At 72.0% G+C, this 52,368-nt stretch carries 42 protein-coding genes and 1 pseudogene; 33 read left to right on the forward strand and 10 right to left on the reverse strand.

Annotation, left to right across the window (positions count from 1 at the left end):
* The first annotated feature begins 228 nt into the window (after positions 1-228).
* Genes gatC through gatB form a run of 4 tightly spaced genes read left to right on the forward strand, consistent with a single transcriptional unit; the run spans position 229 to position 3,792 of the window.
* A complete protein-coding gene (gatC, locus tag ACIQGV_RS35265) occupies positions 229-525 on the forward strand; it encodes an Asp-tRNA(Asn)/Glu-tRNA(Gln) amidotransferase subunit GatC (RefSeq protein WP_386383472.1) in 297 nt (98 codons plus the stop codon).
* Between the two features lie 4 nt (positions 526-529).
* Positions 530-2,023 (forward strand): Asp-tRNA(Asn)/Glu-tRNA(Gln) amidotransferase subunit GatA, encoded by a 1,494-nt coding sequence (gatA, locus tag ACIQGV_RS35270; RefSeq protein ID WP_402502425.1) that lies wholly within the window; start codon positions 530-532, stop codon positions 2,021-2,023.
* Positions 2,020-2,262, forward strand: coding sequence for a hypothetical protein (locus ACIQGV_RS35275; RefSeq protein ID WP_402502427.1), 243 nt, complete (start codon positions 2,020-2,022; stop codon positions 2,260-2,262). The genes gatA and ACIQGV_RS35275 overlap by 4 nt, the downstream gene beginning before the upstream one ends.
* Positions 2,263-2,277: 15 nt before the next feature.
* Entirely contained in the window at positions 2,278-3,792 is a 1,515-nt protein-coding gene (gene gatB, locus ACIQGV_RS35280) for an Asp-tRNA(Asn)/Glu-tRNA(Gln) amidotransferase subunit GatB (protein ID WP_402502430.1), read from the forward strand.
* A 60-nt stretch (positions 3,793-3,852) separates the two neighbouring features.
* Here the strand turns inward: gatB and ACIQGV_RS35285 are convergent, their stop codons facing one another.
* Entirely contained in the window at positions 3,853-4,701 is an 849-nt protein-coding gene (locus ACIQGV_RS35285; protein ID WP_402502434.1) for an SAM-dependent methyltransferase, read from the reverse strand.
* A 202-nt stretch (positions 4,702-4,903) separates the two neighbouring features.
* On the opposite strand from ACIQGV_RS35285, the gene ACIQGV_RS35290 reads away from it, so the two are divergent.
* The 7 genes from ACIQGV_RS35290 (at position 4,904) to ACIQGV_RS35320 (ending at position 13,043) form a co-directional block, all read left to right on the forward strand.
* Entirely contained in the window at positions 4,904-5,377 is a 474-nt protein-coding gene (locus ACIQGV_RS35290; RefSeq protein ID WP_402502437.1) for a hypothetical protein, read from the forward strand.
* A 170-nt stretch (positions 5,378-5,547) separates the two neighbouring features.
* Positions 5,548-7,776, forward strand: coding sequence for an MMPL family transporter (locus tag ACIQGV_RS35295; protein WP_402502440.1), 2,229 nt, complete (start codon positions 5,548-5,550; stop codon positions 7,774-7,776).
* Positions 7,754-8,329: a GNAT family N-acetyltransferase gene (locus tag ACIQGV_RS35300; RefSeq protein WP_402502443.1), complete on the forward strand. Its 576-nt coding sequence runs from the start codon at positions 7,754-7,756 to the stop codon at positions 8,327-8,329. Before ACIQGV_RS35295 ends, ACIQGV_RS35300 begins: the two co-directional genes overlap by 23 nt.
* Positions 8,330-8,364: 35 nt before the next feature.
* On the forward strand, positions 8,365-9,006 hold the full coding sequence (locus ACIQGV_RS35305; protein WP_402502446.1) for a hypothetical protein: 642 nt from the start codon (positions 8,365-8,367) through the stop codon (positions 9,004-9,006).
* Between the two features lie 158 nt (positions 9,007-9,164).
* The gene (locus tag ACIQGV_RS35310; protein ID WP_402502450.1) at positions 9,165-9,365 is read left to right on the forward strand and encodes a hypothetical protein; all 201 of its coding nucleotides are present in this window, start codon (positions 9,165-9,167) and stop codon (positions 9,363-9,365) included.
* A 386-nt stretch (positions 9,366-9,751) separates the two neighbouring features.
* Positions 9,752-12,793, forward strand: a complete 3,042-nt coding sequence (locus ACIQGV_RS35315; RefSeq protein ID WP_402502453.1) for an AAA family ATPase — start codon at positions 9,752-9,754, stop codon at positions 12,791-12,793.
* A gap of 55 nt (positions 12,794-12,848) precedes the next feature.
* Positions 12,849-13,043, forward strand: coding sequence for a DUF6191 domain-containing protein (locus tag ACIQGV_RS35320; protein ID WP_402502456.1), 195 nt, complete (start codon positions 12,849-12,851; stop codon positions 13,041-13,043).
* An 11-nt stretch (positions 13,044-13,054) separates the two neighbouring features.
* Here ACIQGV_RS35320 and ACIQGV_RS35325 read toward each other — a convergent pair whose 3' ends face one another.
* Both ACIQGV_RS35325 and ACIQGV_RS35330 read right to left on the reverse strand, forming a co-directional pair.
* Positions 13,055-14,260, reverse strand: a complete 1,206-nt coding sequence (locus tag ACIQGV_RS35325; protein WP_402502459.1) for a PQQ-dependent sugar dehydrogenase — start codon at positions 14,258-14,260, stop codon at positions 13,055-13,057.
* 61 nt (positions 14,261-14,321) lie between these two features.
* Positions 14,322-15,320: an aldo/keto reductase gene (locus ACIQGV_RS35330; protein ID WP_402502462.1), complete on the reverse strand. Its 999-nt coding sequence runs from the start codon at positions 15,318-15,320 to the stop codon at positions 14,322-14,324.
* A 75-nt stretch (positions 15,321-15,395) separates the two neighbouring features.
* Here ACIQGV_RS35330 and ACIQGV_RS35335 point away from each other — a divergent pair, with 75 nt between their 5' ends.
* The 6 genes from ACIQGV_RS35335 to serA all read left to right on the forward strand — a co-directional run bounded on the left by ACIQGV_RS35335 (position 15,396) and on the right by serA (position 25,300).
* Positions 15,396-16,358 carry a 2-hydroxyacid dehydrogenase gene (locus tag ACIQGV_RS35335; protein ID WP_402502465.1) on the forward strand — a complete coding sequence of 321 codons (963 nt, stop codon included), beginning with the start codon at positions 15,396-15,398 and terminating at the stop codon, positions 16,356-16,358.
* Between the two features lie 390 nt (positions 16,359-16,748).
* Positions 16,749-19,721, forward strand: a complete 2,973-nt coding sequence (locus ACIQGV_RS35340) for a putative bifunctional diguanylate cyclase/phosphodiesterase (RefSeq protein WP_402502468.1) — start codon at positions 16,749-16,751, stop codon at positions 19,719-19,721.
* Positions 19,722-19,956: 235 nt separating this feature from the next.
* On the forward strand, positions 19,957-21,810 hold the full coding sequence (locus ACIQGV_RS35345; protein ID WP_402502471.1) for an acetolactate synthase large subunit: 1,854 nt from the start codon (positions 19,957-19,959) through the stop codon (positions 21,808-21,810).
* A 20-nt stretch (positions 21,811-21,830) separates the two neighbouring features.
* On the forward strand, positions 21,831-22,355 hold the full coding sequence (ilvN, locus tag ACIQGV_RS35350) for an acetolactate synthase small subunit (RefSeq protein ID WP_402502475.1): 525 nt from the start codon (positions 21,831-21,833) through the stop codon (positions 22,353-22,355).
* A 121-nt stretch (positions 22,356-22,476) separates the two neighbouring features.
* Entirely contained in the window at positions 22,477-23,475 is a 999-nt protein-coding gene (ilvC, locus tag ACIQGV_RS35355) for a ketol-acid reductoisomerase (protein ID WP_402502540.1), read from the forward strand.
* Positions 23,476-23,710: 235 nt separating this feature from the next.
* The gene (serA, locus tag ACIQGV_RS35360; protein ID WP_402502478.1) at positions 23,711-25,300 is read left to right on the forward strand and encodes a phosphoglycerate dehydrogenase; all 1,590 of its coding nucleotides are present in this window, start codon (positions 23,711-23,713) and stop codon (positions 25,298-25,300) included.
* Between the two features lie 80 nt (positions 25,301-25,380).
* On the opposite strand, the gene ACIQGV_RS35365 is transcribed toward serA, so the two are convergent.
* Positions 25,381-26,943 (reverse strand): MFS transporter, encoded by a 1,563-nt coding sequence (locus ACIQGV_RS35365; RefSeq protein WP_402502481.1) that lies wholly within the window; start codon positions 26,941-26,943, stop codon positions 25,381-25,383.
* 98 nt (positions 26,944-27,041) lie between these two features.
* Between ACIQGV_RS35365 and ACIQGV_RS35370 the strand changes: the two genes are divergently transcribed.
* Positions 27,042-27,623, forward strand: coding sequence for a TetR/AcrR family transcriptional regulator (locus ACIQGV_RS35370; protein WP_402502483.1), 582 nt, complete (start codon positions 27,042-27,044; stop codon positions 27,621-27,623).
* A gap of 70 nt (positions 27,624-27,693) precedes the next feature.
* On the opposite strand, the gene ACIQGV_RS35375 is transcribed toward ACIQGV_RS35370, so the two are convergent.
* Positions 27,694-28,875 carry a PucR family transcriptional regulator gene (locus tag ACIQGV_RS35375; protein WP_402502485.1) on the reverse strand — a complete coding sequence of 394 codons (1,182 nt, stop codon included), beginning with the start codon at positions 28,873-28,875 and terminating at the stop codon, positions 27,694-27,696.
* 163 nt (positions 28,876-29,038) lie between these two features.
* On the opposite strand from ACIQGV_RS35375, the gene ACIQGV_RS35380 reads away from it, so the two are divergent.
* Together ACIQGV_RS35380 and pruA are read left to right on the forward strand one after the other, a co-directional pair.
* Positions 29,039-29,965: a proline dehydrogenase family protein gene (locus ACIQGV_RS35380; RefSeq protein WP_402502488.1), complete on the forward strand. Its 927-nt coding sequence runs from the start codon at positions 29,039-29,041 to the stop codon at positions 29,963-29,965.
* 33 nt (positions 29,966-29,998) lie between these two features.
* Entirely contained in the window at positions 29,999-31,630 is a 1,632-nt protein-coding gene (gene pruA, locus ACIQGV_RS35385) for an L-glutamate gamma-semialdehyde dehydrogenase (protein WP_402502490.1), read from the forward strand.
* Between the two features lie 175 nt (positions 31,631-31,805).
* Here pruA and ACIQGV_RS35390 read toward each other — a convergent pair whose 3' ends face one another.
* Both ACIQGV_RS35390 and ACIQGV_RS35395 read right to left on the reverse strand, forming a co-directional pair.
* The gene (locus ACIQGV_RS35390; RefSeq protein WP_402502493.1) at positions 31,806-32,012 is read right to left on the reverse strand and encodes a DUF5988 family protein; all 207 of its coding nucleotides are present in this window, start codon (positions 32,010-32,012) and stop codon (positions 31,806-31,808) included.
* Between the two features lie 112 nt (positions 32,013-32,124).
* The gene (locus ACIQGV_RS35395) at positions 32,125-33,006 is read right to left on the reverse strand and encodes an alpha/beta fold hydrolase (RefSeq protein ID WP_402502496.1); all 882 of its coding nucleotides are present in this window, start codon (positions 33,004-33,006) and stop codon (positions 32,125-32,127) included.
* A gap of 102 nt (positions 33,007-33,108) precedes the next feature.
* On the opposite strand from ACIQGV_RS35395, the gene ACIQGV_RS35400 reads away from it, so the two are divergent.
* Positions 33,109-33,642, forward strand: a complete 534-nt coding sequence (locus tag ACIQGV_RS35400) for a GNAT family N-acetyltransferase (protein ID WP_402502499.1) — start codon at positions 33,109-33,111, stop codon at positions 33,640-33,642.
* 266 nt (positions 33,643-33,908) lie between these two features.
* Positions 33,909-34,040, forward strand: a complete 132-nt coding sequence (locus ACIQGV_RS35405; protein ID WP_402502501.1) for a hypothetical protein — start codon at positions 33,909-33,911, stop codon at positions 34,038-34,040.
* An 84-nt stretch (positions 34,041-34,124) separates the two neighbouring features.
* On the opposite strand, the gene ACIQGV_RS35410 is transcribed toward ACIQGV_RS35405, so the two are convergent.
* Complete coding sequence (locus tag ACIQGV_RS35410; RefSeq protein ID WP_402502504.1) at positions 34,125-35,708, reverse strand: purple acid phosphatase family protein; 1,584 nt, start codon at positions 35,706-35,708, stop codon at positions 34,125-34,127.
* A 143-nt stretch (positions 35,709-35,851) separates the two neighbouring features.
* Between ACIQGV_RS35410 and ACIQGV_RS35415 the strand changes: the two genes are divergently transcribed.
* Both ACIQGV_RS35415 and ACIQGV_RS35420 read left to right on the forward strand, forming a co-directional pair.
* The gene (locus ACIQGV_RS35415; RefSeq protein WP_402502507.1) at positions 35,852-36,895 is read left to right on the forward strand and encodes a 3-isopropylmalate dehydrogenase; all 1,044 of its coding nucleotides are present in this window, start codon (positions 35,852-35,854) and stop codon (positions 36,893-36,895) included.
* Between the two features lie 273 nt (positions 36,896-37,168).
* Positions 37,169-38,257, forward strand: coding sequence for a branched-chain amino acid aminotransferase (locus ACIQGV_RS35420; RefSeq protein WP_402502510.1), 1,089 nt, complete (start codon positions 37,169-37,171; stop codon positions 38,255-38,257).
* 59 nt (positions 38,258-38,316) lie between these two features.
* Here ACIQGV_RS35420 and ACIQGV_RS35425 read toward each other — a convergent pair whose 3' ends face one another.
* The gene (locus tag ACIQGV_RS35425; protein ID WP_402502512.1) at positions 38,317-39,756 is read right to left on the reverse strand and encodes a cytosine permease; all 1,440 of its coding nucleotides are present in this window, start codon (positions 39,754-39,756) and stop codon (positions 38,317-38,319) included.
* A gap of 147 nt (positions 39,757-39,903) precedes the next feature.
* On the opposite strand from ACIQGV_RS35425, the gene ureA reads away from it, so the two are divergent.
* The 8 genes from ureA to ACIQGV_RS35465 all read left to right on the forward strand — a co-directional run bounded on the left by ureA (position 39,904) and on the right by ACIQGV_RS35465 (position 51,228).
* Positions 39,904-40,599, forward strand: a complete 696-nt coding sequence (ureA, locus tag ACIQGV_RS35430; RefSeq protein WP_402502514.1) for an urease subunit gamma — start codon at positions 39,904-39,906, stop codon at positions 40,597-40,599.
* Entirely contained in the window at positions 40,596-42,305 is a 1,710-nt protein-coding gene (locus ACIQGV_RS35435; RefSeq protein ID WP_402502516.1) for an urease subunit alpha, read from the forward strand. Before ureA ends, ACIQGV_RS35435 begins: the two co-directional genes overlap by 4 nt.
* Before the next feature lie 8 nt (positions 42,306-42,313).
* Positions 42,314-43,333: an agmatine/peptidylarginine deiminase gene (locus ACIQGV_RS35440; protein ID WP_402502518.1), complete on the forward strand. Its 1,020-nt coding sequence runs from the start codon at positions 42,314-42,316 to the stop codon at positions 43,331-43,333.
* An 11-nt stretch (positions 43,334-43,344) separates the two neighbouring features.
* A complete protein-coding gene (locus ACIQGV_RS35445; protein WP_402502520.1) occupies positions 43,345-43,947 on the forward strand; it encodes a TetR/AcrR family transcriptional regulator in 603 nt (200 codons plus the stop codon).
* A 310-nt stretch (positions 43,948-44,257) separates the two neighbouring features.
* Entirely contained in the window at positions 44,258-45,871 is a 1,614-nt protein-coding gene (cimA, locus tag ACIQGV_RS35450) for a citramalate synthase (RefSeq protein WP_402502522.1), read from the forward strand.
* 251 nt (positions 45,872-46,122) lie between these two features.
* The gene (locus ACIQGV_RS35455; RefSeq protein ID WP_402502524.1) at positions 46,123-49,137 is read left to right on the forward strand and encodes a glycoside hydrolase family 3 N-terminal domain-containing protein; all 3,015 of its coding nucleotides are present in this window, start codon (positions 46,123-46,125) and stop codon (positions 49,135-49,137) included.
* Between the two features lie 82 nt (positions 49,138-49,219).
* Positions 49,220-50,575, forward strand: coding sequence for a hypothetical protein (locus tag ACIQGV_RS35460; RefSeq protein ID WP_402502527.1), 1,356 nt, complete (start codon positions 49,220-49,222; stop codon positions 50,573-50,575).
* Positions 50,576-50,655: 80 nt separating this feature from the next.
* Entirely contained in the window at positions 50,656-51,228 is a 573-nt protein-coding gene (locus ACIQGV_RS35465) for a YdeI family protein (RefSeq protein ID WP_402502530.1), read from the forward strand.
* Positions 51,229-51,313: 85 nt separating this feature from the next.
* On the opposite strand, the gene ACIQGV_RS35470 is transcribed toward ACIQGV_RS35465, so the two are convergent.
* Positions 51,314-51,922 carry a YceI family protein gene (locus tag ACIQGV_RS35470; RefSeq protein ID WP_402502532.1) on the reverse strand — a complete coding sequence of 203 codons (609 nt, stop codon included), beginning with the start codon at positions 51,920-51,922 and terminating at the stop codon, positions 51,314-51,316.
* A gap of 210 nt (positions 51,923-52,132) precedes the next feature.
* Here ACIQGV_RS35470 and ACIQGV_RS35475 point away from each other — a divergent pair.
* Positions 52,133-52,368: pseudogene (locus tag ACIQGV_RS35475) on the forward strand (methylmalonyl-CoA carboxyltransferase); the annotation flags it as partial.

The raw sequence follows: 52,368 nt of genomic DNA on the forward strand, positions 1-52,368 counted from the left end.
CCGCGGTTCTGTGGCCGGTCTGTTCGCCGTCCCCTCCGCCCGCAGCGGAGCGCTTCGGGTGCTTTCGCCGGGAGAGCCGGCCGGAGGTCCGGGAGTTCCACGACGGCCACTTCCCGCGCAGTCCCGCACGGTACGGCGGCCGACGAGCCTCGGCCGTTTCACGGGCACGGCCCGCCGCCCCCTAGGATTGGCTCCAAAACACACACACTCACCCCAGAGGATCGCTGCATGCCTGGCATCACGCGCGAGGAGGTCGCCCACCTCGCCCGGCTGGCGCGTCTGGAGCTGAAGCCCGAAGAGCTCGAACACTTCGCCGGCCAGCTCGACGACATCATCGGCGCGGTCGCACGCGTCAGCGAGGTCGCCGACCAAGACGTACCGCCGACCTCGCACCCGCTCCCGCTGACGAACGTCATGCGCCAGGACGAGGTGCGTCCGTCGCTCACCCCCGAGCAGGCGCTCTCCGGCGCCCCGGCCCAGGAGCAGCAGCGTTTCAAGGTGCCGCAGATCCTGGGGGAGGACTGATCCCATGACGGACATCATCAAGCTCACCGCGGCCGAGACCGCCGAGAAGATCGCCTCCGGCGAGCTCACGGCCGTCGAGGTCACCGAGGCCCACCTCGCCCGCATCGAGGCCGTCGACGAGAAGGTGCACGCCTTCCTGCACGTCGACCGTGAGGGCGCACTCGCGCAGGCCCGCGCCGTCGACGCCAAGCGCGAGCGCGGCGAGAAGCTCGGCCCGCTGGCCGGTGTCCCTCTCGCGCTCAAGGACATCTTCACCACCGAGGGCATCCCGACCACCGTCGGCTCCAAGATCCTCGAAGGCTGGATCCCGCCGTACGACGCGACGCTCACCAAGCGGCTGAAGGCCGCCGACGTCGTCATCCTCGGCAAGACCAACATGGACGAGTTCGCCATGGGGTCGTCGACGGAGAACAGCGCCTACGGCCCCACCGGCAACCCGTGGGACCTGACCAAGATCCCCGGTGGCTCCGGCGGCGGTTCGTCCGCGGCCCTCGCCTCCTTCCAGGCGCCCCTCGCCATCGGCACCGACACCGGCGGCTCCATCCGCCAGCCGGCCGCCGTCACCGGCACGGTCGGCGTGAAGCCGACGTACGGCGCGGTCTCCCGCTACGGCATGGTCGCCTTCTCCTCCTCCCTCGACCAGGGCGGCCCCTGCGCCCGCACGGTCCTGGACGCGGCCCTGCTGCACGAGGTCATCGCCGGCCACGACCCACTGGACTCCACGTCCATCGACGCCCCGGTCCCCCCGGTCGTCGAGGCCGCCCGCAACGGCAGCGTCGCGGGCATGCGCGTCGGCGTGGTCAAGCAGTTCCGCGGCGAGGGCTACCAGGCCGGTGTCATCCAGCGCTTCGACGAGTCGGTCGAGCTGCTCAAGGAGCTCGGCGCCGAGATCGTCGAGCTGGACTGCCCGTCCTTCGACCTGGCCCTGTCGGCGTACTACCTGATCGCGCCGTCCGAGTGCTCCTCCAACCTCGCCCGCTTCGACGGCCTGCGCTACGGCCTGCGGACCGGCGACGACGGCAGCCACTCGGCCGAGGAGGTCACCTCCCTCACCCGTGAGGCGGGCTTCGGCCCCGAGGTCAAGCGCCGCATCATGCTCGGCACGTACGCCCTGTCCAGCGGCTACTACGACGCGTACTACGGCAGCGCCCAGAAGGTGCGCACGCTCATCACGCGCGACTTCGAGAGGGCCTTCGAGCAGGTCGACGTGATCGTCTCCCCGACGACCCCGACCACCGCCTTCGCGATCGGCGAGCGCGCCGACGACCCGATGGCGATGTACCTCGCGGACCTGTGCACCATCCCGACCAACCTCGCGGGCAACGCGGCCATGTCGCTGCCCTGCGGCCTCGCCCCGGAGGACAACCTCCCGGTGGGCCTCCAGATCATCGCCCCGGCGATGAAGGACGACCGGCTGTACAAGGTCGGCGCCGCCGTCGAGGCCGCCTTCGTGGAAAAGTGGGGGCACCCGCTGATCGAGGAGGCTCCGTCGCTGTGAGTAAGGCACTGTCCAAGGCCAAGGGCTTCAAGAAGTCCAAGTCCGGTCTGTACCTGTCCATGGCCACCACCGCGTTCGGTGCGGTCACCGTCGCCAAGCAGGCCAAGAAGGCCCGCACGGAGAGCGACACGCTGCGCCTGATCGACGCCGCCGTGTCCGCCGCCGCGATCGTCACCGGCCTCGCCATCCTCTACCGCGAGCTGAAGCGGCTGGGCGACGACGACGTCCTGCTGGGCTGAGAGGGAAGTTTCACCGTGACCACCACGACCGACCTGGTGTCGTACGAGGACGCGCTGGCGTCGTACGACCCCGTCATGGGCCTTGAGGTCCATGTCGAACTCGGCACCAAGACCAAGATGTTCTGCGGCTGCTCGACCGCGCTCGGCCAGGACGCCAACACCCAGACCTGCCCGGTCTGCCTCGGCCTGCCCGGCGCGCTGCCGGTCGTCAACGCGACCGGCGTCGAGTCCGCGATCAAGATCGGCCTCGCGCTGAACTGCGAGATCGCCGAGTGGTGCCGCTTCGCCCGGAAGAACTACTTCTATCCGGACATGCCGAAGAACTTCCAGACCTCCCAGTACGACGAGCCGATCGCCTTCAACGGCTACCTCGACGTGCAGCTGGAGGACGGCGAGACCTTCCGGGTGGAGATCGAGCGCGCCCACATGGAGGAGGACACCGGCAAGTCGACCCACGTCGGCGGCGCCACCGGCCGTATCCACGGCGCGTCCCACTCCCTGCTCGACTACAACCGCGCCGGCATCCCGCTGATCGAGATCGTCACCAAGCCGATCGAGGGTGCGGGCGAGCGCGCGCCGGAGGTCGCCAAGGCGTACGTCCGCGAGCTGCGCGAGGTCATCAAGGCGCTCGGCGTCTCCGAGGCCCGTATGGAGATGGGCCAGATGCGCTGCGACGTGAACCTGTCGCTGCGCCCGAACGGCACCGAGAAGTTCGGCACCCGCTCGGAGACGAAGAACGTGAACTCGCTGCGGTCCGTGGAGCGCGCGGCCCGCTTCGAGATCCAGCGGCACGCGGCCGTGCTGTCCTCCGGCGGCACGATCATCCAGGAGACCCGCCACTTCCACGAGGACACGGGGTCCACCACCTCGGGCCGCGTGAAGGAGGAGGCCGAGGACTACCGGTACTTCCCGGAGCCCGACCTCGTCCCCGTGGCGCCCTCCCGTGAGTGGGTCGAGGAGATCCGCGCGGCGCTGCCCGAGCTGCCGCTGGCCCGCCGCACCCGCCTCCTCGCGGAGTGGGGCATCTCCGCCACGGACATGCAGGCGATCCTCAACGCCGGCGCGCTGGACCTGATCGTCGCCACGATCGACGCCGGTGCCGACTCCGCCTCCGCCCGCAAGTGGTGGATGGGCGAGCTGGCCCGCAGCGCCAACGAGTCCGGCAGGTCGCTGGAGGAGCTGGCCATCACTCCGGCGCAGGTGGCCCGCGTCACCGAGCTGGTCGTCAAGGGAGACCTGAACGACAAGCTCGCCCGTCAGGTGATCGAGGGCGTCCTCGCGGGCGAGGGCACCCCGGACGAGGTCGTCGACAAGCGCGGTCTGAAGGTGGTCTCCGACGAGGGCGCGCTGACCGCCGCCGTCGACGAGGCCATCGCCGGCAACCCGGGTGTCGCGGACAAGATCCGCGGCGGCAAGGTCGCCGCGGCCGGCGCCCTGGTCGGCGCGGTCATGAAGGCCACCCGCGGCCAGGCCGACGCGGCCCGCGTCAAGGAGCTGATCCTGGAGAAGCTGGGCGTCAGCGAGGGCTGAGTCCCTTCGCGTCGAGACCCTGGGGGGTGCGCCGGAATCCGGCGCACCCCCCAGGTGTGTTCAGCTGCGGCGGCCCACCACGCGCGCGAAGCCCAGGGTCCGGCCCCGGTCCTCACGCAGCATCTCGGCGACCTGTCCGGCCATCCGGACGTGCCAGTCGTCCCGGCTCTCGTCGGCGACGACCTCGCACCACAGCAGCCACTCGCGCCAGCCGTCGGTCAGCCAGTCGGCCGTCTCGACCGTCACGGCCCCGCTGCGCGTCCACTGCCGGCGCCACCAGGCGGGGGAGTGGAAGCACCAGTAGCCCGGGTCCCACCACCGCGCGAGATGGGCGGGCGGCTCGGCGCCCTCGATCTCCTCGCGCAGCGCCGGGACGACGGCCCCGATCCGTCCGCCCGGCCTCAGCAGCCGGGTCAGTGTCGGCAGATAGAGGTCGTCGGTACCGAAGTACTGGTACGCGTCGACGGACACGATCGCGTCGAAGCTCTCCTCCTCGAAGGGCAGGTCGTGCGCCTCGGCGCGCACCGGCCGCACCAGGTCGGCGACACCGGCCTCGGCGATCCGTACGGCGTTCTCCTCCGGCGCGATCCACAGATCGGCGGCCGTGACCTGGACGCCGTACTCCTTGGCGAGGAAGACGGACGTCATGGCCCGGCCGCAGCCGAGGTCGAGCACCCGGGCGCCGGACGGCAGGGAGTCGAGGCCGAGGGCCGGGGCCAGCCATTCCAGCAGCCACAGCGCGTTCGGGCCCATCTGGTTCTCGACGGCCCAGCGGGCGTCGTAGCGCGCGCTGCGCGGGCAGCGGGCGAGGGCGATCCGGTCGGTCAGATCAGTGGGGTCAGCGGGATCGGAGAGACCGGTGAGATCAGTGTGAGAGGTGTGCGAGGTCCTGGAGACGATGTCGGACATCGGTGAACGGGCTCCTTGAGTCCTGAAGAACGAGCAGGGTGGCGTCGGAGCTCGGCCGGACCTTCAAACAACGCACCTTCTTCGGCAGGGCGGCGGCGGGCAGGGGCGCGCACGGCCGCGCGGGCGGACCGGTGGACGCTAGCAGGGCCCTGCCGGACCCCGCATCCGGATTTCCCGGCCCCACCCGCTACGCTCGCCCGCCATGAGTGGACCCCCTGATTCCGGCCAAGATCGCACGGCCACCGAGCGCGACGAGCAAGACGAGCAAGACGAGCAGGGCGAGCGGGGCGAGGCGGACGAGCGGGGCGAGCACGCCGATGACGCCGACGGCGCCGAGCGGGTCGAGCACGCCGATGACGCCGAGCACGCCGGGCGGGGCGAGCACGCCGAGTACGCCGACGGCGCCGAGGGCATCGACGACGCCGAGTACGCCGACGCGCGGCGGGCCCGCTGGGCCTCCGTCACCGCCGGGGCCGCGCTGGCGCTCGCGGGGATCGCCGCGGCCGTCCTCCGGCTCACCGCCCCCGTCTCACGGCTCGTCCCGGCCGCCTACGCCCTCGGTGCCGCCGTGTGCGTCCTCGCTGCCGTCCTGGGGTCGCGGGGCCGTACGCGCAGGGCGCTGTGGCTGCTGATCGCCGGGGTGATGATCATGGCGCTGGGTGACCAGTTCGACTGACGGGCGACCGGTTTACGTCACATGTGAACAAGCACACGAAACGGCCAAAGGATCACTTCTCCCTGCAAGAGTGGCCACGGTATAGCTCATCAGTTCTTTGCGGGCCGTTCAGCACATGAGCGACTGTTCCCGGTCAAAGATCCACACGTCACCACACGGGGAGCTCGTTCGTGTCAGCCCTTGCACGCTGGTGTGTCCGGCACCGTCTGGTCGCCGTCCTGCTGTGGCTCCTCGCCTTCGGCGGGGTGACCGCGGCCGCCACCGTCGCCGGCTCGGCGTACTCGAACGACTACGAGGTCCCCGGCACCGAGTCGGGCCGTGCCACCGAACTGCTCGGGGACGGCTTCCCCGGTCTCGACGGGGACAGCGACACCGTCGTCTGGCACACCGGCTCCGGCAGCGTCCGCGCCGCCGGGGTCGAGCAGACGATGACCCGCACCCTCGACAGGATCGCCGAGCTGCCCGGGGTCGCCGCGGTGACCAGCCCCTACAAGGGCCACGGAGCGGACCGTGTCAGCCAGGACGGCCGTACCGCGTACGCCACCGTCACGTTCGAGGAGTCCGCCGAGAACCTCGACCCGGGCCAGGTGCGGGCCGTCGTCGACACGGCGAAGGCCGCCGGGACCGACACGCTCCAGGTGGAGCTCGGCGGCAACGGCATCGCCCTCACCGAGTCCTCCGGCGGCCATGTCGCCGAGATCGTCGGAGTGGCCGTCGCCGCGGTCGTGCTGTTCCTCGCCTTCGGCTCGCTCGCCGCCTCGCTGCTGCCCATCGCCACCGCGCTGATCGGCGTCGGCACCGCCTACTTCGGCATCGAGCTGCTCGGCCACGCCATGACCGTCGCCGACTTCGCGCCGATGCTCGGCATGCTCGTCGGGCTCGGCGTCGGCATCGACTACGCCCTGTTCGTCGTCACCCGGCACCGGCGCGGTCTCAAGCGCGGCCTCGACGCCGACGAGGCCGCCGTCGACGCCGTCGCCACCACCGGACGCGCGGTCGTGTTCGCCGGGGCCACCGTGTGCATCGCCCTGCTGGGCATGCTGATCCTGCGCCTGAACTTCCTCAACGGCGTCGCCGTCGCCGCCTCGCTCACCGTCGTGCTCACCGTCGCGGCCTCCGTGACCCTGCTGCCCGCGCTGCTGTCGCTGATCGGCACGCGGGCACTCAGCCGCCGCGAGCGGCGCCGCCTCGCCGAGCACGGGCCCGAGCCCGAGCTGCCCACCGGCTTCGCCGCCCGCTGGTCCGCGTTCGTGGAGCGGCACCCCAAGAAGCTCGGCGCGATCGCGCTCGTGGTCATGACGCTGCTCGCCCTGCCCACGTTCTCCCTGCGCCTCGGCTCCTCCGACCAGGGCAACAACCCCGAGACCTCGACCACACGCCAGGCGTACGACCTCCTCGCCGACGGCTTCGGCCCCGGCGTGAACGGCCCGCTCACCCTCGTCGGGGAGGTGCACGGCGCCGAGGACCGGCTCGCCCTGGACAACCTCGACAGCGCCCTGCGCTCCACCGAGGGCGTCGCCGCCGTCACCCCCGTCACCTACAACACCGGCGGCGACACCGCGTACCTCACCGTCGTCCCCGAGTCCTCGCCGCAGTCCGGCGCCACCAGCGACCTGGTCGACCGTCTGCGCACCGAGGTGCTGCCGCGGGCGGAGTCGGGCACCTCGCTCGATCTGCACGTCGGCGGGGTCACGGCCGGCTACGACGACTTCGCGGACGTGATCGTCGGCAAGCTGCCGCTGTTCGTCGGCGTGGTCATCGGCCTCGGCTGTGTGCTGCTCCTGCTGGCCTTCCGCTCGATCGGCATCCCGCTGAAGGCCGCCGTCATGAACGTCGCCGCCGTCGCCTCCTCCTTCGGGGTCGTCGTCGCGATCTTCCAGTGGGGCTGGGGCAGCGAACTGCTCGGCCTCGGCCGCGCGGGCCCCATCGAGCCCTTCCTGCCCGTGATCATGGTGTCGGTGCTGTTCGGCCTCTCCATGGACTACCAGGTGTTCCTGGTCAGCCGGATGTACGAGGAGTGGCTGGAGACCCGCGACAACCGGCGCGCGGTCCGGGTCGGCCTCGCCGAGACCAGCCGGGTGATCAACTCCGCCGCGGTCATCATGATCTCGGTCTTCCTCGCCTTCGTCCTCAGCGGCGACCGGGTCATCGCGATGTTCGGCATCGCGCTCGCCGCCGCCGTCGCCCTCGACGCCTTCGTCCTGCGCACGCTCCTGGTGCCCGCCCTGATGCATCTGCTCGGCGGCGCCAACTGGTGGCTGCCCCGCTGGCTCGACCGGCGCCTGCCCCGCATCAGCATCGAACCGCCCGAGTGCCGCGCCGCGCATGAGAAGCTCGCGGATGTCGACCGGGAGTTCGAGCAGGAACTGGAGCGGGATGTACGCGATATCGCTGGGTGAGGACGGGGCCGAGCTGCGCCCCCTGGAGCCCTGGCACGCCGAGGAGTTCCTCGCGCACCTGGAGCGGGGCCGGGAGTTCATCAACCGGTTCGTGCCCTTCGGCTCCCGTGCCGTCGACGTCGCCTCCGCGCGTGAGGCGCTCCAGCGGTACACCGACTGGCGTGCCGCCGACACCGCCTCCCTGCACGGCCTGTGGCTGGACGGCAGGCTCGTCGGCGGGGTGCTCTTCCTGAACTTCGACGCCGCGCAGGGCAACTGCGAGGTCGGCTGCTGGCTGGAGCCCGCCGCGACCGGGCGGGGGCTGGTCACGCGCGCGATGCGGGTGCTCATCGACCACGCCGTCCTCGACCGGGGCATCCACCGGGTGGAGTGGAACGCCGCCACGGGCAACACGGCCAGCCTGAACGTGGCCCGCCGTCTGGGCATGAACCGGGACGGCGTCCAGCGCGAGAGCTACCTCCACCACGGGGAGCGGCTGGACATGGAGATCTGGTCGGTCCTCGCGCCCGAGTGGCGTGCGGCCCGGCAGCGCGACGGCCGCGGCGATCGTTAAGGGACCTCTCAGACTCCGTCCGTACGGTGCGGGGCATGGGAACGAAGACTGTGGACGGGACCGGGGCGGGCACCGAGGCTCCTGAGACCGCCGAGACCGAGACCGAGCGCGCCGAGACCGCCGAGACCGCCGAGACCGCCGAGACCGCCGAGCACGCCGAGACCGCCGAGCACGCCGAGACCGCCGAGCGCGCCGAGACCGCCGAGCACGGCGAGGAGGCCGCGCAGGAGTCCGGCGAGAAGGACGTGGACGCGGACGAGGACGAGGGCCTGGCGGAGGCCGGCCCCTCCGGGGTCGGTCAGGGCGCCGGGGCCGTCGTCTCCGCCGCGCTGGGCCTGGTGTCGCTCACCGGTGGCTGGATCGGCACCGTGGCCTCCGCGCGTGAGTCGCTCATCGGCCAGATGGAGACCTCCTCGTCCTCCAGTGTGGCCACGATGGTCAAGGAGGGCTACGGCGACGCCTGGCACGCCAGTGCCCTGTGGGCCGGCGCGTTCGCGCTCGCCGCGCTGATCGTGGGCGTGGTGGTGCTGGTCCGGCCCGCCTTCGGGGCGCCCGGCAGGCCGCAGGCCCCCTGGATCAGGTCCGTCTCCTGGGCCGGTGTCTCCCTCGGCGTGATCGGCCTGCTGCTGGCCGTCCTGAAGTACACGGACGTCCTGCTCGGCCTTCCCTCCGCATAAGGGCCTTAGACGCGGGCAGAGGCTCCTCAGGTACGTCTAAGGCCCCCACCACCTCGGAAGATGCGGAACTCTCCCGATGTGGCGGACCCCCCTGGCGGACGAAGGTGGAGGCATCGCACAGAGCGAGGCCGACACCGGGCCCTCACCAGGGAGACGACATGTACGAGTACGAGATCCAGCAGATGCGTTCCGCCGAGCTGATCCGCCGCGCCGCGGACGAGCGCCTGGCCCGCGAGGCGGTCCGCAGCCGCCGGGCCGCCCGCGCCGAGGCCGAGCGCAGGGAAGCCGGCGTACGCTCCGCCGAGCCGGAGTCGCATAGCCGCCGCCCCCGCCGGCTCCGGTCACCGCGCACCGCGTGACCACGGCCACGGGCCCCGCGGCGAACCAGGCCCTTCCCGCCGCACCCCCCGGCACCGGATCCCCCGCTCCACCGGGCCCCGGCACCGGGGACCACGGCATCACCGGCCCCGACGCCGGGGACCGCCTCGGCGCCACGGCCCCCGACGCCGGAGATCCCGGCGCCGCGGGATCCGGTACGGGAAACTCCGCCCCGGCAGGCCCTGACGCCAGGGCCCTCGTCGCACCACCCCCCGGCACCGGGGGCCTCAGCACCACGGCTCCCCGCGGCGGGGGCCGGAGCAGGACCGTCGGTACCCGGGAACTTCCCTCGTCGGACCCGGGTCCGACGGTCCTGTGCGTGTCTGCCCCGCGCAAAACCGGTGCCGGTTCCGGCGGGCACCGTGCGATGCTCACTGCCGTGCAGACCAGGTCCGTCAGTCCCGTGTTCGTCGGCCGTACCGAGGAGCTGGAGGCGCTGAACCAAGCGCTCTCCCGCGCCGCCGAGGGGGAGCCGCAGGCGTTTCTCGTCGGCGGTGAGGCGGGGGTCGGCAAGACACGGCTCGTCGAGGAGTTCACCGACGCGGCCACCCGCGCCGGAGCCGTCGTCGCGGTCGGCGGCTGTGTGGAGATCGGCGCCGACGGACTGCCCTTCGCCCCCTTCTCCGCCGCGCTGCGCGCCCTGCGCCGCGCCCTGCCCGACGAACTGGCCGCCGCGGCCGCCGGCCAGGAGGAGGACCTCGCCCGGCTGCTGCCGGAGCTGGGCGACACCGGGGCCGGCCGGCACGACGAGGAGGGCACGGCCCGTCTCTTCGAGCTCACCGCCCGCCTCCTGGAACGTGCCGCGGCCGACCGCACGGTCGTCGTCGCCCTGGAGGACCTGCACTGGGCCGACGCCTCCACCCGTCATCTGCTCGCCTACCTCTTCCGCACCCTGCGCACCGGCCGTCTCGTCGTCCTGGCCACCTACCGCGCCGACGACATCCACCGCCGCCATCCGCTGCGCCCCCTGCTCGCCGAACTCGACCGGCTGCGCACCGTACGCCGCCTCGAACTCGGCCGGTTCAACCGCGAGGAGGTCGGCCGCCAGATCGCGGGCATCCTGGCCGCCGAACCCGGCGCCGCCCGGATCGACGCGATCTTCGACCGCTCCGACGGCAACGCCTTCTTCGTCGAGGAACTCGCCGTCGCCGCCCGCGAGGGCTGTCCCACCGGTCTGACCGACTCCCTGCGCGACCTGCTGCTCGTCCGGGTCGAGGGGCTGCCGGACACCGCCCAGCAGGTCGCCCGGATCGTCGCCGAGGGCGGCTCCACCGTCGAGCACCGGCTGCTGTCGGCCGTCGCCGGCCTCGCCGAGGACGACCTCATCGAGGCCCTGCGCGCCGCCGTGAACGCCGGCATCCTCACCCCCACACCCGACGGCGACGGCTACCGCTTCCGCCACTCCCTGGTCCGTGAGGCCGTCGCCGACGATCTGCTGCCCGGCGAGCGCGCCCGTTTCAACCGGCGTTACGCGCTGGCCCTGGAGGCCGGCCCCACGCTGGTGCCCGCCGACGAGCGCGTCACCCGCCTGGCCAGCTACTGGTACCACGCGCACGACGCCGCGAAGGCCCTGCCGGCCGTCCTCGACGCCTCCGCCTCCGCCCGCGGCCGCCACGCCTACGCCGAGCAGCTGCGGCTCCTGGAACGCGCGATGGAGCTGTGGGACACCGCTCCCGAGGACACCCGGGCCGCCCTGCGCCTCACCGACTACACCGAGGCGTTCTGTGGCTGCGACCCCGAGACCGCCTCGCTCGGCTTCCTCGACCTGATGGCGGAGGCCGCCCTCGCGGGACGCTTCTGCGGCGAACGCGAACGCGCGCTGAAGATCACCAAGCGGGCCCTGCGGCTGCTGGAGGACGAGCACGAACCCCTGCGCGCGGCCTGGTTCTGGATCCAGCGCTCCCGGATCGTCCAGGCCCAGGCCCGCGGTGACGGCCGGGCCGAGCTGGAACAGGCCCAGGAACTGGTCCGCGGTCTGCCGCCGTCGGAGGTGCACGCCGAGGTGCTGGTCAGCGCCGCCAACTGGTCGATGCTGCACGAGCCCGGCCCCGACGCCCTGGCCGCCGCCGAGCGGGCCGTGGAGTACGCCCGCATGGTGGGCGCCCGCGAGATCGAGCTCAACGCCCGCGTCACCCTCGGAGTCCTCGTCGTCGACGCCGGTGACTCCGCCGCCGGGCTCGCGGAACTGGCCGAGGTCAAGGAGCTCGCCCTGCGCGAGGGCATCGCACCGGTCGCCGGCCGCGCCTATGTGAACCTCCCGCACGGCCTGGACGCCGTCGGACGCTCCCAGGAGGCCGTCCCGATCCTGCGCGAAGGGACCGAGTACACCCGGAAGTTCGGCCTGCGGCACTCCGAGGCATGGGTGTGGGCGAACCTCGCCGAGACCCTGTACGCCCTTGGCCGCTGGGACGAGTCCGCCGACGCCGCCACCGCGGCCCAGCATCACGGCCAGGGCGCCAAACCGCAGGGCTCCGCCGCCATGGTCCTGGCCCAGATCGCCCTGGCCCGCGGCGACATGGCCGAGGCCGTCCGGCAACTGGCCTCCGCGCACTGCCACTTCGGGACACACGACGCCATGCCCCAGCAGTGGCTGCCCCTGACCACCCTCGCCCTGGGCCTCGCCGCGCGGGAGGGCCGTCTGCCCGACGCCCGCACCGCACTCGTCCGCGCCCTGGAGTCCGGCCTCCCGCCCGGCACCCAGCTCTACGGCTGGCCGCTCCTGGTCGCCGCCGCGACCGCCGAGGCCGACGCCGCCGAAGCGCCGCCCGCCGGACCCGTGCCGGCCGGGGACGGGGAGGAGGCGCTGGAGCGGATCGCGGACGCCGCGAAGGGCATCGCCACGAGCGCGCCCGTCTGGCTCGCCCACGACCTGTGGGTACGCGCCGAGCTGCACCGCGCCCGGCACGGTGCGGATCCGGACATCTGGTCGCAGGTGGTCACCGCCTTCGAGCGGCTGGAACGCCCCTACGACCTCGCCCGCGTCCGGCACCGGCTGGCCGAGGCCCTGCTCATCACCGGCACGGGGCCGGCCGACGAGGACCGCGACCGCGCCACCGAGCTGCTGCGTCTGTCCCTCGCGGCCGCCCGCCACCTCGGCGCACGTCCGCTGGCCGAACGGATCGCGCGGCTCGCCCAGCGCGCCCGCCTCACCCTCGACCGCACCGCTCCGCCGGCCCTCGCGGCCGCCGACCCGGCCGAGGCCCTCGGCCTCACCGGCCGGGAGCGTGACGTCCTGCGGCTGGTCTCCGCGGGCCGCACCAACCGCCAGATAGCCGAGGAACTCTTCATCTCCCCGAAGACGGCCAGTGTCCACGTCTCCAACATCCTCGCCAAGCTCGGTGTCTCCGGCCGGGGCGAGGCGGCCGCGGTGGCCCATCGGCTCGATCTGTTCCCGCCGGGGGCGGCATGACGGCCGGTGGCGCGACAATGGGCGAAGACCGCAGTCGGCCCGGGAAGGACGAACGATGTTCAATGCCTTTGAGGAGCTCTTCGCCCCGGGCCGCAAGCACACCCATGACGAGCGGAAACGGCTGGAGCTGAGCCGGGAGGACGTCGGCGACAACGATCCCGGGCGCGGGCCGATAGACCTCGCGTCCGGAAAGGTGGTCGTCAGGGCCTCCGGCCCGGCCGGCACCCAGGAGGAAACCGGCCGACCGTGAGGCGGCCTGTTCTAGCTCACCTCCAGCTCCAGGATCCGGTCGTCCCCGTCCTCGGGTGAGCCGCGCCCGTCGGTCTCGCTCGTGACCAGCCAGAGCTTGCCGCCGCCCGCGGAGACGACCGTGCGCAGCCGGCCGTACTCGCCTTCCAGGAACGACTGAGGGTCGGCCGAGGCCGCCGTGCCCTTCAGCGGGATGCGCCACAGCCGCTCGCCGCGCAGACCCGCCATCCACACGGAGCCCTCGGCCTGGGCGATCCCGCTGGGGGACGCCTCCGAGGTGTGCCACTGGGCCAGGGGATCGACGAAGTCGCCGTCGCCGGAGCGGCCCTCGGTCTCGGGCCAGCCGTAGTTGCCGCCCGGCCGGATCGCGTTGAGCTCGTCCCAGGTGTCCTGGCCGAACTCCGCGGCGAACAGCCGCTGTCTGTCGTCCCAGGCCAGGCCCTGCACATTGCGGTGGCCGAGGGAGTACACCGGGGAGTCGGGGAAGGGGTTGCCCGGTGCCGGTTCGCCCTCCGGGGTCAGCCGGAGGATCTTGCCGCCCAGGGACTCCTCGTCCTGGGACAGGCCGGTGTTCCCGCTCTCGCCGGTGCCCGCGTACAGCATCCCGTCCGGACCGAAGGCGATCCGGCCGCCGTTGTGCACGAAGCCCTTGGGAATGCCCTTGAACACCGTGTCCGGCGCGCCCAGTTGTTCACCGGCCGGTTTCTTCGCGTCGTACAGCATCCGCACGATGCGGTTGTCCGAGGCGGAGGTGAAGTACGCGTAGACCATGTGGTCCGAGGCGAAGTCGGGGGACAGCGCGATGCCCAGCAGCCCTCCCTCGCCCTCCGGGGACACCCCCGGCACCTCGCCCAGCTCGGTCTTCGCGCCGGTCGCCGGGTCGACCCGGGTGATCGTGGCCTCGTCGCGAGAGGAGACCAGCAGGCCGCTGTCCGGCAGGGGGGCCAGGCCCCAGGGGGTGTCCAGGCCCTCGGCGACGGTGCGGACGACCTTCACCGAGCCCTTCGCCGGAGGCGTCTTCTCGGCGGGCCCCGGCGAGGGCGAGCCCGTCGCCGTACCGCCGGATCCCCTGCTGCTCGCGCCGCCCGGCGGATCGCCTCCGCCGTCGCCGGAGGAGCAGCCGGCCGTCAGCAGGAGCGTGGCCGCGGCCAGCACGGCCGTCACAGCTCGACTTTGCACGATCATGGTCCCTTCGACGCGGCGCCTTCCCTCTCTCATACACCGCTCGCGCCCCGCGGGTTCCCGATCCCGGCACCTCGCCCCACGGCACGCGGGCCCGTCAGTCCCAGGATCCCCGCGCCGGAGGCAGTCCCGCCAGCTCGGCCAGGTCCTGCGGCGTCAGCAGCAGCTCCGCCGCGCCCGCGTTCTCCACCGCCCAGCGCTTCCGCTTCGTCCCCGGCACCGGGACCACGTGCCGCCCCTGCGCCAGCACCCAGGCGAGCGCCACCTGCGCGGCGGTGACCCCGTCGCCGTGCCGGGCGGCCACCCGGCGCAGCCCGGCGACGACCGGCTGGTTCGCGGCCATCATCTCGGCGGTGAAGCGGGGGTGGCGGGCCCGCATGTCGTCCGGCTCGAAGCCCTCGCCGGGTGTGAGCGTGCCGGTGAGGAACCCGTTGCCCAGCGGCATCGCCGCCAGGAAGCCGATGCCGCGCGCCGTGCACCAGGGCAGCAGCGTCCGCAGCGCCTCCGGCGACCACACCGACAGTTCCGCCTGGACCGCGCTCACCGGGAAGACCTGCTGCACCCGCTGCAACTGCCGGACCGTCGTGTCGTACAGCCGCGTCCCGGGGCGGCGGCCGCCGCGCACACCCACCGCGCTCAGGCCCAACGCCCGCACCTTGCCCGCCCGGACGAGCTCCGCCATCGCGCCCCAGGTCTCCTCCACCGGCACCTCCGGGTCGGCGCGGTGCAGGTGGTAGAGGTCGATCACGTCCGTCTGCAGGCGCCGCAGGGACGCGTCGCAGGCCCGCTTCACATAGCCGGGGCGGCCGTTGGCGACGATGTGCTGCTCGCCGACCAGCAGACCGACCTTGGTCGACACGAAGGCGTCCCCGCGCCGTTCCTTCAACACCCGGCCCAGCAGGAGCTCGTTGGTGAACGGCCCGTACATGTCGGCCGTGTCCAGCAGCGACGAGCCCGCGTCGAGCGCCCCGTGCACCGCCCTGAGCGACTCGTCGCCGCGCTGCCGCGACGTGCTGTACGCCCAGTTCATCGGCATGCACCCGAGCCCGACGGCCCCCACCGAGAGCGCCCCCGCGCCGATCGTCCTGCGGTCCACCTGGTCGTGACCCTCCCTCTCTTGGCACCCCAACCTAACCTCTGTGCCCCGTGCCCCTGGCATAGCCTCCTGACCATGACTGCTGACGTGTGGCTGCCCATCCCGCCGGACGAGATCGAGGGCCTTCCCGAGGGGCTGAACTACCGCTTCTGGGACGGCGGCGAGGACGGGGAGCAGGAGTTCCCCGCAGACCCCGCGGACTGTGTCGTGTACGTCGTGCCGTACATGAAGCGCTACCCGGTGAAGGTGCGGCCGCTGGCCCAGCTGTCCCACCTCCGTGTCGTCCAGACGCTGACCGCGGGCGTCGACGACGTCCTGTCCCGGCTGGACGACGTGGTGCCGGGTGTGCAGCTGTGCAACGCACGCGGGGTGCACGAGGCAAGTACGGCCGAGCTGGCGCTCACGCTCACGCTGGCCTCCCTGCGCGGCGTACCCGGCTTCGTACGGGCCCAGGACCGCGGCCACTGGCAGGGCGCCTTCCATCCCTCGCTCGCCGACAAGAACGTCCTGATCGTCGGGTACGGGGCCATCGGCGCCGCGATCGAGGACCGGCTCGTGCCCTTCGAGGTGGCGCGGGTCGCGCGGGTCGCGCGCTCGGCGCGCACGACGGCGCGCGGTCCCGTGCACCCGATCGCCGAGCTGCCCGGCCTGCTGCCGGAGGCGGACGTCGTCATCCTGTCCACCCCGCTCGACGACAGCACCCGGGGCCTCGTGGACAAGGACTTCCTCGCCCGGATGAAGGACGGCGCCCTGCTCGTCAACGTCGCCCGCGGGCCCGTCGTCGACACCGGGGCGCTCCTCGCCGAACTGGAGAGCGGTCGTGTCACCGCCGCGCTGGACGTCGTCGACCCCGAGCCGCTGCCCCCGGGCCACCCCCTGTGGCACGCGCCCGGGGTGCTCGTCAGCCCGCACGTCGGCGGTCCCACGTCCGCGTTCCTGCCGCGCGCGAAGCGGCTTCTCGTGGGGCAGTTGCGGCGATTCGTGAACCGGGAGCCCCTGGCGAACGTGATCCTGACGACGGGAGAAACCGGCGTGTGATCCGCCGCGGGCACCCTCCGCAGTCCCCCGGATGCGGGCGGTACCCGCATCGCCGCTGGTCGTCACGGAGCGTAGAGAAGCTATGTCCCTGAGTGACGAGACTGGTGTATCGTCCCGACAGGGGCTGCGCCGCGCACCGATCGGCGCCGGGGACGGACATTTCAGACTGTGAGGGGGGCGACGGGCGATGCACGGCCTATGGACGAACGATCCGACGCGGCGAGGCCGCCGGCGGCGGCCCTGGACCGCTGCCGCGCGCAGACACGACTGCCACACCGGTCACGGCCACCACAGCCGTCACAGCAGCCACCGCAGGCTCAACGGCCGTCGGCGGCAGACGCATCCGGCACACCGCTCCCCGAAGGGCGCGGCACGGACCGGGAGCGACCGGTGAGCTCGCCGCCGCCCACGACCACTCTCGACACAGCGCTGCGGGGCAGGCCGACGCCGGCCTCGCCGGCGCGCGGGCCGGCGGTCGGCGGCGGTGGAGCGAGCCCGGCCCGCAGGCTGGCCCTGGCCCTGGCGTGCGCCGCGTACGCCGTCGGCTCCGCGATCGGCTGGGGATCCGAACAAGTCGCCCTGATCATGGGTGACTTCGGGCTCAGCGCGGCCGCGGGCGCGGCGGCGGTCTCCTGCTTCCTCTACGCCCGTGACCCCCGGGTCCGCTTCCGCCCCGCCTGGCTGCTGTTCGCCCTCTCCTCGGCGATGGCGGCCCTGGGCAACCTGGTCTGGGGCTGGTACGAGGTCGTCCTGGACCGGCCCGTGCCGAGCCCCAGCTACGCCGATCTGTTCTTCCTGTGCTTCGCGCCGCCCGCCATCGTGGGGCTGCTGGTCCTGGCCAAACGGCCGGTGACGAAAGCGGGCTGGGTCTGCCTCGCGCTCGACGCCTGGCTGATCGCGGGCTCCCTGCTCACCCTGTCCTGGAGCCTGGCGCTCGCGCAGACCGCCCGGGCGGCCGACGGGGCGAGCGTGCCGCACACCGCCCTCTCGCTCGCCTACCCGCTGCTCGACATCGCGCTGGTGAGCATGGTGCTCGCGCTGCACTTCCGGCGCTCCGGCGCCAACCGCTCGGCGATCAACACCGCGATCGGCGCCCTCGCCCTCACCGTGATGTGCGACGCGCTGTTCACCTCGCCGCTGCTGCACAACGCCTACCGCTCCGGACAGCTGCTGGACGCCGGCTGGTTCGCCGGATCCCTGCTGCTGGCGTACGCCCCGTGGGCCGCGCCCCGGCCGGCCGGCCACGAGGACGACGAACCGCACACACGCGTGGTCCACGAGCATCTGCCCGGAAAGCGCGGCGCCGCCCAGCACCTGCACCGCACATCCCACGATCCCGGCCGCTACACCGCCCGGCCCATCACCGGCTCGCTGGCGGCGCTCACCCCGTACCTGGCGGCGGCGGTGTGCACCCTGGGCATCATCTACAACGTCCTGCACGGCCGCAGCGTCGACCGCGTCGTGCTGCTCACCGCCGGCACCGTCGTGCTCGCGCTCGTGGTGCGCCAGGGCATCATGCTGATCGACAACATCACCCTCACCCAGGAACTGGCGCAGAAGGAGAACCACTTCCGCTCCCTGGTGCAGGGCTCCAGCGACGTCATCATGATCGCCGCGCCCAACGGCATCCTCCGGTACGTCTCCCCGGCCGCCGCCGGGGTCTACGGACGCTCCGCCGAGGATCTCGTGGGCACCGAGCTGGCCGAGCTGATCCACCCCGAGGACCTGGGCTGCGTGGTGCACGAGGTGCGCCGCTTCCTCGCCGCCAGCCCCCTCGAGGAGGCCACCACCCGCATCGAGTGCCGCTTCAGGTCCGGTGACGACGGATGGCTGAACGTGGAGTCCACCGTCAACCGCCACCACGGCGGCCTGATCTTCAACAGCCGGGACGTGACCGAGCGGGTGCGTCTGCAGGCGCAGCTCCAGCACAACGCCGAGCACGACCCGCTCACCGACCTGCCCAACCGGGCCCTGTTCACCCGGCGGGTGCAGCAGGCCCTGTCCGGCCGCCGCTCCACCGACCGGGGCACGGCGGTGCTCTTCATCGACCTGGACGGCTTCAAGGCCGTCAACGACACGATCGGACACCAGGCGGGCGACGAACTGCTCGTCCAGGCCGCGCGCAGACTCCATGAGTCGGTCCGGCAGTCCGACACCGCCGCGAGGCTGGGCGGCGACGAGTTCGCGGCACTGATCGTCGGGGACGGCGGCCGGGACCGGACGGCCCGTGAACGGCACATCCTGGAGCTCGCCGACCGCCTCAGGCTCAGACTGTCGCAGCCGTACGTCATCGACGGCAACGATGTCCGCGTCGCCGCCTCCATCGGGGTCTCCTTCGCCGAACCCGGCCTCGGTGCGGGCGAGCTGCTGCGCAACGCCGACCTCGCGATGTACCGGGCCAAGTCGGCCGGCAAGGGCAGGGTCGAGCTGTACAAGCCGCAGATGCAGCAGGACGTCGTCCGCAAGGCGGAGCTGGCCACCCGGCTGAGAGCCGCGCTGCACGACGGCGAGTTCACGCTGCTGCACCAGCCCGTGGTGTGCCTGGAGGACGGCCGGATCACCTCGGTCGCGGCGCAGGCCCGCTGGCGCTCCTCACAAGGGGTGCTGTTCACGCCCGCGGAGTTCCTGCGGGTGGCCGAGGACAGCGAGAAGACCGCCGAACTGGGCCGGTGGGTGCTGGAGGAGGCCGTCGAGCAGGCCGCCGAGCGCACCGCGACCGGGCTCGCCGTGCCCGTGGTCGTCCGGATGAACGCCCGCCGGCTGCTGGACCGCTCCCTGCCGCTCGGCTCGGTCGAGACGCTGCTGACCCGGCACGGGCTGCCCTCGGGGGCGCTGGTGATCGAGCTGTCCGACCCCGACCCCCGGGTCGGCCTGGACGAGCTGGAGCGGCGGCTGGGCGCCCTGAAGCGGCTCGGCGTCCGCATCGCGCTCGACGGGTTCGGCAACGGATTCGCGGCGATCACCGCCCTTCGGCGGCTGCCGGTCGACATACTGAAACTCGACCGCGGTCTCGTCGAGGGTGTCGTCGAGTCCGCGCGGCTGCACAAGATCACCGGTGGGCTGCTGCGCATCGCGGGTGATCTCGGGCTCCAGTCCGTGGCCGACGGGGTCGATCTGCCGGAACAGGTGGTCGCCCTGCGTGCGATGGGCTGTACGCACGGGCAGGGCATGGCCTTCGCCGGACCGCTGGACGAGTACCGCCTGCGCCGGGCGCTCAACTCCGGCCGCTACCCGGTGCCGCACGGCCCGGCCGAACCCGCGTTCGCCGGCGGAGGAGGCCGCGGCTACGAGGGCGTGACCACCGTCTTCGGAGGCGGGACGGCTCTCCGCTCACATAATGAGACTCCCGTCCCACCCACTTGACAGTAGGTGCGCGCCGGGGGGAGGGTCAGTGCCATGCGCACCCGAATTCTCGTACTTGGAAAGCGCGTCGGCTGAAGCTGGTGACGTCCGGACCGACCCGGGCTCCCGGCAGACCCACCCGGCGCGCTCCCCTCGCTTGCCTTACGGCACGAGGGGTTTTTTGTTGCACAGGACAAGCTGTACAACAGCCGCAAGCCGCACGAACTTCGCAAAAACCCTCAGCATCGAGAAGAGAATGCCGATGACCGAGCAGGCCACCGGGGCCCACCATCCGCAGCCGCGGCCCCGATCCGGAGGACACCAGTCCGCCCCCGAGCACGTCACGGGCGCGCAGTCCCTCATCCGCTCTCTCGAGGAGGTCGGGGCCGACACGGTGTTCGGCATTCCCGGCGGTGCGATCCTTCCTGCGTACGACCCGCTGATGGACTCCCGGCGCGTCCGTCACGTCCTGGTGCGCCACGAGCAGGGTGCCGGCCACGCGGCCACCGGCTACGCGCAGGCCACCGGCAAGGTCGGCGTCTGCATGGCCACCTCCGGCCCCGGCGCCACCAACCTGGTGACCCCGATCGCCGACGCCCACATGGACTCCGTGCCGCTGGTCGCGATCACCGGTCAGGTCGCCTCCAAGGCGATCGGCACGGACGCCTTCCAGGAGGCGGACATCGTCGGCATCACGATGCCGATCACCAAGCACAACTTCCTGGTCACCCGGGCCGAGGAGATCCCGCGGGTGATCGCGCAGGCGTTCCACATCGCCTCCACCGGCCGCCCGGGCCCGGTCCTGGTCGACATCGCCAAGGACGCCCTGCAGGCGAAGACCACCTTCTCCTGGCCGCCCACCATGGACCTGCCCGGCTACCGCCCGGTGACCAAGCCGCACGCCAAGCAGATCCGCGAGGCCGCCAAGCTGATCACCGGCGCCAAGCGGCCCGTCCTCTACGTCGGCGGCGGCGTCCTCAAGGCGCAGGCCACCGCCGAGCTGAAGGTCCTCGCCGAGCTGACCGGCGCGCCCGTCACCACCACCCTGATGGCGCTCGGCGCGTTCCCCGACAGCCACCCGCTGCACGTGGGCATGCCGGGCATGCACGGCTCGGTCGCCGCCGTCACGGCGCTGCAGAAGGCCGACCTGATCGTCGCGCTCGGCGCCCGCTTCGACGACCGCGTCACCGGCAAGCTGGACAGCTTCGCCCCGTACGCCAAGATCGTCCACGCGGACATCGACCCCGCCGAGATCGGCAAGAACCGCGCCGCCGACGTGCCGATCGTGGGCGACGCCCGCGAGGTCATCGCCGATCTGATCCAGGCCGTCCAGAAGGAGCACAGCGAGGGCCACCAGGGCGACTACAGCGCCTGGTGGAAGGACCTCAGCCGCTGGCGCGACACCTACCCGCTCGGCTACGACCAGCCCGAGGACGGCTCGCTGTCCCCGCAGCAGGTCATCGAGCGCATCGGCCGGCTCGCCCCCGAGGGCACGATCTTCGCGGCGGGCGTCGGCCAGCACCAGATGTGGGCCGCGCACTTCATCCAGTACGAGAAGCCCGCCACCTGGCTGAACTCCGGCGGCGCCGGAACCATGGGCTACGCCGTCCCGGCCGCCATGGGCGCCAAGGCCGGCGCGCCCGACAGGGCCGTCTGGGCGATCGACGGCGACGGCTGCTTCCAGATGACCAACCAGGAACTGACCACCTGCGCCCTGAACAACATCCCGATCAAGGTCGCCGTCATCAACAACGGCGCCCTCGGGATGGTCCGCCAGTGGCAGACGCTGTTCTACAACCAGCGGTACTCCAACACCGTCCTGCACTCCGGCCCGGACGACGTCAACCCGCAGGCCCGCGGCACCCGCGTCCCCGACTTCGTGAAGCTGTCGGAGGCCATGGGCTGCCACGCCATCCGCTGCGAGTCGCCCGACGACCTCGACAAGGCCATCGAGGAGGCGAACTCCGTCAACGACCGTCCGGTCGTCATCGACTTCATCGTCCACGAGGACGCCATGGTGTGGCCGATGGTCGCCGCCGGCACCTCCAACGACGAGATCATGGCCGCTCGGGACGTCCGCCCCGACTTCGGCGACAACGAAGACGACTGAGAGAGAGCCGAGTTCAGAACATGTCCAAGCACACGCTCTCCGTCCTGGTGGAGAACACGCCGGGCATCCTGGCCAGGATCGCCGCCCTGTTCTCCCGCCGCGGCTTCAACATCGACTCGCTCGCGGTCGGTGTCACCGAGCACCCCGACATCTCCCGCATCACCATCGTGGTGAACGTCGAGGACCTGCCGCTGGAGCAGGTGACCAAGCAGCTCAACAAGCTCGTCAACGTGCTGAAGATCGTCGAGCTGGAGCCCGGGCAGGCCGTCGCCCGTGAACTCGTCCTGGTGAAGGTGCGCGCCGACAACGAGACGCGCTCCCAGATCGTCGAGATCGTCCAGCTGTTCCGCGCCAAGACCGTCGACGTCTCCCCGGAGGCCGTCACGATCGAGGCCACCGGTTCCAGTGACAAGCTGGAGGCCATGCTGAAGATGCTGGAGCCGTTCGGCATCAAGGAACTGGTCCAGTCCGGCACGATCGCGATCGGCCGTGGCGCCCGTTCGATCACGGACCGGTCGCTGCGCGCTCTCGACCGGTCGGCGTAGGACCCGCGTACGGGTGGTCGGCGCGCCGCCGCCCGCCCGTATGCCGAGACCCCCAGACTTCCCTTCCCGCCACCGTCATACGGTGGGACGCAACACCGCACTCCTGAGGAGAGAACCCAAAGTGGCCGAGCTGTTCTACGACGCCGACGCCGACCTGTCCATCATCCAGGGCCGCAAGGTCGCGGTCATCGGGTACGGCTCCCAGGGCCACGCCCACGCCCTGTCGCTGCGCGACTCCGGTGTCGACGTGCGGGTCGGTCTGCACGAGGGCTCCAAGTCCAAGGCCAAGGCCGAGGAGCAGGGCCTGCGCGTGGTGACCCCGGCCGAGGCCGCCGCCGAGGCCGACGTCATCATGATCCTCATCCCGGACCCGATCCAGGCCAAGGTCTACGAGGAGTCCGTCGCCCCGAACCTGAAGGACGGCGACGCGCTGTTCTTCGCGCACGGCTTCAACATCCGCTTCGGCTTCATCAAGGCCCCGGCCGGCGTGGACGTCGCCCTGGTCGCCCCGAAGGGCCCGGGCCACCTGGTGCGCCGCCAGTACGAGGAGGGCCGCGGCGTCCCCGCGATCGCCGCGGTCGAGCAGGACGCCACCGGCAACGCCTTCGCGCTGGCCCTGTCGTACGCCAAGGCCATCGGCGGCACCCGCGCCGGTGTCATCAAGACCACCTTCACCGAGGAGACCGAGACCGACCTGTTCGGTGAGCAGGCCGTTCTCTGCGGTGGCACCGCGGCCCTGGTCAAGGCGGGCTTCGAGACCCTGGTCGAGGCCGGCTACCAGCCGGAGATCGCCTACTTCGAGTGCCTGCACGAGCTGAAGCTGATCGTCGACCTGATGTACGAGGGCGGCCTGGAGAAGATGCGCTGGTCCGTCTCCGAGACGGCCGAGTGGGGCGACTACGTCACCGGCCCGCGCATCATCACCGACGCCACCAAGGCCGAGATGAAGCAGGTCCTCGCGGAGATCCAGGACGGCACCTTCGCCCGGAACTGGATGGACGAGTACCACGGCGGCCTGAAGAAGTACAACGAGTACAAGGACCAGGACTCCGAGCACCTGCTGGAGACCACCGGCAAGCAGCTGCGCAAGCTGATGAGCTGGGTGAACGAGGAGGCGTGAGCCTCATGACGGCGGGGCCGGGGCGGATCGCTCCGGCCCCGTTGTCCAACCCGTCCAGCCACGGACGGGTGATCCTTCCGCAGAGGCGAAGAACGCACTTCGCGGCGCCACTACACTGCTGCACAACATACGCGTCAGGCCCACAGCGTCGTGCGTCTTCCACGCGGCTAGCCCCCTCCTCCGCCTGCGGCCGTCGGGACGGCCGTCCGCATGCTTTGGACTTGTGAGGACTCACGTGAGCTCGAAACCTGTCGTACTCATCGCTGAAGAGCTGTCGCCCGCGACCGTGGACGCGCTTGGCCCGGACTTCGAGATCCGCCACTGCAACGGCGCCGACCGCGCCGAACTGCTGCCGGCCATCGCCGACGTCGACGCGATCCTGATCCGCTCGGCCACCAAGGTCGACGCCGAGGCCATCGCCGCCGCGAACAAGCTGAAGGTCGTCGCACGAGCCGGCGTCGGCCTGGACAACGTGGACGTCTCCGCCGCCACCAAGGCCGGCGTGATGGTCGTCAACGCCCCCACCTCCAACATCGTGACCGCCGCCGAGCTGGCCTGCGGTCTCCTCGTCGCCACCGCCCGCCACATCCCGCAGGCCAATGCCGCGCTGAAGAACGGCGAGTGGAAGCGCAGCAAGTACACGGGTGTGGAGCTCGCCGAGAAGACCCTCGGTGTCGTCGGCCTCGGCCGGATCGGTGCCCTCGTCGCGCAGCGCATGTCCGCCTTCGGGATGAAGGTCGTCGCCTACGACCCCTACATCCAGCCGGCCCGCGCCGCACAGATGGGTGTGAAGGTCCTGACGCTGGACGAGCTGCTGGAGGTCTCCGACTTCATCACCGTCCACCTGCCCAAGACCCCCGAGACGGTCGGTCTGATCGGCGACGAGGCGCTGCGCAAGGTCAAGCCGAGTGTGCGCATCGTCAACGCCGCGCGCGGCGGGATCGTGGACGAGGCGGCGCTGTACTCCGCCCTGAAGGAGGGCCGCGTCGCCGGCGCCGGCCTCGACGTGTACGCGAAGGAGCCTTGCACGGACTCCCCGCTGTTCGAGTTCGACCAGGTCGTCGCCACCCCGCACCTCGGCGCCTCCACCGACGAGGCGCAGGAGAAGGCCGGTATCGCCGTCGCCCGCTCGGTGCGTCTCGCGCTCGCCGGTGAGCTGGTCCCGGACGCGGTGAACGTCCAGGGCGGTGTCATCGCCGAGGACGTCAAGCCGGGTCTGCCGCTCGCCGAGCGCCTCGGCCGTATCTTCACCGCGCTCGCCGGTGAGGTGGCTGTCCGCCTCGACGTGGAGGTCTACGGCGAGATCACCCAGTACGACGTGAAGGTGCTGGAGCTCTCCGCGCTCAAGGGTGTCTTCGAGGACGTCGTCGACGAGACGGTCTCCTACGTCAACGCCCCGCTGTTCGCGCAGGAGCGCGGTGTCGAGGTGCGCCTGACGACCAGCTCGGAGTCCCCGGACCACCGCAACGTGGTGACCGTGCGCGGCACCCTGGGCACCGGCGAGGAGATCTCGGTCTCCGGCACCCTGGCCGGACCGAAGCACCTGCAGAAGATCGTCGCCGTCGGCGACTACGACGTGGACCTCGCGCTCGCCGACCACATGGTCGTCCTGCGCTACGAGGACCGTCCGGGCGTCGTCGGCACCGTGGGCCGCATCCTCGGCGAGGCCGGCATCAACATCGCCGGTATGCAGGTCGCGCGTGCGGCGGTGGGCGGCGAGGCCCTCGCCGTGCTGACCGTCGACGACACCGTGCCCGCCGGTGTGCTGACCGAGCTGGCCGGCGAGATCGGCGCGACGTCGGCGCGGTCGGTGAACCTGACCTGAGGCCGGGGCGCACACCGCCACGCACAGCACGCCGAAGGGGCCGATCCACCGGATCGGCCCCTTCGGCGTGCTCCCCCCGCTCAGACCGCCGCCGGCTTCGCCGCCTGCTCCGGTTCCGGTTCCGGGGTCTGCTCCCGCACCTGGATGCCGCGCAGGCCCAGCGCGGCCAGCGCCGCCGCCGCGAGGAGCAGGACCGCTCCGACGACCGCCGCCGTCTGCATCCCGTGGGTGAACGCCTCGCGTGCCGCCGTCGCCAGTGCCTCGCCCGTGCGGCCCGGCATCTGCCGGGCCACGGCCAGCGCACCGCCGAGCGTCTCCCGGGCGGGCTCCGGAGCGGAGCCCGGCATGTCGGAGCGGTAGACGGCCGTGCCGATGGAGCCGAGCGCCGCCATGCTCAGGGCGCCGCCGAACTCGGTGCCCGTCTCCATCAGCGAGGAGGCCGCGCCCGCCTTCTCCACGGGGGCCGTGCTCAGCGCGAGGTCGGCCAGCTGGGACATCACCGCGACGATTCCGCTGGCCAGCACCCCGCAGGCGGCGAGCAGCAGCCACATGGCGTCCGTGCCGGTCAGGGAGAGCATCAGATAGCCGGACGCGGCGACCGTGAAGCCCCCGGCGACGACATGGCCCCGCGGCACACCCCGCTGCACGAGTCCCGCGCTCACCGGTGCCGCGAGCCCGATGGGGACCGACGGCAGCAGGCTCCACAGCGCCGCCTCCAGGGCGCTCTTGTCGAGGACGGACTGGAGGTACTGCGTGGTGAAGTACGCCGAGCCCATCAGCCCGAAGGCGGACACGAGGTTGAGGGCGACCGCAGGGGTGAAGCCGTGGCCCCGGAACAGGGCCGGCGAGATCAGCGGCGAGGCGGCGGTGCGCTGGCGCTGGAAGAAGAACACCGCGAAGAGCAGACCGACGGTGACGGCGACGACGTGGCGCACGTTCCAGCCCTCGGCCGCGATCTCCTTCAGGCCGTAGATCACGGGCAGCACCGCCGCCATGGACAGCGGCACGCTCAGCAGGTCGAACCGGCCCGGCGCGGGGTTCTTCGACTCCGGCAGCAGGAAGGGGCCGACGAGCAGCAGCAGGACCATCGCGGGCAGGTTGACCAGGAAGACCGAGCCCCACCAGAAGTGCTCGACGAGGACACCGCTCATCACCGAGCCGAGCGCGATGCCGCCGGTCATCACGCCGGACCACAGGCCGATGGCCTTGGTGCGCTGGGCCGGATCGGTGAACATCGTGCGCACCAGCGCCATGGTCGACGGCATCAGGGTCGCGCCGCCGATGCCGAGCACCGCGCGGGCCGCGATCAGGGTCTCGGCGCTGTCGGCGTAGGCCGCGACCAGGGACGCGGTGCCGAACGCGGCCGCGCCGATCAGCAGCAGCCGGCGGCGGCCGATGCGGTCGCCGAGGGAGCCCATCGTCATCAGCAGGCCCGCCAGGACGAAGCCGTAGATGTCGAAGATCCACAGCTGCTGGGTGCCGCTGGGCTCCAGGTCCGCGCTGATCGACGGGATCGCGAAGTACAGGACGGAGACGTCCATCGAGACCAGCAGCAGCGGCAGCATCAGCACGCCGAGGGCGGTCCATTCGCGGCGCCCGGCGCGGGCGGGCTGTGAGGTGGTGGCGCTCGTCGGGTTCGTCATGCCGAGGAATGTACAGCTGTATTAAACGGCTGTCTAGAACGGATGTATAAGTCATCCGTATGGGACGCCTGTATGGATCGGGCGTTAGGCTGACGGGCATGGGACACCGTGAGGATCTGCTGGAAGGCGCCAAGCGCTGCCTGCTGGCGAAGGGGTTCGCGCGCACCACGGCGCGCGACATCGTCAAGGAGTCGGGGACCAACCTCGCCTCCATCGGCTACCACTACGGCTCGAAGGACGCGCTGCTCGCCCAGGCGTACGTCGAGCTGGTGGAGGGCATGTCCGTCGCCTTCGACGGAGGCGTGATCGAGGTCCGGGGTGCACCGGGGTCCATGGAGAGGTTCCAGGAGGTGTGGACGAACATCATCGCCACCATGCGGGACTCGGGCTCGATGTGGCGGCTCAGCGTGGAGATCGTCGCCATGGGCGACCAGCTTCCCGAGCTGCGCGAGCATCTGGCCCGGGCGCAGCGGGAGGCCGCGCGCGGCATCGTCGCCCTGTTCACGGGTGTGCCCGAGGAGGAGGTCACGGACGAGACCGTGGACACCACGGGCTACTTCTACCTGACCCTGATGATGGGCCTGCTGATGCAGTGGACCTTCGACCCCAAGAGCGCCCCCGAGGCCGGCCAGCTCACCGAGGGCCTGCGCCGCGTCGCCGAGGGCTTCCGGCCCGCGTGACGCGTGTCCCCCGCGGCCGTGTCCCCCGCGGCCGTGTCCCCCGCGGCCGTGTCCCCCGCGGCCGTGTCCCCTACAGCCGTGCCGCCTTCAGCGCCATGTGCAGCAGCAGCCGGTCCTCGCCGTCGTCGAGGTCCAGGCCGGTGAGCTGCTCGACGCGGGACAGACGGTAGTACAGGGTCTGGCGGTGGATGCCCAGGGCGGCGGCGGTGCGGCCGGCCTGGCCCGCGTGGTCGAGGTAGACCTCCGCCGTCCGGGCGAGCTCGCGCTGGGCGGGGGAGAGCAGCGGGGCCACGGCCGGATCGTGCCCGGCCTCGGCGGAGAGCGAGGTCAGCAGCCGGTACGGGCCGATGCGGGACCACTCGGCGACCGGGCCGAGACCGGGCTCGGCGAGCACGGCCCGGGCCGCCGCCGACGCCTGCCGCCAGGACGTGCCCAGGTCGGCGAGCCCGGGGCGGACCTCGCCCACACCGGCCGCGCCGGCGCCCTCCCGCAGCAGCCGCGAGGCGGCCGTCAGCGCCGGAGCGCGGACGTCCGCCGAGCGCAGCCGCACCAGCATCGCCAGGCAGTGCCCCTGTGCGCCCCACGGAACCGTGCACAGGGCCGTCGCGTGCGGCACCGTACGGGCCGACGGCGCGTCGTCGGGGTCGGCCGACGGCCAGGGCGCGACGCACACCACCGTGTGCGGGCCCTCCCCGCGCGGCCCCAGCGCCGTCCGCAGCGCCGCCACGGCCATGTCCTGCTGCCAGCCCCGCTCGGCGGTCAGCACCGCGCGGAACTCACGGGTCAGATCGGCGCCGTGCTGTGCCTCGTCCGCGAGGAGCGCGCCGATCCGGCCGGTCACCTCCATCGCCGCCGCCAGCCGGTCCCCGCCGGGGCCCGGTTCGTCCTCCAGCAGCCACACGTAACCGAGCACGACGCCCCGGTGGCGCACCGGCAGACAGACCCGGCCGCGGTACACGCCCGCCTCCGGGGTGGGCGGGATGTGCACCGGGCCGGTCGCCCGGGTGATCCCGAAGCCCTCGAACCAGGCGCGCACCGCCGGGGTGGAGCGGCGGGTGAGGATCGAGCGGGCGCGCACCGGGTCCAGCGCGGACGCGTCCAGTTCGTCCTCGCTGTCGTACGCCCCGAACGCGAGCAGCTCGAAGTCGCGGTTCTCCAGCGTCGCGGGCGCGCCCAGGAGCTCGGAGATCTCGTCGACCAGCTCCTGGTAGTCGCCTCTGTGTTCCGGCGTCACCCGGGCATTCTGCCCCATGTCCGAAGGTCCTTCATACATATGTCTGAGAACCGTGGCACGGATGCGTGACAGCTGTCGATGGCACAGGATCGGAGGGATCCTTAGGTTTCACGGTGGTTCTCCGTGCCGTACCCGACTCGCAGGGTTCCGGCCTGTTTCACCCGTTCTGTGGAGGTTCCCCGTGCTGGGTCCCGTGATTCTCGCCGCGTCGCGCAGCGACCGGATGCGACGCCTGATCTCGGCGGCCCCGGTCACCAAGCAGGTCGTCGACCGGTTCATCCCCGGTGAGACCGTGGCCGACATCGTCCCGATCGTCGGGGAGCTGACCGGCAAGGGTCTCGAACTGACCATGGACGTCGTCGGCGAGGACATCACCACCCCGGAGCAGGCCACCGCCGCCCGGGACGCCTACCTGGAGCTGATCGAGCACCTGAAGGACCTGGGCCTCGGCGAGCGCGTCGAGATGTCGGTGAAGCTGTCGATGTTCGGGCAGGCCCTTCCCGGCGGTCACGAACTGGCCCTCGCCAACGTCCGCCCGGTCGTCGAGGCCGCCGCCGCGATCGGCACCACGGTCACCCTGGACGCCGAGGACCACACCACCCTCGACTCGATGTTCGCCATCCACGACGAACTGCGCAAGGACTTCCCGCAGACCGGCTGCGTCATCCAGGCGTACCTCTTCCGCACCGAGGCCGATGCCCGCCGCCTCGCCGCGAACGGCAGCCGCGTGCGCATCGTGAAGGGCGCCTACAAGGAGCCCGCCGAGGTCGCGTACCAGCAGAAGCAGGAGATCGACAAGGCGTACGTGCGCATCCTGAAGACGCTGATGGAGGGCGAGGGCTACCCGATGATCGGGTCCCACGACCCGCGCCTGATCTCCATCGGCCAGGAGCTCGCCCGCCAGGCCGGCCGCAAGCTCGACGAGTACGAGTTCCAGATGCTGTACGGCATCCGCAGCGACGAGCACCTGCGTCTGGCCGCCGAGGGCCACCGCATGCGCGTCTACACCGCCTACGGCACCGACTGGTACGGCTACTTCATGCGCCGCCTCGCGGAGAAGCCGGCCAACCTGCGCTTCTTCGTCCGCAGCATGATCACCAAGGGCTGAACCACACCGCTCAACCAAGGAGTTACGGAACACATGGACGCTGTGACCCAGGTCCCCACCCCCGTCAACGAGCCGGTGCACGGCTACGCCCCGGGCTCGCCCGAGCGCGTCCGTCTGGAGGCCAAGCTCAAGGAGCTGGCCGAGAACCCGATCGACCTGCCGATGACCATCGGCGGCGAGAAGCGGATGGGCGGCGGCGAGGTCTTCCAGGTCGTGCAGCCGCACAACCACAAGGCCGTCCTCGGTACCTACCGCAACGCCACGCAGGCGGACGCGCAGGACGCGATCGACGCGGCCCTCGCCGCCGCCCCGGCCTGGCGCGCGATGTCCTTCGACGACCGCGCGGCGATCATCCTGCGCGCCGCCGAGCTGCTGGCGGGCCCCTGGCGCGAGACGCTGGCCGCCTCCACCATGCTGGGCCAGTCCAAGACCGCGCAGCAGGCCGAGATCGACACTCCCTGCGAGCTCGTCGACTTCTGGCGCTTCAACGTGGCCTACGCCCGCCAGATCCTGGCCGAGCAGCCCCCGGCGAACTCCCCGGGCGTGTGGAACCGGCTGGACCACCGCCCGCTGGAGGGCTTCGTCTACGCGATCACGCCGTTCAACTTCACGGCCATCGCGGGCAACCTGCCGACCGCCCCGGCCCTGATGGGCAACGTGGTCGTCTGGAAGCCGTCCCCGACCCAGACCCACGCCGCCGTGCTGCTGATGCAGCTGCTGGAGGAGGCGGGCCTGCCCAAGGGCGTCATCAACCTCGTCACCGGCGACGGCATCGAGGTCTCCGAGGTCGCGCTGGAGCACCGGGACCTCGCGGGCATCCACTTCACCGGCTCGACCAAGACCTTCCAGTACCTGTGGAAGACGGTCGGCACCAACATCGAGAAGTACCGCTCCTACCCGCGTCTGGTCGGTGAGACCGGCGGCAAGGACTTCGTCGTCGCCCACCCGTCGGCCGACCGCGCCGTGCTCAAGACCGCGCTGACCCGCGGCGCCTTCGAGTACCAGGGCCAGAAGTGCTCGGCGACCTCCCGCGCCTACATCCCGGCGTCCATCTGGAACGACGGCTTCAAGGAGGAGTTCGCGGCCGAGGTCGACTACCTCACCATGGGTGACGTCACCGACCTGTCGAACTTCATCGGCGCCGTCATCGACGAGCGTGCCTTCGCCAAGAACAAGGCCGCCATCGAGCGCGCCAAGTCCGACCCGGCCTGCACGATCGTCGCGGGCGGCTCCTACGACGACTCGGTGGGCTGGTTCGTGCGCCCGACCGTCATCGAGTGCACCGACCCGGAGAACGAGGTCTTCACGACCGAGTACTTCGGCCCGGTCCTCGCCGTCCACGTCTACGAGGACGACAAGTACGACGAGATGCTGACCCAGATGGAGTCGGTGTCGGACTACGCCCTCACCGGCTCGGTCGTCTCCGGCGACCGCGCGGCGGCCGCGTACACGATGGAGAAGCTGCGCTACGCCGCGGGCAACTTCTACATCAACGACAAGTCCACCGGCGCCGTCGTCGGCCAGCAGCCCTTCGGCGGCGGCCGTGCCTCCGGCACCAACGACAAGGCCGGCGCCCCGCAGAACCTGATGCGCTGGACGCTGACCCGCGCCATCAAGGAGACGCTGGTCGCGCCGACCGACTACACCTACCCGCACATGGGCTGACACCCCCCGCGACGGGCTCCTGCCCGTCCCCGAACCCCGCCCCCGTCCCGGATCCCCCCTCCGGGCCGGGGGCGGTGTCGTGCCCGGGCCGGGAACGGGGGCGGGCCGACGGGCGCAGGGCCGCTGCCGCGGCCGGGCCGCCGGAAGGAAGAAGTGCTTCGCCGTCGCCCGCCCCTCAGCCGGGCATCTCCGTGCGCTCCCACCATTCGTAGACGGGGAGCCTGCCCGCCGGGGTGTCCGTCCCGCGCGAGGTCGGCCGGAAGTGCTCGTAGCCGTTGCGGAGCTCGATCTTCACATCGGGGCCTGGGGTCGGGACCGGGACGATCCGCTCGGGGAGATCGTCCGGGCCGCCTTCGAGAAACACCTTCTCCGTGTCGTTCATGACCTCACGTGTTCCCCTGACGGCGGCAGCAGGTGAGGCCCCGCCCGGATGATCAGCCGTGTGGGCGATCCCTGTCCGGGTTCAGGCCGGGGCCGGGCCGGCCCCGCGGGCCTCACCCCTCCACGGTCCGGCCGAGGAAGTCCCGCATCAGGCCGGCTATCTGCGCCGCGTGCGTCTCCAGGGCGAAGTGGCCGGTGGGGAGCAGGTGGATCTCCGCCTTCGGCAGGTCCCGCAGGAAGGCGACGGCGCCGGCCGGGACGAAGACCTGGTCGTGGCCGCCCCACACCGCGAGCAGCGGGACCTGGCTCTCGCGGAAGTAGGCGTGGAAGGCCGGGTACAGAGCGAAGTTCGAGCCGTAGTCGGAGATCAGGTCGAGCTGGATCTCGGCCTGGCCGGGGCGTGACACCTCGGCCGCGTCCCGCTCGTAGGCGTCCGGGCTGACCAGGTCGTGCTGATCCTCCGGAACGCCGTGCAGGTATTGCCACTTGATGCCGTCGAGGGTGTAGATCTCCCGCACCGCCGCCTCCGTCTCCGGCGTCCGCCCGGCGATCAGCGCCAGCACCGGCGCCCATGCCTCGGCGCCGAGGCCGTCCTCGTAGGCGTTGCCGTTCTGCGTGACGATCGCGGTGATCCGGTCCGGGTGGGCCAGGGCGAGGCGCAGGCCGATCGGGGCGCCGTAGTCCTGGATGTACAGGGCGTACCGCTTCAGGCCCAGCTGCTCGGTGAACTCACCGGTGATCTCCGCGAGTTCGTCGAAGGTGTAGCGGAACTCCGCGGCGGCCGGCGTCGCCGAGCGGCCGAAGCCGACGTGGTCGGGGGCGATCACCCGGTAGCGGTCCGCGAGCAGGGGGATCAGGTCCCGGAACATGTGCGAGCTGCTGGGGAAGCCGTGCAGCAGCAGCAGCGCCGGCGCGTCCTCGGGTCCGGCCTCGCGGTAGAAGACCTCGTGGCCCCGGACGGTGACGGTGCGGTGGTGAACCCGGTGAGTGGTCATGACGGAATCATGGCGCGCGATGATCTAACCAGTCAAGAGATTTTTGAAGGTTAGATACGCGACGGGTCGACGCCGGGGCGCGGCGCGTCCGACAATGCCGGTGTGACCCTGCGCATCGCACACACGTCCGCACTCGAACCCGTCGAACTCCGCACCGTGCGCGCCCTGTTGCACGACGCCTTCGACGGCGGCCTCGCCGAGGAGGACTGGGAGCACGCCCTGGGCGGCATGCACGCCCTCGTGCACGACGGCCGGGGTCTGGCCGCGCACGGCGCGGTGGTGATGCGCCGCGCCCGGCTGCACGGGCGCTGGCTGCGGGTCGGCTACGTCGAGGGGGTCGCCGTACGCCGGGACGTGCGCCGCACCGGGCTCGGCGGCCGGGTGATGGACGCGCTGGAGGGTGTGATCGCCCGCGCCTACGACCTGGGTGCCCTCTCCGCGAGCGACGAGGGCGCCCTGCTCTACGAGGCCCGCGGCTGGCACGCCTGGTCCGGCCCGCTCGGCGCCCTCGGCCCGGAGGGCGTGGTCCGCCTGCCCGACGAGGAGGGCTCCACCTATGTGTGGCCCGCGCCCGCCGCGGAGGCCGGCGCGGACACCCCTCTGCTCTTCGACTGGCGCGACGGCGACGTCCTGTGAGGAGGCGGCCGTCTCAGATAGTAGGAAGTCCGAGTAATTGTGGAGACAGAAGCGTGCCGCTCCCTTAGCTTTGTAGGAGCCGAACGTCTCGCTCGATCAAGCGAACGGCGGTCGTGAGCCGGGCCCGATGCAGGCAACCCCTGCGGCCAGAGCTCCCCGCCCCTTCCGGCGTCTCGTCACCCCCTGTTCCTCCGCACCTCTGTTCCGCTGCACTCCGGTGCACCCCGGTTCTCCGCACTCCGGTTCTCCGAAGGAGTCGATCCCTCATGGCCGAGACGACTGTCCGCCGCCGCGTCCGCCACGCCTCCCGTACGAGCGAGTCCGACCGCAAGCAGGCCGCCGCCGCCCTCCAGCGCGCCCTCGACCGCCGCGACAACGGCGGCTCGACCGGCCACTGAGCCCACCGCGGCACACTTCAGGACGCCGGGAGCCGCACCCGGGCGAGGTGCGGCGCGGACCGGAGCGACCTGCGGGACAGGTCCTCAGTGTCCGCGCCGCACCTCGAAATGGTCGATGCGCAGGCCCGTGTGCGTCCGCGCCGACACCTTCAGCCGGGGCGCCGGACCGCTCTCCGCCTCCACCGAGAGGAAGGAGAAGCCCCGGTGGCGCACCCGTGACCACTCCACGGTCTCCGGCTGGGGCTGCCTGGAGCGGGTCCAGTGGAACGTGTCCAGGGACTCGCTGTCGCGGACATGGCCCTCGTAGCTGTCCTCCGCCCCCACCGGGAAGCCGTACGGATCGCGGCCGCCTCCGCCGGCGGTGACGTACACCGTGCCGTCCCGCGACGGATCGGTGGAGCCGCCGATCGGCACGCGCCGGCCGACCTCGCCGTCCCTGATGGCGTCGGTGCGCTCGTACACATGGTTGTGCCCGTTGATCACCAGGTCCGCCTCGTACTGCGCGAACAGCGGCAGCCAGGCCGCGCGCACCCCGCCGTCGGAGGCGTGCGCGGACGTGGAGTAGGCGCAGTGGTGGAAGTGGACGACCACGAAGTCGACGTCCTCCGACTCCCGCAGCCCGCGCAGCGTCCGCTCCAGCCAGGCCGTCTGCCGGCCCTCGCTGTAGCCGAGGTTCGCCGGGATCTCGTACGACACGTCGTTGGCGTCCAGCGCCACGACGCCGACGTTGCCGTAGACGAAGGAGTAGACGCCCGGCGCCTGCCGCGGGTCGAATCCGCTGTCCGGCAGCGAGAAGCGGGCGAGCTGGCCGCCGTAGCCCTCGGGGGAGTACCAGGCTTCCATGTCGTGGTTGCCGGTCGTCACCATCCAGGGCACCGACCGGGCCACCGGTTCGTTCTGCTGGAAGAACCGGTCCCAGAACAGGGGGTCGTAGCCGTCCGCCGTGGTGCCCCGGCCGTTGGCGTTCGCGTAGCAGATGTCTCCCGCGTGCAGATGGAAGGCCGGCTGCGCGGCCAGCAGCTGCCGGTCGAGCGCCGCCGCCCCGTCGCCCACGCCCTGGTCGCCGAACGCCGTGAACACGAAGGACTCCCCCCGCGCGGGTGCCGTGCGGAAGGAGGCCACCGCGGCGAGCAGGCCCGGGTCGGCCGGGTCGAGGCCCTCGTGCCCGAGGCCGTAGTAGTACGTCGTGCCCGGCAGCAGGTTCTCCAGCGCCGCGTGCACGTAGTACTGCTCCACCTCCGGCCGTACGCCCGCCACGCCCGGGGTGTGCAGATTCCGCAGCTCGGCCTCGATCCGCTGGCCCAGCGCGTCGGGGCTCGCGCCGAGCCGGACGTAGGGCCTGTGCACCGCGGCCGGCACCTGCCAGGAGATCCGCATCGTGGTGCGCGGGTCCGCGCCGAAGGAGAGATGGCGGCCGAAGGGCGTCACCGCCGCGCCGGAAGCCGCCGACGTGGCGGGGGCGGGGGCGAGAGAGGCCGGGGTGGCCGTGGACGCCGGGCGGTCGGCCGCGGTGGCGGCCGTGCATCCGGTCAGCAGCCCGCTCGCCACCGCGCCCGCGGTCACCAGCGTGCGGCGCCGGGACAGCCTCGTCCGCAGGTACTCGTGCTGCTCCGCCATGTTCATCCCGCGGACGAGACGCTCGGGGATGCCGAAGTCGGGTGTCTCCATGCCATGGACACTTCCCGCAGTGCGCGACGGGGCTGCCACATACGGGTGAACGCCGCCCGACGAGAGGACATGCACCGCCGACCGGGTGTCCGGATGGCGGACAGCGCATGTCATTGCATGGGACGAGGAGTAGGGTTCCCCGCATGTCTCGCAGCATCGATCTCGCAGTGATCCCCGGTGACGGCATCGGCCAGGAGGTGGTGGCCGAGGGTCTGAAGGTCCTCTCCGCCGTCCTTCCCGAGGACGTCAAGCTGGAGACCGAGGACTATGACTTCGGCGCCCGGCGCTACCACGCCACCGGTGAGACCCTCACCGACGCCGACCTCGACGCCCTGAAGCGGCACGACGCGATCCTGCTCGGCGCGATCGGCGACCCCTCGGTGCCGTCCGGCGTCCTGGAGCGCGGCTTCCTGCTCAAGCTCCGCTTCGCCTTCGACCACCACGTCAACCTGCGGCCCTCCAAGCTGCTGCCCGGCGTCGCCACCCCGCTCGCCGGCCAGCCGGAGATCGACTTCGTCGTGGTCCGCGAGGGCACCGAGGGCCCGTACACCGGCAACGGCGGCACCATCCGCAAGGGCACCCCCCACGAGGTCGCCACCGAGGTCTCGGTGAACACGGCCTTCGGCGTGGAGCGTGTCGTGCGTGACGCCTTCGCCCGGGCCCAGGCCCGCCCGCGCAAGAAGCTGGCGCTGATCCACAAGAACAACGTGCTGACCTTCGCCGGTCACCTGTGGACGAACATCTTCAACAAGGTGGCCGAGGAGTTCCCCGAGGTCACCACCGAGTACATGCACGTCGACGCCGCGACCATCTATCTGGTCACCCAGCCGGAGCGGTTCGACGTCATCGTCACCGACAACCTCTTCGGCGACATCGTCACCGACCTCGCCGCGGCCGTCTCCGGCGGCATCGGCGTCGCGGCCTCCGGCAACATCAACCCCTCCGGCGAGTTCCCGTCGATGTTCGAGCCGGTCCACGGCTCGGCCCCGGACATCGCGGGCCAGGGCAAGGCCGACCCGACCGCCACGGTCCTGTCCGTCGCCCTTCTGCTGCGCCACCTCGGTCTCGACGCCGAGGCCGACCGCATCGAGGAGGCCGTCGCCGCCGACCTCGCCGAGCGCGTCGGCAAGCCGGCCCGCAGCACCACCGAGATCGGCGACGCGCTCGCCGTACGAGTAGCCGGCTGACCCGGGCACTCGATCCGCATCGAAGCCGCCGGGTCGCATTCCGCACCCGGCGGCTTTCGCATGCCCGCCGCCGGGTGACACCATCGAGCCCTGGACCGCACCCACGCCGTTTCCTTCCGCGGTGTCCCGCGCGCGATAATCGAACGCGGAGCCGTGGAACGAGGTAAAGCTCGGACGTCCTAGCACTGGCCGGAAACGGTCGTTGCACCGGCCGGACCGGCCGTTCGGGCGTGACCGCGGCCCGTCACTACAACCGGTGAAGGACAACCACTGATGACGACGCCCACGATCGAGCTGAAGCCCTCCGCCCACCCGCTGTCCACCGCGGAGCGCGAGGCGATCCTGGCCAACCCCGGGTTCGGCCGCCACTTCACCGACCACATGGTGACCATCAAGTGGACGGAGGGACGCGGCTGGCACGACGGTCAGCTCGTGCCCTACGCGCCGATCTCGCTCGACCCGGCCACGTCCGTCCTGCACTACGCGCAGGAGATCTTCGAGGGCCTCAAGGCGTACCGCCGTCCCGACGGCACCGTCGCCACCTTCCGCCCCGAGAAGAACGGTCTGCGCTTCCAGTCCTCCGCCCGCCGCCTGGGCATGCCCGAGCTGCCGGTCGAGACCTTCATCGAGGCGTGCGACGCGCTCGTGCGCCAGGACCAGGCATGGGTCCCGGCGCACGGCGGCGAGGAGTCCCTCTACCTCCGCCCGTTCATGATCGCGACCGAGGTCGGTCTCGGTGTGCGGCCCGCCAACGAGTACCTCTTCCTGGTGATCGCCTCCCCGGCCGGCGCGTACTTCCCCGGAGGGGTGAAGCCGGTCTCCATCTGGGTCTCCCAGGACCGCGTCCGCGCCGTCCCCGGCGGCATGGGCGACGCCAAGACCGGCGGCAACTACGCGGCCTCCCTGCTCGCCCAGGCCGAGGCCGCCGCCCAGGGCTGCGAGCAGGTCTGCTACCTCGACGCGGTCGAGCACACGTGGGTCGAGGAGCTGGGCGGGATGAACCTGTACTTCGTGTACGGGGACCGGATCGTCACGCCGAGCCTGACCGGCTCGATCCTGGAGGGCGTCACCCGTGACTCCCTGCTCACCGTGGCCCGTGACCTCGGCTACGAGGCGGAGGAGGGCCGGGTCTCCCTCGCCCAGTGGCGGACCGACAGCGAGAACGGCTCGCTCACCGAGGTGTTCGCCTGCGGTACGGCCGCCGTCATCACCCCGGTCGGCACGGTGAAGACCGACGGCGCCGAGTGGCGGCAGGGCGACGGCGAGCCCGGCGAGGTCACCATGCGGCTGCGCCGCGCCCTGCTCGACATCCAGCGCGGCACGGCCGAGGACAAGCACGGCTGGATGCACCAGCTCGGCTAGGGCCTGTCGTTCGGATCGGGCCGGCCACCGGGTGGCAGCACCTGGCCCCGGCCGGACTCTCAGACCCGGTTCTCCGCCAGGGCCGCCTCGGACGTCAGCTCCGTCGCGGCCCTGGTCCGTGTCCGGCCCCGGGTCAGCAGCATGTACACCAGCCCTCCGACCAGCCCCGACAGCAGGAAGCTGCAGTCCACCCCGCCGGTCAGCGCCAGCAGCGGACCCTCGTACGACGGCAGCGCCACCGCCAGGACGCCGACGAGGGCACCCAGCGCCCAGGACACGGCCGCGGCGATGTTCCAGCCGCCCCGGAACCAGTACACCCCGCCCCGGGAGCGGCGGTTGAAGACCTGGAGGGCGTCGGAGTCGTACACGCCCCGGCAGCGGACGAAACCGATCAGGGTGATGACCGCCCAGGGCGTGCCGATCGCGGTGAGCAGCAGCACGAAGGACGTCATCGCGGACTGCGTGTCGGAGAACCAGTGGCCGGCGAAGACCGAGGCGGTGGCGACCACGGCGACCACGCACGTGGCCCGGGCGCGCGACAATCTCGGCAGGATGGCGTCCAGGTCCAGGCCCATCGAGTAGAGCATCAGACCCGCGTTGCCCACCGACCCGGCCGACGCGGCGATCAGCAGCGGCAGCAGGTACCAGCCGGGCGCGGACGCGGCGAGCGGCCCGGCGTAGTCGAGGGCGGCGCGGGCGGCGTACGAGGTGAAGGTCCCGAACAGCTGTGGCACCAGCAGGCCCAGGAGCAGCCCCAGCCAGGTCGCGCGCAGCACCGTGCGCGAGGAGTGGCGGGCGGGGGAGATGTAGCGGGTGTAGTCGCCGAGCAGCGTGATGAAGGCGACGGGGCCCGACAGACCCGCGGCCACCGCGGCCAGCAGCCAGGTCGGCCAGAACCCGCCGAGCAGATGGCCGCCGGTCCCCTCCAGGGCGCCGGTGGTGAAGCCGGGGGCGTAGGCGACGACGCCCAGGAGCAGCAGGGCGGTCATGCCCACCGCGAGGATCCGGGACATCGCCAGCAGCACCCGGTAGCCGTACACCGCGCCCGCGACGGTCGCCGCGGCCAGCAGCCCGTAGACGACGGCGTACGACAGGTCGCCCGCGGGCAGGCCGGACATCCGGCCCAGCACCGCGACGGTCACGTCGCCGCCGATCCACACGGTCAGCGCGGTGTAGCCGAGGGCCAGCAGCAGGCCGACGACCGAGCCGACCAGCCGGCCGCGCACCCCGAACTGTGCGCCGGAGGAGGTCGACAGGTTGGTGGCGGTGCGCAGGGAGATCAGCGCGAGCGGCGCGGTGAAGGCCGTGCCGACCAGGGTGCCGACGAGGACCGAGCTGACGGAGGCCCACCAGCCGAGCCCGAAGGACGGCGGCAGCCAGCCGAAGACGATCACTCCCAGGCAGAGGTTCGACCCCAGCAGGATCGAGACGAGGTCACGCGGCCCGCTGGTGCGTTCCTCGTCGGGGATGGTGTCGACTCCGCGCTGTTCCATCGGCATGGCAGGTCTCCCTTGATCAGCCACCTTGGCTTTTAGAGCGACGTTCAATGTGGCTTCACCGAAGCTGGCACGTCAATGTTTCCGTCACGGGAATCTCATGTTTAGAGTGTTGTTCTAACTGTTGGAAGGCAAGGAGGTGCCCGCGTCATGAGACTGACCCCCACGGAACGTGACCGGCTGCTGCTCTTCGGGGCCGCCGAGCTGGCCCGTGCCCGCCGGGCCCGCGGCCTCAGGCTGAACGTGCCGGAGGCGACCGCCCTGATCGCGGACACCGTCTGCGAGGCCGCCCGCGACGGCAGGCGGCTGGCGGAGGCGATCGAGGCCGCCCGCTCCGTGCTCGGCCCCGACGACGTGCTGCCGGGCGTGGCCGACATCGTCACCGAGGTGCATGTCGAGGCCGTCTTCGACGACGGCTCCCGGCTCGCGGTGGTGAGCGACCCGATCGGCGCGGGCCTGGGCGAGCGGGCCCCCGGAGCCCTGCTGCCCGGCCCGGCGCACGCGGAGCCGGAGGCGGCCCTGCGGCTGACGGTCACCAACACCGCCGCGGTGCCCGTGTCGGTCACCTCGCACTTCCACTTCTTCGAGGCCAACCCGCGCCTGGACTTCCGCCGGGAGGACGCCTACGGCATGCGGCTCGCCGTCCCCGCCGGGTCGTCCGTGCGCTTCGGGCCCGGCGAGAGCGCCGAGGTGGGCCTGGTGCCGATCGGCGGCGCCCGCGTCGCCGTCGGCTTCGCCGGACTGGTCGACGGGCCGCTGGACGCGCCCGGCGCCCGGCAGGAGGCCCTGCGCAGGGCCGCCGCCTGCGGCTATCTGGGCGTCCCGGGCGAAGGGGCCGACCGATGAGCCGGCCCGGAGGGCACCCGGCCGAGGCCCGTCGGCTGACCCCCCACGAGTACGCCGCCACCCACGGGCCCCGGGCCGGCGACCGCATCCGCCTCGGCGACTCCGGTCTGACCGTCCGCGTCGAGGCCGACGCGCAGCGCCACGGCGACGAGTTCCTGGCCGGGTTCGGCAAGACCGCCCGCGACGGGCTGCATCTCAAGGCCGCCGCGGTCCGCGAGACCTGCGACGTCGTCGTCAGCAACGTCGTCGTGATCGACGCCGTCCAGGGCATCCGCAAGGTGTCCATCGGCATCCGCGAGGGCCGCATCCACGCGATCGGCCGGGCCGGCAACCCCGACACCCTCGACGGCGTCGACGTCGTCGTCGGCACCGGCACCTCCATCGTGTCCGGCGAGGGCCTGATCGCCACGGCCGGGGCCGTCGACACCCATGTCCATCTGCTGTCCCCGCGCATCCTGGAGGCATCGCTCGCCTCCGGCGTCACCACCGTCATCGGCCAGGAGTTCGGCCCGGTGTGGGGCGTCGGCGTCAACTCGCCCTGGGCGCTGCGGCACGCGTTCAACGCCTTCGACGCCTGGCCGGTCAACGTCGGCTTCCTGGGCCGGGGTTCGTCCTCGCACGGCGCCCCGCTGGTCGAGGCCCTCGCCGAGGGCGGCGCGAGCGGCTTCAAGGTCCACGAGGACATGGGCGCCCACACCCGCGCCCTGGACACCGCCCTGCGGGTCGCCGAGGAGCACGACGTCCAGGTCGCCCTGCACAGCGACGGCCTGAACGAGTGCCTGTCCGTCGAGGACACCCTGCGCGTCCTCGAAGGCCGCACCATCCACGCCTTCCACATCGAGGGCTGCGGCGGCGGACACGTCCCGAACGTGCTGAAGATGGCGGGCGTCCCGAACGTCATCGGCTCCTCCACCAACCCCACCCTGCCCTTCGGCCGGGACGCCGTCGCCGAGCACTACGGCATGATCGTCTCCGTCCACGACCTGAAGACGGACCTGCCCGGCGACGCCGCCATGGCCCGCGACCGCATCCGCGCCGGGACCATGGGCGCCGAGGACGTGCTGCACGACCTGGGCGCGATCGGCATCACCTCCTCCGACGCGCAGGGCATGGGCCGCGCGGGCGAGACCGTCCGCCGTACGTTCGCCATGGCCGGCAAGATGAAGGCCGAGCTGGGTGCTCCCGGGGACCACGACAACGAGCGCGTGCTGCGCTACATGGCCAAGCTGACCATCAACCCGGCCGTCGCCCACGGCCTCGCGCACGAGGTCGGCTCGATCGAGGTCGGCAAGCTCGCCGACATCGTGCTGTGGCGGCCCGAGTGGTTCGGCGCCAAGCCGCAGCTCGTCCTCAAGGCCGGTTTCCCCGCCTTCGGCGTGACCGGCGATCCCAACGCGGCCACCGACACCTGCGAACCCCTCGTGCTGGGGCCGCTGTTCGGCGCGCACGGGGCCACCCCCGCCGACCTGTCGGTCGCCTTCGTCGCCCGCGCCGCCCTCGACCAGGGCCACGACACCATGCCGACCCGCCGCCGCAGGGTCGCCGTGCGCGGCACGCGCGGCATCGGGCCGGCGGACCTGCGCCTGAACTCCCGCATCGGAGAGGTCGACGTGGACCGGCGCACCGGACTGGTGACGCTGGACGGGGAGCCGCTGCGCTCGCAGCCGGCCGACACCGTCGCCCTCAATCGCCTCTACTTCCTCTAGGACCCGCGATGACCTTCCGCATGCCCCCCGAGTGGGCCCCGCACGAGCGCACCTGGATGGCGTGGCCGGGCCCCAACGCCACCTTCACCGACGACGCGGAGCTGGCCGGGGCCCGCGCCGCCTGGGCGTCCGTGGCCCGCGCGGTGCGCCGGTTCGAGCCCGTCACGATGGTGCACGGCCCCGGCCAGGGCGAGTCCGCGCGCGAACTGCTCGGCCCGGACGTCGACCTGGTCGAGCGCGAGCTGGACGACGCGTGGATGCGTGACATCGGCCCGACCTTCGTCAAGGACGCACAGGGCCGGCTGGCCGCCGTGGACTGGGTGTTCAACGGCTGGGGCGCCCAGGACTGGGCCCGCTGGGAGAACGACGCCAAGATCGCCCGGCATGTCGCCGACCTGGCCGGGGCGCCGGTGCTCGGCAGCACCCTCGTCAACGAGGGCGGCGCGATCCATGTCGACGGCGAGGGCACCGTCCTGCTCACCGACACCGTCCAGCTCGGCCCCGGCCGCAACCCCGGCCTGACCCGCGCGCAGGTGGAGGCGGAGATCCACGCCAGGCTCGGCACCAGCAAGGCGATCTGGCTCCCGCACGGACTGGCCGGCGACTACGGCCGGTACGGCACCCAGGGCCACGTCGACATCGTCGCGGCCTTCGCCCGCCCGGGCACCGTGCTGGTGCACAGCCAGCGGGACCCCGCCCACCCCGACCACGCCCGCTCCCGCACGTACCTGGAGATCCTGCGCGCCGCCACCGACGCCGAGGGCCGCCCCCTGGAGGTCGTCGAGGTCCCGGCGCCCGCCGTCCTGAAGGACGAGGAGGGCGACTGGGTCGACTACTCCTACATCAACCACTACCTCTGCAACGGCGGCGTCGTGCTGTGCGCCTTCGACGACCCCCACGACGAGGTCGCGGCGGGCATCTTCCGGCGGCTGTTCCCCGAGCGCGAGGTGGTGCCGGTGGACGCACGTACGATCTTTGCCGGTGGGGGAGGCATCCACTGCATCACCCAGCAGCAGCCGAGGACCTAGAGGAGTCAGGGATGGCCGGTGCGCCCCGGGCGCGGAAGAACGCACCGCCCCGCGAGGACGTCCTCGCCGCCGCCGTGGAGATGATCGCCGAACGCGGTCTGGAGAAGCTCACCATGGCGGCGCTCGGCCGCGAGGTCGGCATGAGCAGCGGCCATCTCCTCTACTACTTCCGTTCCAAGGACGAACTCCTCCTCCAGGCCCTGGAGTGGAGCGAGGGCCGGCTGGGCGAGGAGCGGCGCCGGCTGCTCGCCCGCCCGCTCTCCGCCCGCGAGCGCCTGGCCGCCTTCGTCGACCTGTACGTCCCCGACGGCCACCGCGACCCGCACTGGACGCTGTGGCTGGAGGTCTGGAACCGCTCGCAGAACGCCGACGACGACGCCCGGGACCGCCAGGCCGCCATCGAGGGCGTCTGGCACCGCGACCTCGTCGCCCTGATGGCCGAGGGCGTCTCGCGCGGAGAGTTCCGTCCGGTGGACGCCGACCGGGTCGCGGCCCGGCTGCGCGCCCTGCTCGACGGCTTCTCCATCCATGTGGCCATCGGTCTGCGCGGCACCGACCGGGAGCTGATCCTGGGCCACGTCCAGGACTTCCTGGAGGAGAGCCTTCTCGCCTGAGGGACCGCGGGGTTCGCATTCTGAGACACCCCGGTCACAGCGGGTCGGTCTGTGCCAGACTGCCCCCGTGCTCTCGTTCGCCATGATTATTGGCAGCAGGCGCGCCGGTCCGCAGTGACTGCCTTCGTACGACCAGGTACGGGCGGACACCGTCGTCCTCGACCCGCGCGCAGACCTCTCGCACCCGCGAGGGGTTTTTCGCTTTTCTGGCCCACCCGCAGCCGGGAGCGCAAGCGCGAGGGACCATGGGGGGACGGTGGAGCCGGTCATTCCGGTAAGACCGAAGATCCACAACAGGAGCCTTGAGATCATGACCGAGACGGCAACCAGCGAGCTCGACGACTCGTTCCATGTCTTCGACACCACCCTGCGCGACGGCGCCCAGCGGGAGGGCATCAACCTCACCGTCGCCGACAAGCTGGCCATCGCACGGCACCTGGACGATTTCGGCGTGGGTTTCATCGAGGGCGGCTGGCCGGGCGCCAACCCGCGGGACACCGAGTTCTTCGCCCGGGCGCAGGCGGAGATCGAGTTCCGCAGCGCCCAGCTGGTCGCCTTCGGCGCCACCCGCCGCGCCGGCGCCAAGGCGTCGGAGGACCCGCAGGTCAGGGCGCTGCTGGAGTCCGGAGCCCCGGTGATCACCCTGGTCGCCAAGTCCCACGACCGGCATGTCGAACTGGCCCTGCGCACCACGCTGGACGAGAACCTGGAGATGGTCCGGGACACGGTCTCGTACCTGAAGGGGCAGGGCCGCCGGGTCTTCGTCGACTGCGAGCACTTCTTCGACGGCTACCGCGCGAACCCGGAGTACGCCAAGGCCGTCGTCCGCGCGGCGTCGGAGGCGGGCGCGGACGTCGTCGTGCTGTGCGACACCAACGGCGGCATGCTCCCGGCCCAGGTCCAGGCCGTCGTCTCCACGGTCCTCGCCGACACCGGCGCCCGCCTCGGCATCCACGCCCAGGACGACACCGGCTGCGCGGTCGCCAACACCCTGGCCGCCGTGGACGGAGGCGCCACCCATGTGCAGTGCACGGCGAACGGCTACGGCGAGCGCGTCGGCAACGCCAACCTCTTCCCGGTCGTGGCCGCGCTGGAACTGAAGTACGGCAAGAGGGTGCTGCCCGAGGGCCGCCTGCGGGAGATGACCCGGATCTCCCACGCCGTCGCCGAGGTCGTCAACCTCACCCCGTCGACGCATCAGCCGTACGTGGGCCTGTCCGCCTTCGCCCACAAGGCCGGCCTGCACGCCTCCGCGATCAAGGTCGACCCGGACCTCTACCAGCACATCGACCCCGAGCAGGTCGGCAACACCATGCGCATGCTGGTCTCCGACATGGCCGGCCGCGCCTCCATCGAGCTCAAGGGCAAGGAGCTCGGCGTCGACCTCGGCGACGACCGCGAGCTGGTGGGCCGGGTGGTCGAGCGGGTGAAGGAACGCGAGCTCAGGGGCTACACCTACGAGGCCGCCGACGCCAGCTTCGAGCTGCTGCTGCGCACCGAGGCCCAGGGCGGCAGGCCCCTGCGCTACTTCGAGGTCGAGTCCTGGCGGGCCATCGTGGAGGACCGCCCCGACGGCACCCACGCCAACGAGGCCACCGTCAAGCTCTGGGCCAAGGGCGAGCGCATCGTCGCCACCGCCGAGGGCAACGGCCCCGTCAACGCCCTCGACCGCGCGCTGCGGGTGGCGCTGGAGAAGATCTACCCCCAGCTCGCCAAGTTCGAGCTCGTCGACTACAAGGTCCGCATCCTCGAAGGCAAGCACGGCACCCAGTCCACCACCCGCGTCCTGATCTCCACGACCGACGGCGCGGGCGAGTGGTCCACGGTGGGCGTGGCCGAGAACGTCATCGCGGCCTCCTGGCAGGCGCTGGAGGACGCGTACACCTACGGCCTCCTGCGCGCGGGAGTGGTTCCGGCCGAGTAGGCGTCCCGACGCGGCGGTCCCTCGTGGTGCGCGGCCGTCACGAGGGGCGGCCGCGGTGAGCACCTGACGGCGCCGACGGCACGTCAGGGGGTTGTGCGTTCAGGTCCCGAAGCGTCAACGCCCCTGTTTCGGCCGCTCGTTACGCGCGTACCAGTTCTGGTGTGAAGTCTTGACGGCATGACGGACCACCATTTAACTCACGCCATGATCTAAGTCGTGATGAGACGTGACGAGAGTAGAGGGACCGTTCCATGCGAAGAACCGCCCTGCTCGCCTGCGCCACCTTGCTCACCGGACTCCTGCCGCTGGCCGCCCAGACCGCCCGGGCCGCCGACGACCCCGCCCCCGCCCCCGTCGACCGCTTCGAGGGCGAGGTGCCCTTCGCCGAACCTCCCGCGGACGGCATCTTCACCTGGGGCGGCGACACCGACGACCGCCCGGCGCTCGCCCTGCGCGCCCGCCCCGACGCCCCCGAGGGCGAGAAGGTCCTCGCCGGCACCTACGACATCAGCGGCTGGGGCGGCTTCACCCACGACTTCGCCTCCGCCCTGCCGCCCCACGACTGGTCGGCCCGCAAGGGCATCCGCCTGTGGTGGGAGGGCGACGGCACCGGCCGGCGCATCGTGTTCGAGCTGAAGGACGGCGGCGCCCACGGCGAGGCGTCCGAGCTGTGGCAGACCTCCTTCACCGACGACTTCACCGGCTGGAGGCAGATCGAGCTGCCGTTCGACCGGTTCGTCTACCGCACGGACTACCAGCCCGTCGGCGGCATCGACCAGATCCTCGGCCTCACCGAGATGTGGGGGTACGCCGTCACCCTCCCCGCCGGGGCGAAGGGCGGGTTCGCGATGGACGGCGTCGAACTCTACGGCCGCGCCGACCAGTCCGCGCGCGTCTCCCTCACCACCGACGCCGTCGTCCCCCTGAAGGAGGGCGCCACCGCCGAGGTCCGGCTCACCCTCGGCACCCGGGGCTCCGCCCCCACCGACGAGCCGGTCACCGTCGCCTACGAGACAGGCGGCGGCACCGCCACGTCCGGCACGGACTACACACCCGTCCGCGGCACGGTCACCTTCCCCGCGGGCACCCCCTCCGGCGCCACGCGCACCGTCCGGGTGCCCACCGCGAAGGACCGCGCGGCCGAGCACGCCGAGACGGTCCCGCTCGGGCTCACCGTCACCGGCGCCAAGGCACCCGCCGAGACCCCGCAGATCGTGATCGACGCCCACGGGCTGCCGTACCTCGACCCGAAGCTCCCGGTGGAGAAGCGGGTGGCCGACCTCGTCCCCCGGATGTCCCTGGAGGAGAAGGCCGGGCAGATGACCCAGGCCGAGCGCGGCGCCATGGCGAACCCCGGTGACATCGCGGGCCAGGCGCTCGGCTCCCTGCTCTCCGGCGGCGGCTCCACCCCCACCCCCAACACCGCCGGGGCCTGGGCGAAGATGATCGACGGGTTCCAGCTGCGCGCGCAGGCGACCCGCTTCCAGATCCCGCTGATCTACGGCGTGGACGCCGTCCACGGCCACAACAACCTGGCGGGCGCGACCGTCATGCCGCACAACATCGGCATCGGCGCCGCCCGCGACCCCGCACTCGCCCGCCGCACCGGCGCGGTCACGGCCGCCGAGGTCCGCGCGACCGGCGTGCCCTGGGACTTCGCGCCCTGCCTCTGCATCACCCGCGACGAACGCTGGGGCCGCTCCTACGAGTCCTTCGGCGAGGACCCGGCCCTCGTCGAGTCGATGGAGACGGTGATCCAGGGCCTCCAGGGCAGCGCCGACGGCCGCGACCTGGACCGCTCCGACAAGGTCCTCGCCACCGCCAAGCACTTCGTCGGCGACGGCGGCACCGCCTTCGGCTCCTCCACCACCGGCACGTACACCATCGACCAGGGCGTCACTAAGGTCACCCGCCAGGAACTGGAGGCCGTCCACCTCGCCCCCTACCGGGACGCGGTCGACCGGGGCGTCGGCTCGGTCATGCCCTCCTACTCCTCGCTCGACCTGGCCGGCGACGGACGGGGACCGGTGCGGATGCACGCCCGCGGCGACATGATCGACGGGGTCCTCAAGGACCGCCTGGGCTTCGACGGCTTCGTCATCAGCGACTGGAACGGCATCGACCAGATCCCCGGGGACCGCGCCTCGGACGTGCGCACCTCGGTCAACGCCGGTCTGGACATGATCATGGTGCCGTACGACTACAAGGAGTTCCGCACCGCGCTGGTCGACGAGGTGAGGGCGGGACGCGTCCCGCAGTCCCGGATCGACGACGCCGTCTCCCGGATCCTCACCCAGAAGTTCCGCCTCGGCCTGTTCGAGAAGCCCTACGCCGACACCCGCGGCGCCGCGGCGATCGGCTCCGCCGGACACCGCGCGGTCGCCCGGGAGGCGGCGGCGAAGTCGCAGGTGCTGCTGAAGAACGACCAGGGCCTGCTGCCGCTGAGGAAGAGCCAGAAGGTCTACGTCGCCGGGTCGAACGCCGACGACATCGGCAACCAGACCGGCGGCTGGACCCTCACCTGGCAGGGCGCCTCCGGCGGCATCACCCCCGGGACGACGATCCTGGAGGGCCTGCGCGGGGCGGGCGGCGACGTCACGTACTCCGAGGACGCCTCGGCCCCGACCACGGGCCATGACGTCGGTGTGGTCGTCGTCGGCGAGACCCCGTACGCCGAGGGCGTCGGCGACGTCGGCAACGGGCACGACCTGGAGCTCTCCGCCGCCGACAAGGCGGCCGTGGACAAGGTCTGCGCGGCGATGAAGTGCGCGGTGCTGATCGTCTCCGGGCGCCCGCAGCTCGTCGGTGACCGGCTCGACGGGATCGACGCGCTGGTGGCGTCCTGGCTGCCGGGCACCGAGGGAGCCGGAGTCGCCGACGTGCTCTACGGCCGCCGCCCGTTCACCGGGCAGCTCCCCGTCACCTGGCCGAAGTCCGAGGCGCAGCTGCCGGTCAACGTCGGTGACACGGCGTACGACCCCCAGTACCCCTACGGCTGGGGTCTGACCACCCTCACCAAGGCACCCGGGGGCGGTGCCACGACCCTGAAGGCGCTCGCGGTGGCGGCCGCCGCGGCCGAGCGGGCCGGGGCGGACGGGACGGGACGGGCCCTGGTCGCCAGGGCCCGGCTGATCGTCCAGCAGAAGGCCGGCCAGAGGATCACGGCCGCACTGGCCAAGCCCTTCGCGGACGCCGAGCACCTGTTGCTCACCGGGCGCTACGGGGCCGCCGCGGCACGGCTGAGCACCGCCTGGCACGCGGCCTGAGGGTCCGCTGCGGGTTCCTCCCCCCGAGTCCGCTCGGGGGGAGGTATGCCCAGTTCGCTCCGCTTCGGGTAGCTTCGTTGGTATGAAGGTCGCGCCATCGACCCGAGGTCTCGCCGGTCTGCTGATCGCGCTGACGCTCGCCGTCCTCACCGTGCTGACGGCGGGCGCCGGACCCGCCGGTGCGGCCACCGACGTGTCGACGATCGCCGCGGGGCTGCGCGAGCGCCCCGTCTACGTCGCCCCGGCCGCCCAGGACCAGCTGCCCGAGTCCGACGCCGAGGCGCTGCAGAAGAAGATCGAGGGTGCCGACAAGCCGCTGTTCGCCGCGGTCCTGCCCGCCGACCAGCCCACGGAGAACCTCTTCGCGAACCTGCGCACGGCCACCGGGATCACCGGCCTGTACGCGGTCCGCGTCGGCGACCGCTTCGACGCCCGCGCCGACTCCTCCGTGCTGTCCCGTGACGCGGTGCGCAATCTCGTCCGCAGCGTCCAGGACGAGGACGACCCCGTCACCCAGCTCGACGAGTTCACCGACCGGGCCCTCGCCAACATGGGCGGATCCGCCCCGGCGAGCTGGGACTCCTCCCCGGACCAGGGCGGAGCCTCCGCCGCCACCCTGGTCACCCTGGCCGCCGTCCTCGCGGCCGGCGGCGCGGGCGCCTATGCGCTGGTCCGCCGCAACCGGCGCCGCCACGAGGAGGCGCAGGCCGAGGCCCTGGGGAATCTGCGGGTCGTCGTGGACGAGGACATCACCGCCTACGGCGAGGAACTGGACCGGCTGGACTTCCACCCCGCCGAACCCGGCGCCGACGACGCCATGCGCGAGGACTACGAACACGCACTGGACTCCTACGAGCAGGCCAAGAGCCTCATGGACCGGGCCGCCCGCCCGGAGGACGTCCGCGCGGTCACCCAGGCGCTGGAGGACGGACGCTTCTCGCTGGTCAGGCTGGCCGCCCGCCGTGAGCACCGGCCGCTGCCGGAGCGCCGGCCGCCCTGCTTCTTCGACCCGCGCCACGGCCCCTCGGTCGCCGACGCCGACTGGACGCCCCCGGCCGGTGCGACCCGCCAGGTGCCCGTCTGCGCCGCCGACCGGGCCCGTCTCGCCGACGGCCGCGACCCGGTGATCCGTGAGGTCGACACCGCCTCCGGCCGCCGTCCCTACTGGGACGCCGGACCGGCCTACGGCCCCTGGGCCGGCGGCTACTTCGGCGGCGGCATCCTGCCCGGCCTGCTCATCGGCACCATGCTGGGAAGCGCCATGGCGACCCCGGCGTACGCCGCCGACTACGGCTCCGGCTACGGGGACTTCGGCGGCGGCGGGTACCAGGGCGGCGACGTCTCCGGAGCGGATTTCGACTCCGGCGACTTCGGCGGGGGCTTCGGCGGCGGGGACTTCGGCGGGGGCGGGGGAGGGGACTTCGGCGGCGGGTTCTGAGCCGGGCCCCTGCGCCGCGGGCCCTCGGTTCCCGGGCACAGAGGACAGGAACTGTCCTGTATCCCGTCTACGGTGCCGTCATGACCGACCGGAACGCCCCTCAGGACGACGCCCTGCTGTTCGAGACCGCCGCCGCACTCGACACCTGGCTGACGGAGCACCCCGCGCCCTGTCCGGGCCTGTGGGTGAAGGTGGCCAGGAAGGCGTCGGGCCTGCCCTCCGCCACGGCCGACGAGATCAACGACGCGGCGCTGTGCCACGGCTGGATCACCGGGCAGCGCAGATCGCTCGACGGCTCCCACTACCTCCAGCGCATCACCCCGCGCCGGCCCGGGAGCCTGTGGTCCATGGTCAACGTCCGCCGGGTGGCGGAGCTCGCCGCCGAGGGCCGTATGCGCCCGGCGGGCCTCGCGGAGGCGGAGGCGGCCCGGGCGGACGGACGCTGGGAGACGGCCTACGAGTCGCAGAGGAACGCGACGGTGCCCGACGACCTGGTCCGGGCCCTGGAGGACAGCCCGCGCGCGAAGGCGGCGTTCGACCGGCTCGGCCGGAGCGACCGGTACCAGGTCATGCTCGGCCTGCTCCAGGCGCGCACACCCCGCAGCAGGGCGAGCCGGCTGGCGGCGGCGGTCGCCGGGCTGGAGGCGTCCTGAACGCCGAGCGCCCGCCCTCCCGACCCGGGGGAGTCGGAGGGCGGGCGCGCTCGGGGGGTGATGCCGTCCGGGCCGGAGCCGGACGTCACGCGTTCTTGATCGCCGAGATGTCGAAGTTCAGCTTGATCTTGTCGGAGACGAGGACGCCACCGGTCTCCAGCGCCGCGTTCCAGGTCAGGCCCCACTCCGAGCGAAGGATCTCCGCCTTGCCCTCGAAGCCGACGCGCTCGTTGCCGAACGGGTCCTTCGCGGCGCCGTTGAACTCCAGGTCGATGGAGAGCGGCCGGGTCACGCCGAGGATCGACAGTTCGCCGGTGATGCGGTAGTCGTCCCCGCCGAGGGCCTCGGCGGCGGTGGAGCGGAACGTCATCGCCGGGAACTCGTCGGTCCGGAAGAAGTCGGCGCTCTTCAGGTGCCCGTCACGGTCGGCGTTGCCGGTGTCGATGCTCTCCATCTTGACGTCGATGGAGGCCGAGGACCGGGACGGGTCGGCGCCGTCGAGGTGCAGCGAACCGGAGAAGTCGAGGAACTTGCCCTTGACGTTGGTCACCATGGCGTGCCGGGCGACGAAGCCGATCGTGGTGTGCGCGGCGTCGATGCTGTAGTCGCCGGTCAGCGCGGCCAGGTCCGGGTTCACGGCGGCTGCGGTGGCGGTGGTGGTCTCGGTGCTGTCCTTGCGGCCGAAGATGCCCATGATCTGCTCCTTGGGGGGACGGAAGCTGTTGAATCTTCAACGAGCTGAACGCTTACGACCGTAGACCTATTCCGTTCAAAGTTCAACATCTCTGGGGGTGTCGGTTCCGGACATCCCGCGTATGGCCTACCGTGTCGATCTGTCATGACCCCTGGCCGTTTTGTAGACCCCCTACAGGCCGTACGCCCCCTGAGCAGTCGAAACGGCTGCATGCACCCCTGGTTCTGTTCAGGGCTACCAGGAAAACGGGCCGGAGACTGTACGGAGTCGACGGCTCGCAATCCTTGTCGGGCTTCGTATGGTCACTACATGACCGTTTTGGAAGAGACGACGGGTGAGGCCACCGACGCGCGCGGGCGGGTCGCCGAGCTGCACGGGATCCGTGCGCAGGCGATGGCCGGGCCGAGCGAGAAGGCGACGCAGGCGCAGCACGCCAAGGGCAAGCT

It is taken from the genome of Streptomyces sp. NPDC093094, assembly GCF_044754345.1.
Lineage (GTDB): Bacteria > Actinomycetota > Actinomycetes > Streptomycetales > Streptomycetaceae > Streptomyces.

What these genes read in the sequence shown, in the direction of transcription:
- ACIQGV_RS35300 (WP_402502443.1), top strand. Translation starts at nt 7,754, where the DNA reads ATGTACGCGATATCGCTGGGTGAGGACGGGGCCGAGCTGCGCCCCCTG.
- ACIQGV_RS35460 (WP_402502527.1), top strand. Translation starts at nt 49,220, where the DNA reads ATGAAGGTCGCGCCATCGACCCGAGGTCTCGCCGGTCTGCTGATCGCG.
- ACIQGV_RS35405 (WP_402502501.1), top strand. Translation starts at nt 33,909, where the DNA reads ATGGCCGAGACGACTGTCCGCCGCCGCGTCCGCCACGCCTCCCGTACG.
- ACIQGV_RS35310 (WP_402502450.1), top strand. Translation starts at nt 9,165, where the DNA reads ATGTACGAGTACGAGATCCAGCAGATGCGTTCCGCCGAGCTGATCCGC.
- ACIQGV_RS35455 (WP_402502524.1), top strand. Translation starts at nt 46,123, where the DNA reads ATGCGAAGAACCGCCCTGCTCGCCTGCGCCACCTTGCTCACCGGACTC.
- ilvN (WP_402502475.1), top strand. Translation starts at nt 21,831, where the DNA reads ATGTCCAAGCACACGCTCTCCGTCCTGGTGGAGAACACGCCGGGCATC.
- ACIQGV_RS35335 (WP_402502465.1), top strand. Translation starts at nt 15,396, where the DNA reads ATGACTGCTGACGTGTGGCTGCCCATCCCGCCGGACGAGATCGAGGGC.
- ACIQGV_RS35365 (WP_402502481.1), bottom strand. Translation starts at nt 26,943, where the DNA reads ATGACGAACCCGACGAGCGCCACCACCTCACAGCCCGCCCGCGCCGGG.
- ACIQGV_RS35370 (WP_402502483.1), top strand. Translation starts at nt 27,042, where the DNA reads ATGGGACACCGTGAGGATCTGCTGGAAGGCGCCAAGCGCTGCCTGCTG.
- gatA (WP_402502425.1), top strand. Translation starts at nt 530, where the DNA reads ATGACGGACATCATCAAGCTCACCGCGGCCGAGACCGCCGAGAAGATC.
- ACIQGV_RS35435 (WP_402502516.1), top strand. Translation starts at nt 40,596, where the DNA reads ATGAGCCGGCCCGGAGGGCACCCGGCCGAGGCCCGTCGGCTGACCCCC.
- ACIQGV_RS35395 (WP_402502496.1), bottom strand. Translation starts at nt 33,006, where the DNA reads ATGACCACTCACCGGGTTCACCACCGCACCGTCACCGTCCGGGGCCAC.
- ACIQGV_RS35445 (WP_402502520.1), top strand. Translation starts at nt 43,345, where the DNA reads ATGGCCGGTGCGCCCCGGGCGCGGAAGAACGCACCGCCCCGCGAGGAC.
- ACIQGV_RS35325 (WP_402502459.1), bottom strand. Translation starts at nt 14,260, where the DNA reads ATGAGAGAGGGAAGGCGCCGCGTCGAAGGGACCATGATCGTGCAAAGT.
- ACIQGV_RS35415 (WP_402502507.1), top strand. Translation starts at nt 35,852, where the DNA reads ATGTCTCGCAGCATCGATCTCGCAGTGATCCCCGGTGACGGCATCGGC.
- ACIQGV_RS35425 (WP_402502512.1), bottom strand. Translation starts at nt 39,756, where the DNA reads ATGCCGATGGAACAGCGCGGAGTCGACACCATCCCCGACGAGGAACGC.
- ACIQGV_RS35305 (WP_402502446.1), top strand. Translation starts at nt 8,365, where the DNA reads ATGGGAACGAAGACTGTGGACGGGACCGGGGCGGGCACCGAGGCTCCT.
- ACIQGV_RS35440 (WP_402502518.1), top strand. Translation starts at nt 42,314, where the DNA reads ATGACCTTCCGCATGCCCCCCGAGTGGGCCCCGCACGAGCGCACCTGG.
- ACIQGV_RS35285 (WP_402502434.1), bottom strand. Translation starts at nt 4,701, where the DNA reads ATGTCCGACATCGTCTCCAGGACCTCGCACACCTCTCACACTGATCTC.
- ACIQGV_RS35420 (WP_402502510.1), top strand. Translation starts at nt 37,169, where the DNA reads ATGACGACGCCCACGATCGAGCTGAAGCCCTCCGCCCACCCGCTGTCC.
- ACIQGV_RS35375 (WP_402502485.1), bottom strand. Translation starts at nt 28,875, where the DNA reads ATGGGGCAGAATGCCCGGGTGACGCCGGAACACAGAGGCGACTACCAG.
- ACIQGV_RS35315 (WP_402502453.1), top strand. Translation starts at nt 9,752, where the DNA reads ATGCTCACTGCCGTGCAGACCAGGTCCGTCAGTCCCGTGTTCGTCGGC.
- cimA (WP_402502522.1), top strand. Translation starts at nt 44,258, where the DNA reads ATGACCGAGACGGCAACCAGCGAGCTCGACGACTCGTTCCATGTCTTC.
- gatC (WP_386383472.1), top strand. Translation starts at nt 229, where the DNA reads ATGCCTGGCATCACGCGCGAGGAGGTCGCCCACCTCGCCCGGCTGGCG.
- ACIQGV_RS35470 (WP_402502532.1), bottom strand. Translation starts at nt 51,922, where the DNA reads ATGGGCATCTTCGGCCGCAAGGACAGCACCGAGACCACCACCGCCACC.
- ACIQGV_RS35290 (WP_402502437.1), top strand. Translation starts at nt 4,904, where the DNA reads ATGAGTGGACCCCCTGATTCCGGCCAAGATCGCACGGCCACCGAGCGC.
- ACIQGV_RS35390 (WP_402502493.1), bottom strand. Translation starts at nt 32,012, where the DNA reads ATGAACGACACGGAGAAGGTGTTTCTCGAAGGCGGCCCGGACGATCTC.
- ACIQGV_RS35320 (WP_402502456.1), top strand. Translation starts at nt 12,849, where the DNA reads ATGTTCAATGCCTTTGAGGAGCTCTTCGCCCCGGGCCGCAAGCACACC.
- ureA (WP_402502514.1), top strand. Translation starts at nt 39,904, where the DNA reads ATGAGACTGACCCCCACGGAACGTGACCGGCTGCTGCTCTTCGGGGCC.
- ACIQGV_RS35345 (WP_402502471.1), top strand. Translation starts at nt 19,957, where the DNA reads ATGCCGATGACCGAGCAGGCCACCGGGGCCCACCATCCGCAGCCGCGG.
- ACIQGV_RS35410 (WP_402502504.1), bottom strand. Translation starts at nt 35,708, where the DNA reads ATGGAGACACCCGACTTCGGCATCCCCGAGCGTCTCGTCCGCGGGATG.
- ACIQGV_RS35465 (WP_402502530.1), top strand. Translation starts at nt 50,656, where the DNA reads ATGACCGACCGGAACGCCCCTCAGGACGACGCCCTGCTGTTCGAGACC.
- pruA (WP_402502490.1), top strand. Translation starts at nt 29,999, where the DNA reads ATGGACGCTGTGACCCAGGTCCCCACCCCCGTCAACGAGCCGGTGCAC.